55 protein-coding genes (1 of these 55 only partly in view) are annotated in these 57,671 nt (G+C 39.9%); 31 read left to right on the top strand and 24 right to left on the bottom strand.

Annotated elements, in window-relative coordinates:
- Positions 1-159: 159 nt before the first annotated feature.
- From J8L73_RS05245 to rsmD, 3 genes are all read right to left on the bottom strand, one after another.
- Complete coding sequence (locus J8L73_RS05245) at positions 160-606, bottom strand: GatB/YqeY domain-containing protein (protein ID WP_007376027.1); 447 nt, start codon at positions 604-606, stop codon at positions 160-162.
- Positions 607-625: 19 nt separating this feature from the next.
- The gene (gene rpsU / locus J8L73_RS05240) at positions 626-841 is read right to left on the bottom strand and encodes a 30S ribosomal protein S21 (RefSeq protein WP_002957797.1); all 216 of its coding nucleotides are present in this window, start codon (positions 839-841) and stop codon (positions 626-628) included.
- Positions 842-986: 145 nt separating this feature from the next.
- On the bottom strand, positions 987-1,592 hold the full coding sequence (rsmD, locus tag J8L73_RS05235; protein WP_211015236.1) for a 16S rRNA (guanine(966)-N(2))-methyltransferase RsmD: 606 nt from the start codon (positions 1,590-1,592) through the stop codon (positions 987-989).
- Positions 1,593-1,798: 206 nt separating this feature from the next.
- On the opposite strand from rsmD, the gene ftsY reads away from it, so the two are divergent.
- From ftsY to rpoH, 4 genes are all read left to right on the top strand, one after another.
- Complete coding sequence (gene ftsY, locus J8L73_RS05230) at positions 1,799-4,036, top strand: signal recognition particle-docking protein FtsY (RefSeq protein ID WP_211015344.1); 2,238 nt, start codon at positions 1,799-1,801, stop codon at positions 4,034-4,036.
- Positions 4,037-4,123: 87 nt separating this feature from the next.
- Positions 4,124-4,801, top strand: coding sequence for a cell division ATP-binding protein FtsE (gene ftsE, locus J8L73_RS05225; protein ID WP_149593815.1), 678 nt, complete (start codon positions 4,124-4,126; stop codon positions 4,799-4,801).
- Positions 4,798-5,784, top strand: a complete 987-nt coding sequence (gene ftsX / locus J8L73_RS05220; RefSeq protein WP_211015234.1) for a permease-like cell division protein FtsX — start codon at positions 4,798-4,800, stop codon at positions 5,782-5,784. Before ftsE ends, ftsX begins: the two co-directional genes overlap by 4 nt.
- 296 nt (positions 5,785-6,080) lie before the next feature.
- Complete coding sequence (gene rpoH, locus J8L73_RS05215; protein WP_013465954.1) at positions 6,081-6,944, top strand: RNA polymerase sigma factor RpoH; 864 nt, start codon at positions 6,081-6,083, stop codon at positions 6,942-6,944.
- A gap of 232 nt (positions 6,945-7,176) precedes the next feature.
- On the opposite strand, the gene J8L73_RS05210 is transcribed toward rpoH, so the two are convergent.
- Genes J8L73_RS05210 through gpmM form a run of 4 tightly spaced genes read right to left on the bottom strand, consistent with a single transcriptional unit; the run spans position 7,177 to position 11,983 of the window.
- Entirely contained in the window at positions 7,177-7,938 is a 762-nt protein-coding gene (locus J8L73_RS05210; protein WP_211015231.1) for a divergent polysaccharide deacetylase family protein, read from the bottom strand.
- Positions 7,939-7,994: 56 nt separating this feature from the next.
- Complete coding sequence (locus J8L73_RS05205) at positions 7,995-9,260, bottom strand: S41 family peptidase (RefSeq protein ID WP_211015229.1); 1,266 nt, start codon at positions 9,258-9,260, stop codon at positions 7,995-7,997.
- Positions 9,261-9,295: 35 nt separating this feature from the next.
- Positions 9,296-10,435 carry a peptidoglycan DD-metalloendopeptidase family protein gene (locus J8L73_RS05200; protein WP_211015227.1) on the bottom strand — a complete coding sequence of 380 codons (1,140 nt, stop codon included), beginning with the start codon at positions 10,433-10,435 and terminating at the stop codon, positions 9,296-9,298.
- A 3-nt stretch (positions 10,436-10,438) separates the two neighbouring features.
- Positions 10,439-11,983: a 2,3-bisphosphoglycerate-independent phosphoglycerate mutase gene (gene gpmM / locus J8L73_RS05195; RefSeq protein ID WP_211015225.1), complete on the bottom strand. Its 1,545-nt coding sequence runs from the start codon at positions 11,981-11,983 to the stop codon at positions 10,439-10,441.
- A gap of 266 nt (positions 11,984-12,249) precedes the next feature.
- Here gpmM and J8L73_RS05190 point away from each other — a divergent pair, with 266 nt between their 5' ends.
- The 4 genes from J8L73_RS05190 to gpsA are packed head-to-tail and all read left to right on the top strand — an operon-like array spanning position 12,250 to position 14,503.
- A complete protein-coding gene (locus J8L73_RS05190) occupies positions 12,250-12,681 on the top strand; it encodes a rhodanese-like domain-containing protein (protein ID WP_210998796.1) in 432 nt (143 codons plus the stop codon).
- A 31-nt stretch (positions 12,682-12,712) separates the two neighbouring features.
- Entirely contained in the window at positions 12,713-12,970 is a 258-nt protein-coding gene (grxC, locus tag J8L73_RS05185; protein ID WP_058549390.1) for a glutaredoxin 3, read from the top strand.
- 36 nt (positions 12,971-13,006) lie between these two features.
- A complete protein-coding gene (gene secB / locus J8L73_RS05180; protein WP_211015223.1) occupies positions 13,007-13,492 on the top strand; it encodes a protein-export chaperone SecB in 486 nt (161 codons plus the stop codon).
- 3 nt (positions 13,493-13,495) lie between these two features.
- Entirely contained in the window at positions 13,496-14,503 is a 1,008-nt protein-coding gene (gene gpsA / locus J8L73_RS05175; RefSeq protein ID WP_210998798.1) for an NAD(P)H-dependent glycerol-3-phosphate dehydrogenase, read from the top strand.
- A 70-nt stretch (positions 14,504-14,573) separates the two neighbouring features.
- Here the strand turns inward: gpsA and trmL are convergent, their stop codons facing one another.
- The gene (gene trmL / locus J8L73_RS05170) at positions 14,574-15,038 is read right to left on the bottom strand and encodes a tRNA (uridine(34)/cytosine(34)/5-carboxymethylaminomethyluridine(34)-2'-O)-methyltransferase TrmL (protein WP_104643371.1); all 465 of its coding nucleotides are present in this window, start codon (positions 15,036-15,038) and stop codon (positions 14,574-14,576) included.
- Positions 15,039-15,192: 154 nt separating this feature from the next.
- Here trmL and J8L73_RS05165 point away from each other — a divergent pair, with 154 nt between their 5' ends.
- Positions 15,193-16,062, top strand: a complete 870-nt coding sequence (locus tag J8L73_RS05165; protein ID WP_211015342.1) for a cation diffusion facilitator family transporter — start codon at positions 15,193-15,195, stop codon at positions 16,060-16,062.
- On the opposite strand, the gene J8L73_RS05160 is transcribed toward J8L73_RS05165, so the two are convergent.
- From J8L73_RS05160 to J8L73_RS05150, 3 genes are read right to left on the bottom strand one after another with little or no spacing between them, the layout of a single operon-like run.
- Complete coding sequence (locus J8L73_RS05160) at positions 16,035-16,982, bottom strand: alpha/beta fold hydrolase (protein WP_211015221.1); 948 nt, start codon at positions 16,980-16,982, stop codon at positions 16,035-16,037. The genes J8L73_RS05165 and J8L73_RS05160 overlap by 28 nt on opposite strands.
- A 3-nt stretch (positions 16,983-16,985) precedes the next feature.
- On the bottom strand, positions 16,986-18,401 hold the full coding sequence (locus tag J8L73_RS05155) for an ATP-binding protein (RefSeq protein WP_211015219.1): 1,416 nt from the start codon (positions 18,399-18,401) through the stop codon (positions 16,986-16,988).
- Positions 18,379-19,071, bottom strand: coding sequence for a response regulator transcription factor (locus J8L73_RS05150; RefSeq protein ID WP_211015217.1), 693 nt, complete (start codon positions 19,069-19,071; stop codon positions 18,379-18,381). Before J8L73_RS05150 ends, J8L73_RS05155 begins: the two co-directional genes overlap by 23 nt.
- Before the next feature lie 176 nt (positions 19,072-19,247).
- Here J8L73_RS05150 and J8L73_RS05145 point away from each other — a divergent pair, with 176 nt between their 5' ends.
- Positions 19,248-19,742: a Spy/CpxP family protein refolding chaperone gene (locus J8L73_RS05145; protein ID WP_211015215.1), complete on the top strand. Its 495-nt coding sequence runs from the start codon at positions 19,248-19,250 to the stop codon at positions 19,740-19,742.
- A 73-nt stretch (positions 19,743-19,815) separates the two neighbouring features.
- Here the strand turns inward: J8L73_RS05145 and yacG are convergent, their stop codons facing one another.
- The 7 genes from yacG to nadC form a co-directional block, all read right to left on the bottom strand.
- Entirely contained in the window at positions 19,816-20,046 is a 231-nt protein-coding gene (gene yacG / locus J8L73_RS05140) for a DNA gyrase inhibitor YacG (RefSeq protein ID WP_211015213.1), read from the bottom strand.
- Between the two features lie 58 nt (positions 20,047-20,104).
- On the bottom strand, positions 20,105-21,781 hold the full coding sequence (pilB, locus tag J8L73_RS05135; protein ID WP_211015211.1) for a type IV-A pilus assembly ATPase PilB: 1,677 nt from the start codon (positions 21,779-21,781) through the stop codon (positions 20,105-20,107).
- Positions 21,782-21,907: 126 nt separating this feature from the next.
- On the bottom strand, positions 21,908-22,549 hold the full coding sequence (gene coaE / locus J8L73_RS05130) for a dephospho-CoA kinase (protein ID WP_211015209.1): 642 nt from the start codon (positions 22,547-22,549) through the stop codon (positions 21,908-21,910).
- Between the two features lies 1 nt (position 22,550).
- Positions 22,551-23,444, bottom strand: a complete 894-nt coding sequence (locus J8L73_RS05125; protein WP_211015207.1) for an A24 family peptidase — start codon at positions 23,442-23,444, stop codon at positions 22,551-22,553.
- Positions 23,445-23,563: 119 nt separating this feature from the next.
- Positions 23,564-24,790, bottom strand: a complete 1,227-nt coding sequence (locus J8L73_RS05120) for a type II secretion system F family protein (protein WP_211015205.1) — start codon at positions 24,788-24,790, stop codon at positions 23,564-23,566.
- A gap of 78 nt (positions 24,791-24,868) precedes the next feature.
- Positions 24,869-25,321 (bottom strand): pilin, encoded by a 453-nt coding sequence (locus tag J8L73_RS05115; protein ID WP_282098619.1) that lies wholly within the window; start codon positions 25,319-25,321, stop codon positions 24,869-24,871.
- A 497-nt stretch (positions 25,322-25,818) separates the two neighbouring features.
- A complete protein-coding gene (nadC, locus tag J8L73_RS05110) occupies positions 25,819-26,664 on the bottom strand; it encodes a carboxylating nicotinate-nucleotide diphosphorylase (protein ID WP_211015203.1) in 846 nt (281 codons plus the stop codon).
- A 234-nt stretch (positions 26,665-26,898) separates the two neighbouring features.
- On the opposite strand from nadC, the gene ampD reads away from it, so the two are divergent.
- The 11 genes from ampD to J8L73_RS05055 all read left to right on the top strand — a co-directional run bounded on the left by ampD (position 26,899) and on the right by J8L73_RS05055 (position 42,154).
- The gene (gene ampD, locus J8L73_RS05105) at positions 26,899-27,453 is read left to right on the top strand and encodes a 1,6-anhydro-N-acetylmuramyl-L-alanine amidase AmpD (protein ID WP_210998810.1); all 555 of its coding nucleotides are present in this window, start codon (positions 26,899-26,901) and stop codon (positions 27,451-27,453) included.
- Between the two features lie 13 nt (positions 27,454-27,466).
- A complete protein-coding gene (ampE, locus tag J8L73_RS05100) occupies positions 27,467-28,318 on the top strand; it encodes a beta-lactamase regulator AmpE (RefSeq protein WP_211015202.1) in 852 nt (283 codons plus the stop codon).
- A 382-nt stretch (positions 28,319-28,700) separates the two neighbouring features.
- Positions 28,701-29,450, top strand: coding sequence for a pyruvate dehydrogenase complex transcriptional repressor PdhR (gene pdhR / locus J8L73_RS05095; protein WP_089348719.1), 750 nt, complete (start codon positions 28,701-28,703; stop codon positions 29,448-29,450).
- 90 nt (positions 29,451-29,540) lie between these two features.
- Positions 29,541-32,207, top strand: a complete 2,667-nt coding sequence (aceE, locus tag J8L73_RS05090; RefSeq protein ID WP_211015200.1) for a pyruvate dehydrogenase (acetyl-transferring), homodimeric type — start codon at positions 29,541-29,543, stop codon at positions 32,205-32,207.
- Positions 32,208-32,217: 10 nt separating this feature from the next.
- Entirely contained in the window at positions 32,218-34,122 is a 1,905-nt protein-coding gene (aceF, locus tag J8L73_RS05085) for a pyruvate dehydrogenase complex dihydrolipoyllysine-residue acetyltransferase (protein ID WP_211015198.1), read from the top strand.
- A 175-nt stretch (positions 34,123-34,297) separates the two neighbouring features.
- Positions 34,298-35,725, top strand: a complete 1,428-nt coding sequence (gene lpdA / locus J8L73_RS05080; protein WP_104643358.1) for a dihydrolipoyl dehydrogenase — start codon at positions 34,298-34,300, stop codon at positions 35,723-35,725.
- A 125-nt stretch (positions 35,726-35,850) separates the two neighbouring features.
- Positions 35,851-36,540: a tRNA-uridine aminocarboxypropyltransferase gene (locus J8L73_RS05075; RefSeq protein ID WP_211015195.1), complete on the top strand. Its 690-nt coding sequence runs from the start codon at positions 35,851-35,853 to the stop codon at positions 36,538-36,540.
- 986 nt (positions 36,541-37,526) lie between these two features.
- Positions 37,527-38,531: an extracellular solute-binding protein gene (locus J8L73_RS05070; RefSeq protein WP_211015193.1), complete on the top strand. Its 1,005-nt coding sequence runs from the start codon at positions 37,527-37,529 to the stop codon at positions 38,529-38,531.
- Entirely contained in the window at positions 38,531-40,162 is a 1,632-nt protein-coding gene (locus tag J8L73_RS05065; protein WP_211015192.1) for an iron ABC transporter permease, read from the top strand. Before J8L73_RS05070 ends, J8L73_RS05065 begins: the two co-directional genes overlap by 1 nt.
- On the top strand, positions 40,163-41,209 hold the full coding sequence (locus J8L73_RS05060) for an ABC transporter ATP-binding protein (RefSeq protein ID WP_211015190.1): 1,047 nt from the start codon (positions 40,163-40,165) through the stop codon (positions 41,207-41,209).
- 45 nt (positions 41,210-41,254) lie between these two features.
- Entirely contained in the window at positions 41,255-42,154 is a 900-nt protein-coding gene (locus J8L73_RS05055) for a Dyp-type peroxidase (protein WP_211015188.1), read from the top strand.
- On the opposite strand, the gene argR is transcribed toward J8L73_RS05055, so the two are convergent.
- Positions 42,151-42,618: a transcriptional regulator ArgR gene (argR, locus tag J8L73_RS05050; protein WP_211015186.1), complete on the bottom strand. Its 468-nt coding sequence runs from the start codon at positions 42,616-42,618 to the stop codon at positions 42,151-42,153. The genes J8L73_RS05055 and argR overlap by 4 nt on opposite strands.
- Positions 42,619-42,843: 225 nt before the next feature.
- Here argR and mdh point away from each other — a divergent pair, with 225 nt between their 5' ends.
- On the top strand, positions 42,844-43,776 hold the full coding sequence (mdh, locus tag J8L73_RS05045) for a malate dehydrogenase (protein ID WP_058549417.1): 933 nt from the start codon (positions 42,844-42,846) through the stop codon (positions 43,774-43,776).
- 94 nt (positions 43,777-43,870) lie between these two features.
- On the opposite strand, the gene ispB is transcribed toward mdh, so the two are convergent.
- Complete coding sequence (ispB, locus tag J8L73_RS05040; RefSeq protein ID WP_211015184.1) at positions 43,871-44,842, bottom strand: octaprenyl diphosphate synthase; 972 nt, start codon at positions 44,840-44,842, stop codon at positions 43,871-43,873.
- 422 nt (positions 44,843-45,264) lie between these two features.
- Between ispB and rplU the strand changes: the two genes are divergently transcribed.
- The 5 genes from rplU (at position 45,265) to J8L73_RS05015 (ending at position 48,169) form a co-directional block, all read left to right on the top strand.
- Positions 45,265-45,576, top strand: coding sequence for a 50S ribosomal protein L21 (gene rplU, locus J8L73_RS05035; RefSeq protein ID WP_004587921.1), 312 nt, complete (start codon positions 45,265-45,267; stop codon positions 45,574-45,576).
- A 16-nt stretch (positions 45,577-45,592) separates the two neighbouring features.
- Entirely contained in the window at positions 45,593-45,850 is a 258-nt protein-coding gene (gene rpmA / locus J8L73_RS05030; protein WP_008114963.1) for a 50S ribosomal protein L27, read from the top strand.
- A gap of 140 nt (positions 45,851-45,990) precedes the next feature.
- The gene (cgtA, locus tag J8L73_RS05025; RefSeq protein ID WP_210998821.1) at positions 45,991-47,148 is read left to right on the top strand and encodes an Obg family GTPase CgtA; all 1,158 of its coding nucleotides are present in this window, start codon (positions 45,991-45,993) and stop codon (positions 47,146-47,148) included.
- A gap of 73 nt (positions 47,149-47,221) precedes the next feature.
- Complete coding sequence (gene folA, locus J8L73_RS05020; RefSeq protein ID WP_210998822.1) at positions 47,222-47,713, top strand: type 3 dihydrofolate reductase; 492 nt, start codon at positions 47,222-47,224, stop codon at positions 47,711-47,713.
- A gap of 78 nt (positions 47,714-47,791) precedes the next feature.
- Entirely contained in the window at positions 47,792-48,169 is a 378-nt protein-coding gene (locus J8L73_RS05015) for a DUF3718 domain-containing protein (protein ID WP_210998823.1), read from the top strand.
- Between the two features lie 309 nt (positions 48,170-48,478).
- Here the strand turns inward: J8L73_RS05015 and J8L73_RS05010 are convergent, their stop codons facing one another.
- The 3 genes from J8L73_RS05010 to coaBC form a co-directional block, all read right to left on the bottom strand.
- Complete coding sequence (locus J8L73_RS05010) at positions 48,479-51,241, bottom strand: prolyl oligopeptidase family serine peptidase (RefSeq protein ID WP_211015182.1); 2,763 nt, start codon at positions 51,239-51,241, stop codon at positions 48,479-48,481.
- Between the two features lie 131 nt (positions 51,242-51,372).
- Complete coding sequence (gene slmA, locus J8L73_RS05005; protein WP_058549423.1) at positions 51,373-51,960, bottom strand: nucleoid occlusion factor SlmA; 588 nt, start codon at positions 51,958-51,960, stop codon at positions 51,373-51,375.
- 101 nt (positions 51,961-52,061) lie between these two features.
- Positions 52,062-53,255, bottom strand: coding sequence for a bifunctional phosphopantothenoylcysteine decarboxylase/phosphopantothenate--cysteine ligase CoaBC (gene coaBC / locus J8L73_RS05000; protein ID WP_211015180.1), 1,194 nt, complete (start codon positions 53,253-53,255; stop codon positions 52,062-52,064).
- Positions 53,256-53,398: 143 nt separating this feature from the next.
- Here coaBC and radC point away from each other — a divergent pair, with 143 nt between their 5' ends.
- The 3 genes from radC (at position 53,399) to rpmG (ending at position 54,747) form a co-directional block, all read left to right on the top strand.
- Positions 53,399-54,073: a DNA repair protein RadC gene (gene radC / locus J8L73_RS04995; RefSeq protein ID WP_104643349.1), complete on the top strand. Its 675-nt coding sequence runs from the start codon at positions 53,399-53,401 to the stop codon at positions 54,071-54,073.
- 270 nt (positions 54,074-54,343) lie between these two features.
- Positions 54,344-54,580 carry a 50S ribosomal protein L28 gene (gene rpmB / locus J8L73_RS04990; protein WP_006793236.1) on the top strand — a complete coding sequence of 79 codons (237 nt, stop codon included), beginning with the start codon at positions 54,344-54,346 and terminating at the stop codon, positions 54,578-54,580.
- 11 nt (positions 54,581-54,591) lie between these two features.
- The gene (gene rpmG / locus J8L73_RS04985; RefSeq protein ID WP_004587947.1) at positions 54,592-54,747 is read left to right on the top strand and encodes a 50S ribosomal protein L33; all 156 of its coding nucleotides are present in this window, start codon (positions 54,592-54,594) and stop codon (positions 54,745-54,747) included.
- Positions 54,748-54,869: 122 nt separating this feature from the next.
- On the opposite strand, the gene J8L73_RS04980 is transcribed toward rpmG, so the two are convergent.
- Positions 54,870-56,996 (bottom strand): S8 family peptidase, encoded by a 2,127-nt coding sequence (locus J8L73_RS04980; RefSeq protein ID WP_211015178.1) that lies wholly within the window; start codon positions 56,994-56,996, stop codon positions 54,870-54,872.
- Positions 56,997-57,324: 328 nt separating this feature from the next.
- On the opposite strand from J8L73_RS04980, the gene J8L73_RS04975 reads away from it, so the two are divergent.
- A protein-coding gene (locus J8L73_RS04975; protein ID WP_211015176.1) for an NAD(P)/FAD-dependent oxidoreductase crosses the window boundary here: on the top strand, positions 57,325-57,671 show its 5' end (the start). Its footprint extends 838 nt past the window's final position; only the first 347 of its 1,185 coding nucleotides appear in the window; the start codon lies at positions 57,325-57,327; the stop codon falls past the right edge of the window.

The following is a 57,671-nucleotide window of genomic DNA, read 5'->3' as shown; positions in this document are numbered from 1 at the left end:
GTAAATAAATAGGGCAGTACACATAAATTTCAATAGTTAAATTGAAACATGTAAGCGTATCTAATTAGCTTGTTGTTAGGTTAATTAAAGCTAAAAACAAAGAAACCGAGCGCTAGGCTCGGTTTGCTTCAATCATACTTTAATGTATGTGGGCGTATGTTAGGCAGTTAATCGTTGCTTAATTAAACCAGAGATTTTGCCCATATCGGCGCGACCTTCAGCTTTGCTTTTGATTATACCCATTACTTTACCCATGTCTTGCATACCTGCTGCGTTAGTATCAGCAATAGCCGCATCAATGAGAGCAATTATTTCTTCTTCACTCAATTGTTGAGGTAAAAAAGTTTCAAGTGCTACTATTTCATTGGCTTCAATATCAGCTAAATCATCACGCCCAGCATCTTTGTACTGAGTGTAAGAGTCACGACGTTGTTTAACAAGCTTCACTATAACTGAGGTAATACCCGCGTCGTCTAGTGTAATTTGCTCGTCAATTTCACGTTGCTTGATAGCAGCAAGTACCATACGAATAGGGTTAAGACGTTGTTTGTCTTTAGCTCGCATCGCATCTTTTTGCGCATCTTTTAGCGTTATTAAAAGGCTCATTTATACAAGACCTAATATATTAGTATAATTTAACGCGACGTGCGTTATCACGAGAAAGTTTTTTCATGTGACGTTTAACTGCAGCAGCTTTTTTACGCTTACGCTCAGCTGTTGGCTTTTCATAGTGCTCGCGACGACGAACTTCTGAAAGGATACCTGCTTTTTCACATGAACGCTTGAAGCGACGAAGTGCTACGTCAAACGGTTCGTTCTCTCTTACTTTAATTACTGGCATTAAAAATTCACCTACCTAAATTATGAGCGTTGCTCAAGTTGATCAAACATTGATCAAGTGGTTCAAAAATGGTGCGGTATTGTAATCCGAAGCAACACCACATGTAAAGGATAATATTAACAGAAACGCATTATCTAAAACAGTATTAATTTGATTGACGTTGATATAGCCTGCAGAACACTTGCCCCGCCTTTTTTTCTTTTATTAACAGCCAGTTATTGGGTTGTTGAAACGTACTTAACTCGGTTTCTACTTCTACATAAATGAGAGCTTCGCTGCTTAGCCATTGGTTTTTTTCTAATAAATCGCATGTTGTTTGTGCTAAATCTTTGCGAAACGGCGGGTCAACAAATACTAAATTAAATGCCTCATTTGTATTTTTTTGTTCTAAATAACTCAAAGAATTAGTGTGTTTTACCTGTGCATTTTCAAGCTTTAAGGTGCTGATGTTTTGTTCTAATTGTTTAGCCGCAAACTTATCTAGTTCAATGAATATGGTGCTTTTTGCAAAACGTGAGAGCGCTTCAAAACCGAGCCCGCCAGAACCTGCAAAACAATCAAGTACATTAGCGTCGCGGGTATCTTGCATTAACCAGTTAAACACCGTTTCTTTAATTCTATCGGTGGTAGGGCGTAAACCTTCTACATTTTTGACTGGTAATTTACGTCCCCTAAATTGGCCGCTTATAACTCTAATAAAACCATCGCCGGATTTGCTACTAGCTTTATTTTGTGTTGTTTTATTTCTCATTTAGCTCACTAAAAAATGGTATATGGTATCTAGCTCAGATAATATTGCTGCAGATTACGTGTAGCTTCATTTTTCAACCGTATGAAAAGTGTTACTATGGAGCACTTACGTTTTGAATGGTTGTTTTACTAGCATCGATTGCTAGGCATCGCCAAGCTATTTCAAATTTTAGTTTATCAGATTTTTATAAGTGGTTATTAGCAAGTATGGCAAAAAAAAGTAAATTCATGTCGTGGCTCGGTTTTGGCAAGTCAGATAAAAAAGAAGCAGAGCAAAAAGCAGAAGCTGATAAACAACAAGCATTAGCGCAAGAGCAAGCCGAAAAAGCTGAGCAAGAACGTATAGCAGCAGAGCAGGCTGAGGCTGAGCGTTTACAAGCAGAAGCAGAGACTGAGCGTTTAGAGCAGGAGCGTATAGCTAGTGAGCAGGCTGAAGCTGAACGTTTAGCTCAAGAAAAGCTAGCACAAGAGCAAGCCGAAAAAGCTGAGCAAGAACGTATAGCAGCAGAGCAGGTTGAGGCTGAGCGTTTACAAGCAGAAGCAGAGACTGAGCGTTTAGAGCAGGAGCGTATAGCTAGTGAGCAGGCTGAAGCTGAACGTTTAGCTCAAGAAAAGCTAGCACAAGAGCAAGCACAAAAGCTTGAGCAAGAACGCCTATATGAAGCAGAACAAGCCGAAAAACGAGCTATAGAGCAAGCTAATGCCGAATTATTAGCAAAGCAAGATGCTGATGCAGCAGCGCAAAAGCAAGAACAAGCTAAACGGCTAGCTGAGCAAGAAACACAAATGCGCTTAGAGCAGGAGCGCATTGCTGCAGAAAAAGCAGAGTCGGAGCGATTAGAACGAGTTCGTCTCCAAGAGCAAGAAGCTGCAAATGCAGAAAAGCTTGCAATAGATAAAGCAAATGCACAATTGCTTGCAAAAGAGCAGGCTGATGCTGAGATACAACGACAAGAACGAGAGCAGCGCCTAGCTGAGCAAGAAGCTCAAATGCGTTTAGAGCAAGAACGTATAGCCGCTGAAAAAGTTGAGAATGAACGCTTAGAGCAAGAGCGTATTGCGGCTGAAAAAGTTAAGAGTGAACGTTTAGAGAAAGAACGACTTGCCGCTGAAGAAGCCGAGAATGAGCGTTTAGAACAAGAACGACTTGCAGCTGAAAAAGCCGAGAATGAGCGTTTAGAACAAGAACGACTTGCAGCTGAAGAAGCCGAGAATGAGCGTTTAGAGCAAGAACGACTTGTAGCTGAAGAGGCTGAAAATGAGCGTTTAGAGCAAGAGCGCATTGCAGCTGAAAAAGCTGAGAATGAGCGGTTAGAGCAAGAACGACTTGCAGCTGAAGAAGCCGAGAATGAGCGTTTAGAGCAAGAGCGCATTGCTGCTGAAAAAGCTGAGAATGAACGTTTAGAGCAAGAACGACTTGCAGCTGAAGAGGCTGAAAATGAGCGTTTAGAGCAAGAGCGTCTTACTGCTGAGCTTGCAAAAAATGAAGAAAAACAAGCAGAAAAACCAAAAAAAGAAGGGTTTTTCTCTCGTCTTAAAAAAGGCTTATTAAAAACTCGTGTAAATATAGGCTCTGGCTTTGCTTCAATCTTTAGTGGTAAAAAAATTGATGACGAGTTATTTGAAGATCTTGAAACACAGCTACTTACCGCCGATTTAGGTGTTGATACCACCATGAAGTTAATCGATAGTTTAACTGATGCAGCTGATCGAAAGCAGCTTAAAGATGGTGATGCCTTATATGAGCTAATGAAGCAAGAAATGGCAGCGATGCTAAAAACTGCTGAGCAGCCTTTAGTGATCAATAAAGATAAAAAGCCGTTTGTTATTTTAATGGTAGGTGTGAACGGAGTTGGTAAAACAACCACGATTGGTAAGCTAGCTAAGCAATTTCAAAATGAAGGTAAATCGGTCATGCTTGCCGCAGGAGATACGTTTAGGGCCGCAGCTGTAGAACAGTTACAGGTTTGGGGTGAACGTAACAGTATTCCGGTTATTGCACAGCACACAGGTGCAGATAGCGCGTCGGTAGTATTTGATGCATTTCAAGCCGCGAAAGCGCGTAATGTTGATGTATTAATTGCCGATACAGCTGGGCGCTTGCAAAATAAAGATAATTTAATGCAAGAGCTTGAAAAAATAGCCCGTGTAATGAAAAAAATTGACCCAGATGCACCTCACGAAGTAATGCTTACTATTGATGCTGGTACAGGTCAAAACGCTATTAGCCAAGTAAACTTATTTAATCAATGTGTTGGTTTAACTGGTATTACACTTTCAAAACTTGATGGTACTGCAAAAGGCGGTGTTATTTTTGCGGTTGCCGATAAGTTTAATATTCCAATTCGTTACATTGGTGTTGGTGAAGGTATTGATGATTTACGCGCTTTTAAAAGCGATGACTTTATTGATGCATTATTTAGCCAAGATGAGGACGACGTTTAATTTACCAAAAGAGGGAGCTAGCTCCCTTTTTAATTGCGAGGATTACTAACGCTGTTAACAAGCTAATGGCGTTGGCATAATAAAAAGATGATAAATTTTCAGCAAGTAAGTAAAACTTACCCTGGTGGGCACCGTGCACTTGAAAAGGTTAATTTTCACATTAAGCCTGGCGAACTCGCTTTTTTAACGGGCCACAGTGGCGCCGGTAAAAGTACGCTACTTAAGCTAATTAGTTTAATGGAGCGCCCATCTGCGGGTAACGTGTTTATTAATGGGGTTGATTTGAATAAAGTTAACTCGCGTCAAATTCCTTATGCTCGTCGTGATATTGGTATTATTTTTCAAAACCACCGTTTATTAGAGCGCTATACCGTTTTTGATAATGTAGCATTACCTCTAATTATTGAGGGTACACATCATAAGCAAATAGCTAAACGAGTACATGGCGCGCTTGATAAAGTGGGCCTGATAGATAAAATAAAATGTCATCCTTCTATGCTCTCTGGTGGTGAACAGCAGCGAGTAGGTATTGCCAGAGCTATTGTAAACTCCCCGCCAATATTATTAGCTGATGAACCTACTGGTAATCTTGATCCTGAACTTTCAATGGAAATATTAAAGTTGTTCGAAGACTTTAATAAGCACGGTACAACTGTGCTTATTGCTACACATGATCTTGGTTTAGTGTCGCGTATGAAGTATCGAAGCCTAACTTTAAAAGATGGACGTATGCTTGAAGATCCGCTTGCTGAGGGAACATTATGAGTTTACTTTTTAAAGGTCGTCAAAATAGTAACGATAAGCAACAGAAATCGATATTAGCGGGTGGTTATTTTTTCATAATTAATATTTTTCGCCAAGGTGTTCATAGCTTAGGTGAAATGTGGCGTACACCGCTTGCTTCAATGATGACTATTGCTGTACTTGGGCTGAGCCTAACTTTACCTGCTACACTTTATTTAGTTGTTAAAAACGTACAGCAAGTAAGTAGTGGCTTTGAAGAAGCCAGTGAAATCTCTTTGTTTGTAAAAGAGAGTATGAGTGAGCAAGAAACACAAACTTTGGTGAAGCGTTTGGCGTTATACCCAGAGGTTGAAAGTATAGAGTTTATTTCAAAACAACAAGCTCTTACTGAGTTTAAAGATGTTTCTGGCTTTGGGCAGGCTTTAGAATACTTAGACAAGAACCCGTTACCAGATGTAGTACTGGTTACGCCAACAAAACGTAATAGGCAACCAAATGCTGCTAAGGTACTTTTGACAAAGCTTGAGAGTGAACGTGAAGTTGACTTTGGAAAGCTTGATATAGCATGGTTAGAGCGTTTAAATGCACTGCTTGATTTACTCAAAGAAAGTGTAATAACTATCGCACTATTATTACTTACCTCAGTGACTCTCATTATTGGCAACACTATCCGCTTGTCTATTATGGACAAAAAAGAAGAAATTCAAGTAATGAAACTTGTAGGGGCTACCAATACATTTATACATGCCCCATTTTTGTGGACTGGTATATGGTACGGCGTAATAGGCGGTTTATTTGCTTTTATATGTGTTGGATTAATGATGTGGTGGCTTTCGAGTGCTGTGAGTAGCGTTGCAGGCGTATATCAAACAAGCTTTTCACTTATTGGCTTATCGCTTAGCGAGCTTGGCTTTTTAGTATTACTTGCCACTAGCTTAGGCTTTATTGGCTCGTACCTATCTGTAAATCGGTATATTAAAGAAATAGAACCCGACAAAGTATAAATGAACCAATTCAACTTGATACACGTAGAGTATCAAGTTGGATACGCTTTCGGTTTATTAAAACTGTCATATTTATATACTATCCTCCCTTAAAGTAATGAGTTGTAAATAGCGTGTTGCGACGGAGCGAATTGCTTGCAAACCCTTAATTCATCACTTATTCAGTCGCTTGTAGTAGACTAAATACATACCAAAAAACTACTTGATTTATACTTTAAAAAAGTTTTAAATTGGGGTTAGCACTCTTAAGTAAAGAGTGCTAAGATGGTTTCAAATGTTTATCACCGAGGTGAAAAATGAGTAAAGATTTATACGCAATGGCACTTACAGTCGGACAACAAAGCGCAAGCATGGATGGTTACCTTCAAGCGGTAAGCACTATTCCTATGCTTAAAGTGGAGCAAGAGCAAGAGCTTGCTAAAAAGCTTCAGGAAGAAGGCGATCTTAGCGCTGCAAAACAACTCATTATGTCGCACTTACGCTTTGTAGCACATATAGCTAAAAGCTACTCGGGATACGGCTTACCACAAGCTGACCTTATTCAAGAAGGTAATATAGGCCTTATGAAGGCAGTTAAACGATTTGACCCTTCAGTAGGTGTACGTTTAGTGTCGTTTGCTGTGCATTGGATTAAAGCCGAAATCCATGAGTTTGTTCTAAAAAACTGGCGTATAGTTAAAGTTGCTACAACAAAGGCGCAACGCAAATTGTTTTTCAATCTACGTAAAAACAAAAAGCGTTTAGGCTGGTTCAATCAAGCCGAGGTTAGCACTGTTGCTAGTGAGCTAGGTGTGAGCGAAAAAGAAGTACGTGAAATGGAATCGCGCATGAGCGGCCAAGACATGGGCTTTGATTTAACAGGCGATGACAATGATGACGCGCCTACAAGTACTTACTCTCCAGTACAATATTTAACGGATGGTTCTGCTGACTTAGCTGACGATATCGAACAACAGCAGTGGCAAGAACAGTCTCATACTCGTTTATTTAGCGCACTTAAAACGCTGGATGAGCGTTCGCAAGACATTGTAAGTGCTCGTTGGTTGTCTGATGACAAAGCAACATTACAAGAGCTTGCTGAAAAATATAGCGTATCGGCTGAGCGTGTTCGCCAGCTAGAGAAAACAGCAATGAAAAAGCTGCAAAGCGCTATGAGCTAATAGCTCTAAAGAATGAAATTGACAAAGCCCTGCTTGAAAATGCGGGGCTTTTTGCTTTATAGCTATCAATTTTCAATTAGAAGCTGTTTGATGACAAATAACAGCGAATATATATATTTTTAAGTGGGTAAACTTATAGTATATAAAGTCAATACTATTACCAGAGGCGCTAAGTTATTCTATAAATTAGTTCTTTTTGGCTGACATACAGGTGGCTTTTTTAAAGTGCTTATTATCGAGCACTTATTCCTTTGCTCTCAGCTTGCGCTAACTGTATATATTTTTTTTCTACTAATTGCGACACGGGCACAAGTTCAAACCCTTGCTCTGTTAACTGTGGCAACGCCTGGCGTAAAAAATTAATAGTTTCTGGGTAGGGGTGGGCAATTGCAATTGCAAATTTGTGTTTTGTAGCTTTGTGCTTTAATTCATCGAGCCTAAATTGCAATTGCTCGGGCGTTGTTATGTTGTCTAAAAATACGTGACGGCCAATATTCTCTACACCTAAAAAGTTTGCAGCATTTTGTGCTTGGCTTAAATCAGTGGTGCGACTATCTAAAAAGTATAAGTGACGCTTTTTAAGCACTTCCATGGTCCACTTCATGGCTTGGCTTTTTTGTGTAAGTGCTGAACCCATGTGATTATTAACGCCTTTAACTTGTGGCAAGCTGGCTAGTGCAGTTCCTAAAGTTTGTTGTAATTGTTCTTTATTCATATTTAGAGTTAATGCGCCTGGGCCAAGCTCTTTGCCGTTAAGTGCTTGCATAGGAACGTGTAACAGCAGTTCTTTATTTGACTGACTCGCAAGCGTTGCAAAAATTTGAGAATAAGGTGTGTGAGGCAAAATTGAATACGTCAATTGCCCAGGTAAGGAAAGGAATTCTAAGTCCCGTTGATGATAACCTATGTCATCTATCACTATTGCTATTTGCTTGGCGCTGACGCTTGTGCAGGCTAAGCAAATAAACAGTATTAGCCATTTTATTATTTTCACGTTTATGGTTTTTATTATCTTTTTAAATCTCAATAGGTTGCTTTAAATAAAGTAGTTTATTGCATACTGAGTAATTGTTTTGCTTTAACTAATTGTAGATCGGCTAAGTTACCCGTGAGTAATTGCGCATTACTATTAGTTTGCTCATTTTTTATTATAACGGCTTTATTAGTTTGTGAAAGACCTGTTTGATTAATCACCACATCTGGTGTTATTCCTATTCCATCAATAGAATAACCAAGGGGTGTATAGTATTTAGCTGTGGTGAGTTTAAGTGCTGTGTTGCCATTGCCTAAAGGGATTAACGATTGCACAGAACCTTTACCAAATGACTGGCTGCCCACAATAGTAGCTCTTTTGTTGTCTTTAAGTGCAGCCGCGAGTATTTCGGCAGCTGAGGCTGAGTTTTCATTAATAAGTACAACAATAGGGGCGCCTTTTAAAATATCACCTCGTTTAGCGTAAAAGGCTTGGTTAGCATCGTAAAAGCGTCCTTTTGTAGTAACAATAGTTCCACTTTGTAAAAACAGGTCAGATACTGCAACCGCACTTTTTAATGTACCACCAGGGTTATCACGCAAATCAATTACTAAGCCTTTAAGTGGGGAGCCAAAGTGACGTTGTAAAGCCGCAACCTGCAAGGCCACCTCATGTAAAGTATGATTAGAAAAGTTATTAATAGCTAAATAGCCAGTGCCAGAGTTTAAAAGCTCGCTAGTTGCGCTTTCTAGATTTATTTCACGGCGTGTGACATGAAAGGTAATTAACTCTTTTGTGTTATTGCGCTTTATAGTTAGGTCTATATTTGCGAATTCACTTTCGCGTATTAACGTTGCCACTTCGTCGATCGTACGGTTATGTGCTCTGTTATTATTTACGCTTATTACTTTATCGCCCGGTAATACTCCCGCTATTTTGGCTGGCGAGTTATCGACTACGTCAACAATAGTCATTATTTCATTAACACTTTTAACTTCAATACCAATACCGGTGTAGCGGCCATTTGTATTGTCAAATAATGATGTAAGTTCATGCTCATCTAAATATTTAGAGTAGGGGTCGAGTTTTGAATACAAACGTTCAAATTGTTTGTTGTTATAGTTGATATGGTCGCTATTTTGTAGCGCTAAATCATCTACGTAGTAGGCGTGTATATTAAAGAGGATTTCATCTATTTGTTGGCTTTTAAGCTCTTTTATAGAGCTTGCATATAAGCGTGTGTTAAAAGCTAATAAGGTAAGTAATATGATCAAACACAGGCCTTTTAAAAAGCCTGTGTTTCTTTTAATCGCTGTATTTGATGCGTTTTTTTTGGTTGTCATCAGCTGCTCCTAATGCGGTGCAGCGGTTTATTCAATTAAATGCGTCTGCACCATTTTACAGGATTTACTGCGCGTCCTTTGTGGCGTATTTCAAAGTATAGACCAGAACTTGCCTGTCCGCCGCTTTGGCCCACTAATGCTAATGTTTCGCCTTCGCGTACCATATCGCCAACATCGCGTAATAGCGTTTGAGCATGGCCGTATAGACTCATAAATCCTTCGCCATGGTCAACTACAATCACCCAGCCAAAACCTTTTAACCAATCAGCAAATACCACTTGGCCATTTTGAATACTGTTTACGTTTGTGCCTTCTTTAGCGCCAATTAGCACGCCTTTCCAATCAATGCCGCCATGTTTTCGCTGACCAAATGTATGCTCTAGTTTACCCTTACTTGGCCAAGGTAACTTACCTTTACTTTTGTTAAGCCCGATAAGCTCTATTTTTTGATTTTTTTCTTGCTCTAACTCTTCAATCGTAGTGATCAGCGTCTGCTGGTTCTCTTTTAAATAGCTAATTGAGTTTTTTGTACCTGTGAGCTGTGCTTGTAGGTTTTTTAGATTGGTTTGTCGCTCGCTTTGAGCATTTACTAATGCGGTTTGACGTCTTTTTTGTTCTTCATATAAAAGCTCTAATTTTTGTTGTGTTTTAACAAGCTCTTGTTGGTTTTGTGCTATTTGCTGTTGAAGCTGCTTTAGCTCTTCAATTTGTTCAATACGGGCTTTATTCAAATAATTATAATAACTAAGTGTACGCTCAAATTTAGCGGTGTCTTCTTGGTTTAGCAACATTTTAGAGTAGTCATCGCCACCGGCCATATAAGCACTTTTTAATTGTGCGGCTAATACCTTTTGAAATTTTGCATGTTGTTTGTCGAGTTCATCAGCTTTATTTTGTAACTGCTTTTGCTGTGTTTTGGTTTCTGTTACAGATTGTTCAGCCATGTTGAGTGCTTTTGCATTTTTAGCTATATCAAGTTCATGGCTTTTGAGTTTTTTTTGTAATGAGGCTATTTTTTTTCTTTGCGCGTTATAGTCAGCTTGGCTTTGCTGAAGTGCATTTTGTACTTCTGATAAGTCTTTTTTAGTACGCTCTTCATTAGCAACTGCATAAGCAGTTACTAATGAAGTAAGTATTAATCCGCACTGTATTAACCGGTTAATACGTCTATTCATGTGCTATTTCAACATCATAATAGGTGTGCCAGTCATTTCGTCAGGCTGCTCCATGCCCATTAAGTGAAGCATTGTTGGTGCTACATCGCTTAATGCTTTACCTTGCATAGGCTCAGCGTCGCGGCCTACGTAAATAAATGGAACTGGCTCGCTAGTATGAGCTGTATGGGCTTGGCCTGTTTTAAGGTTAGCCATTTGCTCAGCGTTACCATGATCGGCAGTAATTAATGCTTCACCACCAAACTCTTCTAATGCATCAACAACTCGACCGATACAGGTATCTACGGCTTCACAGGCTTTAACAGCAGCTTCAAACACACCAGAGTGACCTACCATGTCGCCATTAGGATAGTTACAAATAATAGCGTCGTATTTTCCACTTTTAATTGCTTCTACTAGCTTATCTGTAAGCATTTCTGAATTCATTTCAGGTTGTAGATCGTAAGTTGCTACCTGTGGTGAAGGAATTAGCTCACGTGTTTCGCCTTTAAATTCATCTTCGCGACCACCACTAAAGAAAAACGTAACGTGCGCGTATTTTTCTGTTTCAGAAATACGTAGCTGCGTTTTGTCATTTTTTTCTAGCCATTCACCAAATACATTTATAAGTGCTGACGAGCCAAAAGCAACAGGTGCATCAATATCGGCTGCGTATTCTGTCATCATTACAAAAGCGCTAAGTTTTGGAGATTTTTTCTTGGCGAAACCGTCAAACTCAGGCTCAACAAATGCACGCGTTATTTCACGGGCTCTGTCGGCTCTAAAGTTAGCAAAAATAACAGTATCGCCATCGTTAATCGCCGCAGGCTTGGTACCTGCTGGAGTAATTGTTGTAGCGGCTACAAACTCATCGTTTTCGTCGCGCTCGTATGCGGCATTAAGTGCATCTACGCCGTTATCAAAATTAAAATCGCCTTGCGCGAGAGTCATTACGTCATATGCTTTTTCTACTCGGTTCCAGCGGTTGTCTCTGTCCATTGCATAATAACGCCCTACAAGTGAGGCTAAGCGGCCGCATTTAAGTTCGCTAAACAATGCTTCAATACGTTCAATTGATGCTTTAGCGCTGCGCGGTGGTGTATCACGACCATCTAAAAAGCCGTGGAAGTAAACTTCTTTCGCGCCGCGTTTTGCTGCAAGTTTAATGCTGGCAACAATATGATCTTCATGGCTATGAACGCCACCTGGGCTCAATAGGCCCATAATATGGACCGCTTTACCAGCGTTTACTGCTTTATCTATGTTTTCAACTAATGCGGGTGTTGAGTCAAACACACCATCGTTAATTGCTTTAGTAATACGAGTGAAGTCTTGATAAACGATTCTTCCTGCGCCTAAATTAACGTGGCCCACTTCTGAATTACCCATTTGCCCGTCAGGAAGACCAACATCTAAACCCGAAGCTGATATTAATGTGTGTGGACGAGTTGCCCATAATTCGTCTAATACCGGTGTGTTTGCTGCAAGAATAGCGTTACTTTGTTCATCTTCGCGGTATCCCCAGCCGTCTAAAATCATTAATACCAGTGGTTTTTTATGCTCTGTCATAATAGCTCCTGAAAATTAGCACCTGTTGATGGGTACTGAGTAGCGAAAGGGTTATCTGGTTAGTTTTAGCATACCGTGTTTTAGCGATAGGATCAGCACTGAAAACAAGATATTAAATTTTTATCTACTATTTAATATGGGGGGCTTTATCGTTTTTTAAACTGTGTCAAACTCGCATTTTAACTTGGTTTGGGTATACTTGCGGGGCTAAAAAGCAAAACACCTAAAAAATTAGGTTTAGAACATAATTTCATAGTGGAAGTAGAATGGATCAATATATTGAATTTATTACAAATCATCCCGTTTTAAGCCTTGCTTGGGTTGGTCTTGTTTTTCTTATTGTAAGCGGTTTGATTAAAAGTAAATTTTCAGCAATCCGTCAAATTAACCCTCAACAGCTTACGCTTTTAATTAATCGTGAAGACGGTAAAGTTGTTGATATTCGCGCTCAAAAAGAGTTTTCGGCAGGTCATATTGCTAATTCTGTGCACTTGAGCCCTGAAAAAGCGAAACAATCTGACTTTTCAAGTCTTGAAAAGTACAAGAGCAAACCCATTATATTGGTATGTACCACAGGTATGACTGCCCAAGGTACTGCAACTGCGATGCATAAAGCTGGTTTTGAAGAGGTTTATGTATTGGCAAGCGGTATGGGTGCGTGGCAATCAGCGAGCCTGCCAACTACAACAGGTCGCTAATCATTTTAGCTAGACCGATAGAGGATTTATTATGAGTAATGTTGTTTTATACACCAAAGCGTATTGTCCATTTTGTCAGCGCGCTCTTTCGCTTTTAAATAGCAAAGGCGTGGAATATACAAATATTGATATTGGTGTACAGCCTGAACTTCGCGATGAAATGATCGCCAAAGCAGGTGGTGCAAGCACAGTACCGCAAATTTTTATTAATGATGAACATATCGGTGGCTGCGACGACATGATGGCAATAGAAGCGCAAGGTAAACTTGACGCTAAGCTAAACGCTTAAACTTAAATTATAATAACGAACAAGTTAGGAAAAACAATGAACGAAGAAACTCAAAACGCAGCAGCTGCAGAAGCCGGCGCACAATTTACTATTCAACGCATTTACACTAAAGATGTATCGTTTGAGACGCCAAACTCACCGGCTATTTTTCAAAAAGAATGGGCGCCTGAGGTTAAGCTAGACTTAGACACTCGCTCTAACAAGTTAGATGAAGGCGTGTTTGAAGTTGTTTTAGCACTAACTGTAACAGCATCTATTGGCGAAGAAACTGCGTTTTTATGTGAAATTCAGCAAGCAGGTATTTTTACTATTGCTGAGGTTGAAGAAGTGCAACTTGCACACATGCTAGGTGCATTTTGTCCTAACGTGTTATTCCCTTATGCTCGTGAAGCGGTATCAAACCTAGTTAACCGTGGTACTTTCCCACAGCTTAATCTTGCGCCAGTTAATTTTGACGCATTGTTTGCACAATACATGCAACAACGTACTGCGCAAACAGACCAGGTTACAGCAGACGCATAACCTATGAGTACAGCAACTACAGCTGTTACTGTATTAGGGGCGGGGTCTTACGGCACCGCCCTTGCTATTTGCTTAGCCCGAAATGGTCATAATGTGACTCTTTGGGGTAGAAATAGCGACGACGTTGCCACGCTTGCAGCTGAGCGGAAAAATCAACGTTACTTACCTGATGCTCCTTTTCCAGACACTCTTTCTCTTGAAGCCGACTTACAACAAGCCGTTGCTAGCAGCAAAATTGTACTTGTTGTGGTTCCAAGCCATGCATTTGGCGATACACTTCAACAAATTAAACCTGCATTACAAGCGGGGACTGAAATTGCATGGGCAACTAAAGGCCTTGAGCCAAATACAGGGCGCTTATTGCAAGAAGTGGCTTTACAAGAATTAGGTGACGAAGTTGCGCTAGCCGTACTTTCAGGCCCTACATTTGCTAAAGAAATGGCAATGGGTTTACCTACCGCTATTTCTGTTTCGTCTACGTCGCCTGAGTTTGCTCAGCAATTAGCTGATTTATTGCATTGTGGTCGCTCATTCCGTGTGTATAACAATGATGACTTCATTGGGATACAGCTAGGTGGTGCGGTTAAAAATGTAATTGCTATTGGTGCCGGTATTTCGGATGGTGTGGGCTTTGGTGCTAATGCGCGAACTGCACTTATTACGCGTGGGCTTGCAGAGTTAACTCGCTTAGGCTGCGCTCTAGGTGCAAAGCCAGAAACCTTTATGGGAATGGCAGGCCTTGGCGATTTAATTTTAACCTGTACAGATAATCAATCACGTAACCGTCGATTTGGTTTAGCACTTGGCAAAGGTGAAAGTGTAGAGGCTGCAATTGAGTCTATTGGCCAAGTAGTCGAAGGCTTTAGAAATACCAAAGAAGTGTATTTATTAGCGCAGCGTGCTGGCGTGGAAATGCCAATCACTGAGCAAATTTATAAAGTACTTTATGAAAATAAAGACATGAAAGAAGCCGCTATGGCTCTTTTAGGGCGAGAGCAGCGTTCTGAATAAATCTATACAAAGTATACTAAAACTAAAAAACCGACGTTATGTCGGTTTTTGGTTGTTTGGTACAAGGTTTTTATTGGGCGTTAGGAAAGCCAAGCTGGCGCCAAGATTCATACACAAATACGGCGACCGCGTTAGATAAGTTCATGCTGCGACTGTTTGGCTGCATAGGAATGCGTACGCGTTGATCGTTTGGCAATGCTTGAATCATTTCATCAGGCAGGCCACGAGTTTCAGGGCCAAATACTAAACAATCTCCCGCTTCGTAACTTGCCTCATGATGAAACTGGCTACCTTTAGTTGTACATGCATACACTTTTTTTGGCTTGCACTTTTCTAGGTAGGCTTCAAATGATGCATGACGTTGTACGTGGCTAAATTCGTGGTAATCAAGGCCCGCACGTTTAACGCGTTTGTCGTCCCACTCAAACCCTAAAGGCTCAATTAAATGCAGTGCATAGCCTGTATTTGCACATAGGCGAATAATATTACCTGTATTAGGTGGTATTTCAGGTTGGTATAAAACAATATCCAGCATAATGAGCCTTTTTAGTAATCGGTAGAGCGCAGCAGTATACACGAAACCTTTTAAAAAAATGATATACTCAGTGCATTGAATACAGTGATTAACGGATATATACGTGCATAACCGCAGCTACGAATTTTGGGTTAAAACTTCAAGCATTGTCACCATGGTTATGGTGAGTTTAATGATTGGTGCAAAAACATGGGCATGGCTTGCGTCAGGCTCTGCTTCAATGCTTGGCTCATTGACTGATTCGTTAATGGATATAACAGCCACAGCCATGAGTTTTTTGGTATTAGGTTATGCACTGCGACCAGCCGATGACGATCACCGTTTTGGGCATGGTAAAGCTGAGGCACTTGCAGGATTAGGGCAGGCAGCATTTATTGCAGGATCAGGTTGTTTACTTGCATTTCATGGTATTGAACGCTTATTTAATCCAATACAGTTAACGCATTCTTTATTGGGCGTATGGGTAAGTATTTTTGCAATTGTGTGTACGCTGGTAATTGTATTTGTACAAAATAAAGTAGTTAAGTACACCGACTCTATTGCTATAAAAGCCGATTCAGTACATTACAAAGGCGATTTAATATTAAATGCTGCCGTGCTATTGGCTATTTTATTAGCTTATTATGGCGTACTTTATGCCGATCCCCTTTTTGCAATTGGGGTGGCGGGCTACTTACTTTATAACAGTTGGGATATAGCGCGTGATAGTGCCGATCATTTAATGGATAAAGAGCTGCCAGATGATGAAAAGCAAAGCATATTCGATATAGCTAAAGACCATGCCGATGTGCATGGTGTACACGGTATTCGAACTCGCCAAGGCGGGAAAATTAAGTTCATCCAAATGCATTTAGAGCTGGATGATAACTTAAGTTTAATACGTGCCCATAATGTGGCTGATGAAGTAGAGGCCATGATAAGTGCTCGTTTTGAATCAGAGGTAGATATACTCATCCACCTCGATCCACTTTCTGTTTTAGTAAATCCTAGCACTGTTCAAGAAGTAACAGACTTACAAAACTGATAAAAGTTAGTTAATAGCGGCTTTCGAATTTCGTCACGCTCAAATAGTAGCTCGTGTTTTGCATCTTCAAAACTCTCAATTGTTGCATGAGCGTGTCTTTTTGCAAAGCTGTACTGCGCTTTGTTGTTAACCACTGTATCGCTAGCCGCACTTGCTATAAACAAAGGGATTGATACGTTTAGATTATCAATAGACTTTAAAAACGCTATCGTAGCTGCGAGCCAGCCAAACGTAACGCCACCTAATTGTATGTTAGGTTCTAATTTATAGGTTTGCCTAAAGTAGGTGTAACGCTCTTCGCTGCTAGTAAGTACGTTTTCAGCAAATGGAATTGGATTATAGTTGCCTTGTCCAAAAGCATAAAAAGAGTGTAGGCCAAGCAAAGTGGCTAACTTAACAATAAATTGCGTTGGTATTTTTGGTACGTCTTTTGTAAAAATATCAAACATAGGCGCAGACAAAAACACGCCTTTATAGCTGTTTTCAAACTTTGCTAAATAATCAATTGCTATCGCACTACCCATTGAATGAGCCAGCATGATTTTTTTACCTTGCCAATGCTTTGAAACTATTTGCTGATCAAAGTTATTAAGATCACTGCTGTAGTTATTATAATGTTTTACAAAGCCTTTATGCTTATTTTTAAGATGCCTGTAAGAGCGCCCTTGACCTTGATGATCCATAATAAACACTGCAAAATTATTACAATACAGCTCCCATATCAGTTCTTTATACTTTTCTAGGCCTTCAACACGGCCCGTACTAATTACTACAGCAGTTGCAGCATTGTCAGGGATTGCGTATGCGTAAAATAGCTTTCCTGCAGGTGTATCTAAGTAGCTTTTAGTTAAATGTGAAGTATAAAAAACATTAATGGCCTCTTGATTACTCTCAAGCTGGGCTTCTGAACTATAAAACATGCTTTACTCTTTGATTAATGGCAAGGTTATATTAGCACACAAGCCACCTTGTTCTTTATTCGATAAGACTAAATTTCCGCCATGCGCGGTAATGGCATTTTTAGCAATAGCAAGCCCTAAGCCAGTCCCCCCACTTACGCGGTCGCGAGCATCTGATTGTCTAAAAAACGGTTCACAAAGCTTACTTAGCTGCTCATTAGGTACACCTGACCCATCGTCACATATTTCTATATAAATGGCATTTGAATGCTTTAGAGTTATGCTAATGGTGTGTTGAGCATATTTAATTGCATTACGAAGTAAGTTTTCAAGCGCGCTGGCTATTAGTGCCTCATCGCAATTAATATTTACAGCCACACTACCCGTAACTTTTAGCTGTTTATTATTTTGTTTAGCTTCAAATTGAGCATCATTAATTACGTGATCGACAATAACTTGTAAAGACTGCTTTTGCAGCGAAAGCGCTTGGCTTTTAGCCTCTAAACGAGAGACCTGTAATACATCGGCTATCATTTTATCAAGTTGGTTTGCTTCTTTTTCTATACGTAATAAATATGATTGGCTAGGTTCGTTAGCTTGCATTTGTGCAAGCCCTGTAGCCATTTTTAGGCGTGTTAGAGGTGAGCGAAGTTCATGCGATATATCCGCAAGTAAACGCTTTTGTGAGCTAATCAGTAGCTCCAACTGATTAGCCATACTGTTAAAATCGCGCCCAAGTATTCCTAGCTCATCGTTTCGACTTGCTGGAATATCGGCTCTGGCTGTTAAGTCGCCAGCAGATAACTTAATAGCTGCTTTTTTGAGGCTGTTAATAGGAGCAATTAAGTTACGGCTAAATACAAAGCTCAACACAAGTGATGCAGCAATTGCGATAAATATTTTTATCCAATTAGGCATTAGTTTAAAACGTAATAATAGCGGCGGTTGATGATTTATATCTATTTCGTATAGATAAAAGCTTCCTTGTGGAATATTTATATTTACTGGCCCAAAAGCTTGGTATTTTTCTGTGAAAATTATTTGCGGAGACATATTTTGAGTAAAGTTTAATAAACTCAGGTCAATATTATCGGGGACTTCTTTGTTGCTATGAGCATCCTCGCCTTGTGCGGCACTTAAATATAAAAGCTTTCGCTTTGTGAGTCTTGGATGCACTAAAACATCGTCTAAACTACGTTTGTGCTTTATTACAGAGCGTTCTATATTTTTGGCCGTGTATATAAGGTTCTTTTTCATCGGGCCAGATAAGGGCTCGTTGGTTACTGCATTAATAGCGGTTATGTTACTTAAAAATACAAGTGCCGCTACCGTGCCAATAATGGTTAGCCAAAACCAAAAAAATATTTTAAAAAATAAGTAATGTTTAGGGTGCTTGAGCCCACTAAAGTACATACTATTATTCGCCTTGAATAAAGACATAGCCCGTACCTCGCATGGTCTTAATTCGCTCGGCTTGTATATGCTCTGCTATTTTTTTACGTATATTACTTACATGCATATCTATAGAGCGATCAAATGAGGCTAAGCGCCTACCTAAAACTTCCTCACTTATTTGCTCTTTACTCACCACTTCGCCCGCATTTTTACATAGCAAAGCTAAAATTTCGTACTCAGTGCCCGTAAGCGTAAGTGTGGAGTTATTAATTGAAGCTTCGCGCGCAGCAAGGTTTACTGTAATCCCATTAACAAGCAGCTTATTATTAGTAGTAGGTGCGCTTAAGCTATTAATGTGCTCTATACGGCGAGTTATTGCTTTAACGCGGGCTAGCAGCTCACGGTGATTAAAAGGTTTAGGTATATAATCGTCGGCGCCAAGCTCTAAGCCAAAAATACGGTCGAAGTCCTCACCTTTAGCGGTAAGCATTATGACCGGTGTGAGTTTTGTTTGTCTAAGTTGTTTAAGTACTTCAAAACCATCAAGCGTAGGTAGCATTACATCTAACAATATAAGTGCGTAGTCGTTTGTTTGCGCTAACTTTAGACCCTGAGCACCGTCGTGTACGCTTTGAATTTCAAAGCCTTGTGCAGTTAAGTACTCACTTAAAAGCTCACAAAGGCCAGTGTCGTCATCAATCATTAATAGTTTCATTTCAAACCCTTAGGCAATTCTCTATATTGTTATTTTACGTCTTAAATTGTGCAAAAGTGAATCTTTACACAACCTTTACACTGCTTTGCGTTACTTTGCGTTGAGTTATGTATAGTTAACTCACTGGCTTAGCAGTCACAACCAAATTAAATCCATCCAATATTAAGGTGATGATTATGACTAAAGTAAATACACTTTCAAAATTAGTACTTATTTGCGGCCTAGCAACAGCCACTCTTGGCGCTGGTAGCGTATTAGCTAAAGGTGATATGCATAAAAAGCAAGGTCACTCTCAAGCTCGTTTTTTACTTTCTGAGCGCGCAGCCGATAAATTGAATTTAACAGATGAGCAGCAAACGAAGCTTAAAACTATTTTTGAAGCGCAAAAAACGCAAATGAAAGCGTTAAAAGGCGATGATAAAGAAGCACGTAAAGCCGAGCGTGAAGCGCATAAAGCAAAAATGGATGCATTACTTTCGGCTGCAACATTTGATGAAAATGCAGCAAAAGAAATATTAAATGAACGTCATGAAAAAGGCGTAGAGTTTGGGTTAATAAAACTTAAAACTCAGCACCAAGTACTGCAAGTACTTAATGCAGAGCAACAAGAGAAGTTCAAAAAAATGCAAAAACGCATGGGCAAAAAAAAGCAGCGTAAGCAAAAAGACTAATCGTTTAATTATAGATTAAATACTAAAAAGCCAGCTTAATGCTGGCTTTTTCTATTAGTATAATCACTTAAGCTTATTTAAAAAATTCGTCTTCATTTTTGGCCATCATGGCTTCAATATCTTCAATCATGTCTTGACTAAATTGCTCAGCCGAAGTGGTTGGTGCAGAAATTCTGTTATTCTCAAACGACCATTCACCTAAATCAATAAGCTGGCAGCGCTTTGAACAAAAAGGGCGGTGTGGGCTTTGCTCAGACCATTCAACTTTGTTTTTACACGTAGGACAGTTAACAATAGTTGGCATACTTTACTCTCTAAATTTTTTGCTTATAGCGCTAAAGGGAATCATTAGAGCTATACACTTACATATTAGTTACGCGATTTATTTCAGCCAGAGACGTTAAACCATCAGCGGCTTTTCGTAAACCCGACAGGCGTAAATTATTAAACCCAGCTTTAAGAGATACCTCTGCTATTTCTAGTGAGTTACCACCACGCATGATAATTTGTGCTATTTCTGGGGTAATTTGCATTACTTCGTAAATACCTACGCGGCCTTTATAACCATCGGTACAACTATCACAACCTTTAGGAGCGTAGAGTGTCATATCTTCAATTTGCTCAGCAGTAAAACCTTGGCGAGACAGCTCTTCGCTAGGTAGTTGCTCTGGCGTTTTACACTTAGGGCATAACCTACGTGCTAATCGCTGGGCTATAATTAAGCTAATAGAGCTTGCTACGTTGTAAGCTGGCACGCCCATATTTAATAAACGAGTAATGGTTTCGGGTGCAGAGTTTGTATGCAATGTAGATAACACTAAGTGACCCGTTTGCGCAGCCTTAATTGATATTTCAGCGGTTTCAAGGTCACGTATTTCACCTACCATTACTACATCTGGATCTTGACGTAAAAATGCACGCAGGGCGTTTGCAAAAGTCATCTCGGCTTTAGGGTTTATTTGTACTTGGTTAACCCCTTCAAGGTTTATTTCTACCGGATCTTCTGCGGTACTAATATTTCGCTCTGGCTGATTTAAAATATTTAAGCCTGTATAAAGTGATACCGTTTTACCAGAGCCGGTAGGGCCGGTAACTAAGATCATGCCTTGTGGCTGAGCGAGGGCATCCATGTAGAGCTTTTTCTGCTCTTCTTCATAGCCGAGTACATCAATGCCTAGCATAGCGCTTGATGAATCTAATATACGCATTACTATTTTTTCACCCCAAAGGGTCGGCATCGTGCTTACACGAAAATCGATACTTTTGCGTTCAGTAATTTTTAATTTAATACGGCCATCTTGCGGTTTACGTTTTTCAGCTATATCGAGCCTCGACATTACTTTAATACGTGCAGAAAGCTTAGTAGAAAGCGTATTCGGTGGGCTGGCTACTTCATGCAAAATTCCGTCTATACGAAAGCGAATGCGGTATTTGTGCTCGTACGGTTCAAAGTGCAAATCCGAGGCGCCTTTTTTAATGGCGTCCATTAAAATTTTATTGATATAAACAATGATTGGGGCATCGTCTTTATCATCATCTTTAGGGGCGGTTTCTTTTGGGCCCTCTGTATCTAAATCGGCAAACTCTTTAAACTCATCATCACTTAAATTTAAGCTACCAGTAGCATCTAATAAGTGCTCTATTTTATTATCGAGTTGAACGTAATCAACCACGACCACTTCACACGATAAACCCGTACTAAATTCAAAGTTTTCAAAAGCGCCATAGTCGGTAGGGTCTGAGGCGGCAATGTAAACTTTTCGACCTTTTTGAACAAGCGGTAAAATATGATGTTTGCGGATGAGCTTTTCTTTTACAAGATCTGCTGGAATAGATGCAGGATCAAAGTCTTTTAAATCAAAATAGGGTACGCGAAACAAATCAATACATTGTTCTGCTAAGTCTAAGCTGTCAATTTTTCCACATTTAGAAATAAGCTCAGCTGTTGAGGCAAATTCGTTTTGTTTTGCTTTAACTGTGTCGGCATCAATACGGCCAAGGGTAATAAATTTTCTCAATAACGGTGAGTTAATATTCATTGCGCACCTGCTTTATTCCTTCAATAGTAAGCAATTTATCAGAAACAAGAAGGGGATTACATTATCTTTCGTTCTTTGCTGCGATTTTACTAACTAAAATGTAAGTTTATATGAGTTATGACACTATTAATGGGATTTAGTTTTACTGTTTAAAGCATAGTGTAGGTAATTTGTATGAAGAACAACAAGTTCTGCATGAACGAGCTTTAAATCGCGGTCATTATTTAGAATGTCATCTGCTTTTTGCTGTTTATCTTCACGAGACATTTGTGCTGCAATAATACTTTTTACTTGCTCAATTGTTGTATTATCGCGTTTTGCCGTACGCTCTATTTGTACAGAGGTCGGTACATCAATAAGTAATGTATGGTTGCAATATCTATCAAGGTTATTTTCAAATAATAAAGGGGCTACTAATACAACATAAGGGCTTGTTGCATTATTTAAATCGGCCAATATTTTTTTACGAATAAGTGGGTGAAGCAGTGCGTTTAGCCATTCTTTATCAGCATTATTTGTAAATATTTTAGTGCGTAGTGCTGCTCTATTTAATGTGCCATTGGGTAGTAAAATATTTTTACCAAAGTGCGCAATAATCGCATTTAGGCCGGTACTATTGGGGGCTACTACTTCACGCGCAATAATATCGGCATCAACAACAGTAATCGCTAATTCTTCAAACATATTGCTAACGGCTGTTTTGCCGCAGCCAATACCGCCGGTTAAGCCTAGCACCCAGTTATTTATTTTAGTTGTTTGCTCACCCATATCAATAGCCAATTAAATTAAAATACATATTTTGAATTTGACTGCCCCACAATAGTGTAATCCAACCAGCTATGGCTAAATAAGGGCCAAATGGAATGGGCGTTGCTTTGTCTTTACCTTGAATACTCAAAAGAGCAATGCCAATAATGGCGCCTACTACGCTTGAAAGCAGTATAATGGTTAAAAGTGATTGCCAACCAAGAAGTGCGCCAAATACGGCTAGTAATTTAAAGTCCCCATAACCCATACCTTCTTTACCGGTTAATAGCTTAAATAACCAAAATACACTCCATAAGCTTAGATAACCAAAAGCGGCACCCATAATTGCATCACTTGGCGTAATTGTAATTCCGGCAACAGCGGCAATAAGTGCCAGCCAAACAAGTGGAAGAGTGAGCTGATCGGGGAGCAGCATGTGGTCAATATCAATAAAAGTTAGCGCGACTAAAATCCAGGTTATAAAAATATATAAAAGGGCTTGCTCTGTAGCACCAAAGCTATAAGCAATAATTAGGCTTAGTATGGCTGTAATTGCCTCAACAGCAGGGTAACGAACAGAAATTGAGTTACTACAGTTCGCACATTTACCTTTTAGCAAAAGCCAACTAATAATGGGTATATTCTGCCAAGGCTTAATAGCCATTTTGCATTTTGGGCAGGTAGAGTTAGGTTTTACTAAGTTAAAAGGCTCGTAGGTTTGGGTTTGCTTAGGTTTATTAGCTGTTAGTTCATCTTCTAAAAGTAGTCTGCACTCGCTTTGCCATTCTCGTTGCATCATAAGTGGTAAGCGATAAATAACCACATTTAAAAAACTGCCTACACATAAACTGATTAAGCCAACGGTGGTTAAGTAAAACCACAATTGGCTTTGCATAACTTCAATAATATTTTGCATTTATTTACCTAAAACTAGAAATTCTTTTTTAATGATGCAGCTAAGAAAACGCGATACAAATAGGTGCTATACAGTTTGCTACTCTAACTGCCTCGCTGCGCTTATTTTACTTGGAGGAATTAAATAACAGAACCAAGTTGAAAAATAGGCAAGTACATCGCCACAATTAAGCCACCAACGAGTACGCCTAGTACAGCCATAATTAGCGGCTCTAATAAACTTGAAAGGCCATCCACTGCATCATCTACTTCTTGTTCATATATCGTTGCTACTTTGGCCAGCATGCCATCTAGTGAACCTGATTCCTCACCAATAGCCACCATTTGAATAACCATATCAGGAAATATTTTAGAGCTGCGCATTGCCCAGTTCATTTGATTACCAGAGCTTACTTCTGCTTTAATATCTAAAATAGCATAACGGTAAACAGCATTACCTGAGGCGCCTGCTGCAGAGTTTAGTGCATCAACAAGTGGTACACCAGCAGCAAAAGTAGTCGACAGTGTGCGGGCATAACGCGCAACAGCGGCTTTGTTTAAAATCATACCAATTACTGGCATTTTTAATATGATTCGGTCGGTCGCATCTCTAAGTTTTAAACTTCTAAGCTTGGCTTCTTTAAATGCATAACCAAATGCAACAATAGCGATTAGTATCATCCACCAATACGCTTGCATAAAGTTAGATATACCAATTACAAATAAGGTAAATGCGGGAAGCTCAGCGCCAAAGCCCGCAAATATATCTTGAAACTGTGGCACTACAAAGATTAAAAGTATTGAGGTAACTATAAGCGCTACAACTAAAACTGCGATAGGGTAAAACATGGCTTTTTTGATTTTAGATTTAAGCGCTTCAGATTTTTCTTTATATAGGGCAACACGGTCAAATATTTTATCAAGTGCCCCTGATTGTTCACCTGACTCGACTAAATCACAATATAAATCATCAAAGTATCGAGGGTATTTTCTTAGTGCTGAGGAAAGAGTCTGCCCTGCTTTTACATCACCACCAATTGCATTCATTAACTTACTGACACTTTTGTTATTTGAGCCACTAGCAATCATTTCAATTGATTGTATTAATGGAACACCTGCTGTGAGCATGGTTGCAATTTGACGAGTGACTAGTGCTATATCTTTAGGGGTTATTTTTTTTGTGTGTACACCAAATAAGGGTTTAGCTTTGCGTTTTACTTTAGAGGGAGTAATGCCTTGCTTTCGAAGTTGAGCCTTAACTAAAGCAATACTAGTACCAGTCATTTCGCCCTCAAGGCGTTTACCTCGGACATTTACACCGATCCACTCAAAGATATCAAGTCCTTTTTTTTCTGGTTGTTTTGCCATAAGCTAATCCTATAAAAGCTTTTGTAATAAAAAAGGCAGCCAAATAGCTACCTTCATTTTATTCTATGTTTGAGAGACTTAATTAGTTAAGTTATGGCATGAACTAGGTACGTACTTATTTTTTGTTGCAGAATCGATCGAACAAGTCCAGTTAATTTCACCTGCTGGAGGTGTTCCTTTAGTTAATGACGATGTACCTGATTTTGGTGTCATCGTTAAAGCAACTGCACCAGCTTTAGTCGTTGAAGTTACTGTAATAACACCAGTGTCAGCTGCAACACCAACAACTCCACAATTTTCGGTTGCTGTATTGGCATTGAAACCCGAATTAAAATCAGCACCTTCGGATGCATTCATTGCTACAGTGGTTTTTGCTGAACTAGCAAGGTTTACACACTCTGAAACTCTAGCTTTAACCGTATAATCTTGATACGCAGGTAGCGCTACTGCCGCAAGAATACCGATAATTGCTACAACAATCATTAGTTCGATTAGGGTGAAACCCTGTTGTTTTTGAGTCATTGTTTTCATGTTTCCTCTCCTAAGGGGTAGGTTTTTGCAAGTTAAATCACGTAAGTGGTCAAAACAACCAAACTTAATTTATCGGATTTACTTTACAGTTTTACTTAAAATAAGTTTTTATTGCACTTTAGCTCTAGGGTATGAAACACAAAAGCTAGGTCCGAATTCACTCTGTTTAGCACTAATAATTTAAACATTACATAAGAGGTGCTAAATACTGCAACAAACAGTATAGACATAAAACAAGCAGTTTTAATGCTTAAGCTTTAATTCTTTTTAAAAGCTTAAGTTAGCTTATGCAACTAGTTATTTATGGTTGTTTTTTAAAATAAAATACTACAACAAAATTAGTGTATCATTTTATTTTGGTAATTAGCACGTTACTTTTTATCAAAAGCTATTTTATTTAACAAAGTGTTACATATTAAGCCTTTTGGATTGCTTAATGTTTTTTTACTTATCTTGTCAATAGATTAGAAATCTTAATTTTTTACATATTCTCGAAATTACTCAAAACGCATTGATAAATCGATTGATTGTAAGTTTTTTGTTAATGCGCCGCTTGATATAAAATCAACTCCCGCTTGCGAGTAAGTTTTGAGTGTTTCTAGGGTCATATTGCCTGAAACTTCTAATTTAGCGCGCTTATTGGTTAAAACAACAGCTTGTTTAATTTGTTCTACGCTAAAGTTGTCGAGCATAATTATATTGGCGCCAGCTTCAATCGCTTGTTTAAGCTCTGGCAGAGACTCTACCTCTACTTCAACTGGTTTATTTGGGTGATTTTGTTTAGCTTGAGCTACTGCTTTATTAATTCCGCCGCATGCTGCTATATGGTTTTCTTTAATTAAAAACGCATCAAACAAGCCTATACGGTGGTTTGCACCGCCGCCGCATTTAACTGCGTATTTTTGAAGTGTTCTTAGGCCGGGTATTGTTTTGCGGGTATCGAGTAATTGTGTAGTTGTACCGCTTAGCTCTTTTACATAATGCGCGGTAGTTGTGGCTGTGCCTGATAAGGTTTGCACAAAGTTAAGCGCGGTACGTTCGGCTGTTAATATTGCACGAGCCGACCCCTTGGCAGTAAATAAAGTACTATTTGCCGATACAAAGTCGCCATCATTCATAAGTACGTTTATCTCAACGCTTGGGTCTACTTGCTTAAAAACTTCAAGGATGATGTCTTTACCACAAAAAACGCAATCTTCACGAGTAATTACTTTGGCATTGGCTTGTTCGTTTTGCGGGATAAGCTGCGCGGTTATATCGCCATCTTGCGCAGTTTGATAATTTAGATCTTCATCTAAAGCGAGAGTGACAAGTTGGGTAATAAGCGTGTGCGAAATAGACATATGAAGGCTCATAAGTGTTAATTAATTAAGCAAATTTTACTATGTTTGTATACCTATGAGAAGTGCTTTAGGGTTTAGACTCTTAAAAGGTGACTCTATTAAGAAGGGCGCTAAGCTTTAACCCAGCATAAACACAGGCAAAGAGTTAAAAACAGTTTTGCATCAGGCTAATGGCTATCATTCTTTTTATAAATCCTTTAGCATCAATAATATGTACATCTTGGTATTTATGTTATGCAAATAGATTTAAATGGGATGATTGAAAATGTGCTACAGCGCCCTTGTTCGCATTTTGATGAACGCCCCGATGAGGCTGACATATCGTTATTAGTGATTCATAATATTTCATTGCCAGCAGGTCAGTTTGGAACGCCTTACGTTGATGCGTTATTTATGGGGGCAGTTGACTGTAAAGCGCACCCAAGTTTTTGTGATTTAGAGGGGCTGCGTGTATCGGCTCACTGCTTTATTAAGCGCACAGGAGAGGTTATTCAATATGTGCCTTTTAATAAGCGGGCTTGGCATGCTGGGCAATCTGAATTTGCTGGGCAAGTTGCATGTAATAATTTTAGTATAGGTATTGAGCTTGAGGGCACCGACACCACACCTTATACTCAAGCTCAATATGCTAGTTTACATAATGTCACCAATGCTATTTTAAAGCGTTACCCTTTAATTAATACGCAGCGTATTGTTGGGCATTGCGATATAGCACCAGGTCGAAAAACAGACCCTGGTGATAGTTTTAATTGGCCTGCTTATATTAGTAGGTTAGAACAAGTTATTTAAGTGAGTCGCTATCATGATTTTGGTTTCTATAATAATTGCACTAATTCTTGAGCGTTTGGGGGCTCGCTCACATTATTGGCAAATAAGCTACTACGCTGATGGTTATTTAAATCGCTCTACTAAATTACTGGCGAATAAAGGCTTATTTAGTAGCGCTATAGGTTTTTTAATCTGGCTTTTTTTACCTGTTATAGCCATTGCAGTCGTTTATACGTTCTCTGATTTTGTACTTTGGCAGCTAGTAGTAAACATTGTTGTGCTTTTAGTTTGTTTTGGGTGTGCTAAGCAGCGGGCTTTATATAAATCGTATTTAAATGCGTTAACGCGTGATGATCAAACTGCGGCCTCTTTATATGCATTACAAATGGGTCAAAAGCATCTAAAGGGTGAAGAAGGCGGCGAAACCTTTGGGCAAACCTTGGCGTGGGTAAACTTTAGATTTTACTGTGCTGTTATTTTTTGGTTTGTTGTGCTTGGCGCACCTGGGGCCGTACTTTATGCAACAGTGCGTACCTTTGCTGACTTAGTAGCAGAAAACCATAAAGTAGCGTTTGCTAAGCGCTTTAAGCTTATTCATCAACTCCTATTTTGGCTAGATTGGTTACCTGCGCGCGTTGCAAGTTTTGGTTATTTAGTAATAGGCAACTTTAATAAGGGAACAAGTTGCTGGATGCATTACGCGCTTGATTTTAAATCATCAAACCGAAAAGTAGTTACATGTACTGCACTTGCCGCCGAGCAAGTGGAAAAACGTTATTACGGCTGCACTTATGAGGCAACCTGTATGATTAAGTTAGTCAAACGCAATGTTTTATTTTATTTAGTATTAATTGCGCTGCTTACTTTATTTGGCGGGCTTTCTTAAGCTTAAACTTTCACTTATTTCTATTTACTCATTAACGCTCTATATATTGTAGGGCGTTTTTTGTGCGTGCAAACTCTTTGGCTATTAATTTTTTCAACTAATTCAACTAGAGCTATTATTCTAAATCACTCTGGTCAGACCATTTGTTTTCATCTTGTTAACGTTTAGGTTAATTTACCTAACTAGCGTATTATTTGAACTTCGTTCAAAATGCGTTACGCTACGCTGATTGCTCAAATAACCAGTAAATTGACAGCTATTTACCTTTTTGATACCGTATTGAAAATTTTTGGTATGACCAATTTACCTTTTGGGCAAGTGGTCAAGCTCTAGGCCTTAAAAATCAGGCTTTTTAGTATTTATACAACGTGGACGTTGATTAATGTCTTTAAAGATTAAAGCAGCAAAATTATCTGATGTTATTTTACAGCAACTCGAGAACATGATTCTTGAAGGCTCTTTAGCGCCAGGTGAAAAACTGCCGCCAGAGCGTGAATTAGCCAAACAGTTTGAGGTTTCTCGTCCTTCATTGCGTGAAGCAATCCAAAAGTTAGAAGCTAAAGGGTTGGTAACACGTAGGCAAGGCGGGGGCACATTTGTAAAAAATCAGCTTGAAGAAGGCCTTACCGATCCGCTATTCGATTTGATCAGTAAGCATCCTGAATCACAATTTGATTTACTTGAATTTCGTCATGCGCTTGAAGGGATCGCGGCTTATTACGCTGCGCTTCGTGGTACTAGTACTGATTTTACCAAAGTTAAACAAAGCTTTGATAAAATTGCTCAAGTGAATAACGATTTACAGCTAAAAGCCAAAGCAATTAATGCATTTCACTTTAGTGTTGCCGAAGCCTCACATAACGTGGTTTTACTTCACTTAGTGCGAGGCATGCAAGCGCTTCTTGAGCAAAATGTATTGCAAAATTTAACGGTTTTATTAAAAAAACCAGATATAAGCAATCAGTTAGCACAGCACAGGCGTTTATTAATGGATGCCGTAATTGATGGCAACCCAGAACAAGCCCGTTTAGCAAGTAATGCCCATTTAGCATTTATTGAAGAAGCATTACTTGAAGCGGGTAAAGAACATTCGCGAATTGAACGTAGTTTAAGACGCACAAAACAAAATTAAGCTAATACGCTGTACTTAGAACACACAAAATTAAGTATACGTGGTATTAAATTAACAACATTCGTATTTTAAACATAAGGAAACCTCCATATGTCTGAAGTCAATAAAATTGACGTAGACGCGCTAGAAACACAAGAGTGGTTACAAGCTCTTGAATCAGTTGTGCGCGAAGAAGGTGTTGAACGAGCTCAGTTTTTACTTGAGCAAGTGTTAGAGCAAGCCCGTTTAGACGGCGTTGATATGCCAACTGGCACAACAACTAACTACGTTAATACTATTCCAGTAGATCAAGAACCGGCTTACCCAGGGGATGTAAACCTTGAGCGTCGAATTCGTTCGATTATTCGTTGGAATGCAATCATGATTGTATTGCGTGCATCGAAAAAAGATCTCGACTTAGGCGGCCATATGGCGTCTTACCAATCATCAGCTGCTTTTTACGAAGTGTGTTTTAACCACTTTTTTAAAGCGCCAAATGACGTAGACGGCGGTGACTTAGTTTACTACCAAGGTCATATTTCTCCGGGTATTTATGCGCGTGCATTTGTTGAAGGGCGCTTAAGTGCAGACCAGCTTGATAACTTCCGCCAAGAAGTCGATGGCAAAGGTTTACCATCATACCCTCATCCTAAATTAATGCCTGAATTTTGGCAGTTCCCAACGGTATCTATGGGCTTAGGTCCAATTGCATCTATTTACCAAGCACGCTTTTTAAAATACTTAGATGGCCGTGGCTTAAAAGACACTAAAAACCAACGTGTATATGCGTTCTTAGGTGATGGTGAAATGGATGAGCCAGAATCACGTGGCGCAATCTCATTTGCTGCACGTGAAAAACTAGACAACCTTTGTTACCTAATTAACTGTAACTTACAGCGTTTAGATGGCCCAGTTATGGGTAACGGTAAAATTATTCAAGAACTAGAAGGCTTATTTAAAGGCGCTGGTTGGAACGTCATTAAAGTTGTATGGGGCAGTGGTTGGGATATCCTGCTTGCTAAAGATACAACAGGTAAATTACTACAATTGATGAACGAAACAATTGATGGTGATTACCAAACATATAAAGCAAAAGATGGCGCGTACGTACGTGAGCACTTCTTTGGTCGTTACCCAGAAACAGCTGCACTTGTTGCAGATATGACGGATGACGAAATTTTTGCGCTTAAGCGTGGTGGTCATGAGCCATCTAAACTTTATGCTGCATTTAAAAAGGCTGAGCAAACAAACGACCGTCCTACTGTAATTCTTGCTAAAACTGTAAAAGGTTACGGCATGGGTGAAGCAGCTGAAGGTAAAAACATCGCGCACCAAGTGAAGAAAATGGACATGAGCCATGTTGAACACTTACGTGATCGTTTAGGCCTACAAGATTTAGTATCTGAAGAGCAAATTAAAGATCTTCCATACTTAACACTTGAAGAAGGCTCTGAAGAATACAAGTACTTACACGCGCGCCGTGATGCACTTAAAGGTTACACACCTACTCGTATTCCTAAATTTACTGAAGAGCTTAAGCTACCAGAAGTAGACGCATTCAAACCGCTACTTGAAGAACAAAAACGTGATATTTCTACCACTATGGGCTTTGTACGTGCACTTAATGTGTTACTAAAAGACAAAGGCATTGGTAAAAACATTGTGCCAATTATTGCCGATGAAGCACGTACATTTGGTATGGAAGGTTTATTCCGTCAAATCGGTATTTACAATCCACATGGCCAAAACTACACCCCTCAAGATCGTGATATTGTTTCTTACTACAAAGAAGCAACATCAGGCCAAGTACTTCAAGAAGGTATTAACGAGCTAGGTGCAATGTCGTCATGGGTAGCTGCTGCAACATCTTACAGCACAAACGATTTACCTATGATCCCATTCTACATTTACTACTCTATGTTTGGTTTCCAACGTGTTGGCGACATGGCATGGATGGCAGGGGATCAACAAGCACGTGGTTTCTTATTAGGTGCAACGGCAGGTCGTACTACGCTAAATGGTGAAGGTTTACAGCACGAAGATGGTCACAGCCACATTCTTGCAAATACGGTTCCTAACTGTATTTCTTACGACCCAACGTACGCATTTGAAGTAGCGGTAATTATTCAAGATGGTATTCGTCGTATGTACGGTGAAAACCAAGAAAATATTTACTACTACCTAACGCTTATGAACGAAAACTACCATCAGCCAGCTATGCCAGAAGGCGCTGAAGAAGGTATTCGTAAAGGTATTTACAAGCTTGAAAGTTACGAAGGTAAAAAAGCCAACGTACAGCTATTAAGCTCAGGTACTATCATGACTGAAGTACGTAAAGCGGCAGCCATTTTAAGTGAAGATTACGGCATTGCCTCAGATGTTTACTCAGTAACCTCATTCAATGAGCTTACACGTGATGGCCAAGACGTTGAGCGTTTTAACATGCTTAATCCTGAAAGCGATCAAAAAACACCGTACATTACGAGCGTATTAAACGATTCAGTAACTGTTGCCGCTACCGACTACATGAAAAACTACGCAGAGCAAGCGCGTTCATTTATTCCAAGCAGCAACTATAAAGTGCTTGGTACAGATGGTTACGGACGTTCTGATAGCCGTGAAAACTTACGTCGTCACTTTGAAGTTAATGCAAGCTACGTGGTTGTTGCTACGTTATCTGAACTTGCTAAACGCGGTGATGTTGAAAAGTCAGTGGTTGTTGAAGCAATTAAAAAGTTCGACATTGACACAAACAAACTAAATCCACTGTACGCATAAGAGGTTTGCAATGAGTATTGAAATTAAAGTACCAGATATCGGTGGCGATGACGTAGAAGTAACCGAGATCCTAGTAAGCGTTGGCGACAAAGTAGATGTTGACCAATCGCTACTAACCGTTGAAGGCGACAAAGCATCAATGGAAGTACCTGCTGCGCAAGCAGGTACAGTCAAAGAAATTAAAGTAAATGAAGGCGACACGGTTACTACCGGTTCGTTAATCATGATTTTTGAAGGCGAAGAGTCAGGTTCACAAAGTGAGCCAGAAGCGCCAGCTAAAACTGAAGCATCTGCACCAGCAGAAGCTTCAGGTTCTTCAACTAAAGAAGTAACCGTACCAGATATTGGTGACGACGAAGTTGAAGTAACAGAAATCATGGTTGCCGTTGGTGACAGCGTAGATGAAGAGCAGTCAATTTTAAGTGTTGAAGGCGATAAAGCATCTATGGAAGTACCAGCACCTTTTGCCGGTACTGTAAAAGAAATTAAAGTAACCGAAGGCGACAAAGTAAAAACAGGCTCTTTAGTGTTTGTTTTTGAAGTTGCCGGTTCAAGTGCTCCTGCATCAGATGCACCTAAGCAAGAATCTGCACCAGCAGAAGCTGCTCAAAGCACACAGCCAAGCACAAAAGAAGTAAACGTGCCTGATATTGGCGATGATGAAGTTGAAGTAACTGAAATTATGGTTGCTGTTGGCGATACAGTTGAAGAAGAGCAATCTATCTTAAACGTTGAAGGCGACAAAGCGGCAATGGAAGTACCAGCGCCGTTTGCAGGCACTGTTAAAGAGATTAAAGTAACCACTGGCGACAAAGTTAAAACTGGCTCACTTGTGTTTGTATTTGAAGTGGCGGGTAGTGCTCCTGTACAGGCTTCAGCACCTGCTGAGCAAAAGCCAGCTGCCGCACCTGCAAAAGCAGAGTCTGCGCCAGCTCCTAAAGCTGAGAAAGCAAGCAATGAAAGCTTTGAAAATAACAGCGCGTATGCACATGCATCACCTGTTGTTCGCCGTTTAGCGCGTGAGTTTGGTATTAACTTAGCAAACGTTAAAGGCTCGGGTCGTAAAAACCGCGTAGTTAAAGAAGACGTGCAAAACTACGTTAAAAACTTAGTTAAGCAAGTTGAGTCAGGCCAATTACCAGCTGGTAAAGGTAATGCGGGCGGTGGTGAACTTGGTTTAATTCCTTGGCCAAAAGTAGATTTTGCTAAATTTGGCGAAATTGAAGAGAAAAAACTATCACGCATTCAAAAGCTATCAGGTAAAAACTTACACCGTAACTGGGTACAAATCCCACATGTTACACAGTTTGACGAAGCTGATATCACAAGCCTTGAAGTATTCCGTAAAGAGCAAAATGTACTTAGCGAGAAGAAAAAGCTGGGTGTTAAAATCACACCACTTGTGTTTGTGATGAAAGCAGCGGCAAAAGTACTTGCTGAATTCCCAACATTTAACTCGTCACTGTCTGAGGATGGCGAAAGCTTGATTCTTAAGAAATACATTAACATTGGTGTTGCGGTAGATACACCTAATGGCTTAGTTGTTCCTGTATTTAAAGATGTGGACAAAAAAGGCATTATGGAACTATCTCGCGAGCTAATGGATATTTCTAAAAAGGCGCGTGAAGGTAAATTAACGTCGTCTGATATGCAAGGTGGCTGTTTTACTATTTCAAGCTTAGGCGGTATTGGCGGTACGGCATTTACGCCGATTGTTAATGCACCAGAGGTTGCTATTTTAGGTGTATCTAAATCTGAAATGAAACCTAAATGGAATGGTAAAGACTTTGAACCAAAACTAATGGTTCCGCTGTCTATGTCGTACGATCACCGTGTGATTGACGGTGCCCTAGCAGCACGCTTTACAGCAACGCTTGCTAGCTACATGAGTGATATTCGTCAATTAGTGATGTAATCGCTACAATATGAACAAAATCAAATCCCAGCCAGTTGTTTTTAGCTGGGATTTTTACTATATGCAATGATACAATCTTTGCACTATTTGTGAATTGCTCTGATTTTCTGCCCATGCAGAAACATGGCAGTTAAATTTTAGGGCAGTGTCCCGTTCAAACAATTAAGGTAATAGCATGAGCAACGAATTAAAAACTCAAGTTGTTGTACTAGGCGGTGGTCCTGGTGGTTACTCTGCGGCTTTCCGTGCTGCTGACTTGGGCTTAGAAGTTACATTGGTAGAATCGCGTGAAACATTAGGCGGCGTATGTCTTAATGTTGGTTGTATTCCTTCAAAAGCACTTTTACACGTGGCTAAAGTGATTGATGACGCTGCAGAAATGTCATCTCACGGTGTTACTTTTGGCGCTCCGCAAATTGATTTAGACAAAATTCGCTCTTGGAAAGAGTCGGTTGTTGGCCAGCTTACTGGTGGCTTAGACGGCATGGCTAAGATGCGTAAAGTTAAAGTTGTACCAGGTTACGGCAAGTTTACTGGCAGCAACACTTTAGACGTTGAAGGTGCTGACGGCACAACAACTATTACATTTGATAACGCGATTATTGCTGCGGGTTCTAAACCTGTAAGCTTACCGTTCATCCCAGAAGATGAGCGTGTAATTGATTCAACGGGTGCATTAGAGCTTAAAGACATTCCAGAGAAACTACTTGTTTTAGGTGGTGGTATCATCGGTCTTGAAATGGGTACTGTATACCGCGCATTGGGTTCTGACATTGATGTTGTTGAGTTTGCAGATCAGTTAGTTCCGGCTGCTGATAAAGATATCATCAAGATTTACCAAAAATACGTAAGCAAAAAATTCAATGTTATGCTTTCAACTAAAGTTGTTGGCGTTGAAGCGAAAGATGATGGCTTATACGTTACTTTTGAAGGCAAAAACGCACCAGCTGAACCAGTACGTTACGACAAAGTACTTGTTGCAGTAGGCCGTACGCCTAACGGTAACTTGCTTGATGCTGACAAAGCAGGTGTTAATGTTGATGAACGTGGCTTTATTAATGTTGATAAGCAACTTAAAACAAACGTAGACCATATTTTTGCAATTGGTGACTTAGTTGGCCAACCTATGCTTGCGCATAAAGCGGTTCATGAAGGTCATGTTGCTGCTGAAGTTATTTCTGGTCAGAAGCATTTCTTCGATCCTAAATGTATTCCTTCAATTGCTTACACTGACCCAGAAATCGCGTGGGTAGGTGTTACTGAGAAAGAAGCAAAAGAGCAAGGCTTAAGCATTGAAACTGCGGTATTCCCGTGGGCAGCATCAGGTCGCGCAATTGCATCTGCTCGTACTGAAGGTTCTACTAAGCTTATCTTTGATAAAGACAGTGGCCGTGTAATCGGTGGTGCTATGGTGGGTATTAACGCAGGCGAAATGCTTGGCGAAATCGGCTTAGCAGTTGAAATGGGCGCAGACGGTGAAGATTTAGCACTTACTATTCATGCTCACCCAACATTGAACGAGTCTATTGGCCTTGCAGCTGAAATTTTTGAAGGTTCGATCACTGATTTACCAAACAAAAAAGCAGTTAAAAAGAAAAAGTAATTTAACTTTTTAATTTAGTTTTATAAAAACCCAGCCTTAGCTGGGTTTTTTATTTTGCGGACGTGGGTTTACACTTTGCAATGCGCTACAATACGCGCCGATCAAGTTTAAGGTAATTAATCACTGTGGCCAACTCTTTTAAAAACTCCGTACTGGCATTGCGTGCTCAGCAAATTAGCGAATCACGTCGTGAGTTTAATGCCCGCGGCGGTAAAATGAACCGTTGTGAGCAATGTTTAATAGCCAAGCATTACTGTATTTGTAATGATGCAGAGCAAGCAGAGTGCGACGCTGCTGTGTGTTTATTGATGTATCATAATGAAAGCTTTAAGCCTTCAAATACTGGGCGTTTAATTGCTGAGATAATACCAGATAACCACGCATTTAGATGGGATAGAACAGATCCCGCTCCTGCGCTTTTAGCTTTAATTAATGATCCGCAATATCAACCTATGGTTGTTTTTCCTGCTGAAGATGTTGAGCAGGGCAGAGCGGTTACAGAGGTTAATACTGTGCAAGGCAAAAAGCCGCTATTTATTTTTTTAGATGGTACATGGCGTGAAGCTAAAAAAATGATCCGCAAAAGTCCTTATCTAGATAACTTGCCTGTATTGTCTGTTACTGCTGATAAACTATCTGATTATCGCTTACGTGTAGCGCCTCATGCGCATCAACTTGGTACTGCTGAGGTTGGCATTATGGTGCTTGCTCTTGCGGGAGAGACTGAAGCCTCTAACAAATTAGAAAATCACTTTATTAAGTTTCGTGATGCATATTTATTAGGCAAGCGTAACAAAGGTAGGCCAGTAGTATAATACCAATGTGCAATAATACTTAATCAATTTGCGAGGCTAAACGTGTCGCTACCTGCATTAAAAAATTCTCATTTACGGCTGCATGGATGCAGAAGGTAAAGCAATGCAGGAGCAATTGCCGAGAACAACTAAATAGCGAATTTTTTGCTTCGCTATCAACACGTTTTTCCAGCCTCAAAATAGCTCACTTAATTAAGCGAATTGGTACAATTACTGAATTTTGGGCAAAGAAAAGCGCGCTCTATCTCTAGGCGCGCTTGCGGAATCTTCTAATTTTCTGCATCCTGCAATTGAACTTAATCAACTCCAATATTCACTAATCCATGTTTATTACTATATTACTTTCTAGTTCTATGTAATTTAGGCTATCCGGGCCTATTTCCTTAAAATCCTTAAACATCCTGTATGGTAAAAACTATTACCAGTCCTTATCTGCACATACTTGTGCTTCCATATGTTAATCAATCCGTTGTGTTACCTAAAAAGGCCTGTCCATTTATTCCTACATCCTGTTAAACAACTTAATCCTCAGTTGCTTCCTTTTCGTACCATCCTGATACTATCCTTTGTGCAACAATCCATTGCGATACTCATCCTGAGCCTGTCCTAATTTCCGTGTTGTCCGTATTAACCTAATCATTGGTTGTTCGAGTAAGTAGTCCATTTCCTTTTACTCGATAAGCATCACTGCTTGGTTGATGTAGTAATTATAATGGCTAACTCTAAGTAAAGTAGGATATAAACTACATTAAACTCCCTTTCACATAATCGTAAAGTTTGAAAATTCCATTTAAAACATAATGTTAATCTTGAGTTTCTGTTTTTTTATGACGTTTTTTACTCATTAGCTGCCATATCCGTGAGATATGTCTTACGCGCAATTTCCTTTTTGGGCGTTATTTAAATATTTACATTTATTTAAAGTGTGCACTTTTTAGCTGGTCGCGGTAGAATTCTTTGATAATAATTGCTATTTAGGTGAAGTAATGAAGAAAGCTTTAGCACTGTGTTTGGGGTTAATTACGTCTATGCCAGCCTTGGCAAGCGATGTGGTTAATATTTACTCTTTTCGTCAGCCATTTTTAATCCAGCCAATTTTAAACGATTTTACAAAACAAACAGGTATTAAAACCAACGTTGTTTTTGCTAAAAAAGGGCTAATTGAGCGTGTGAAGCGCGAAGGAAAGCACAGTAAAGCCGATTTAGTATTAACATCTAATTTTAGTGCGCTTATACAACTCGAAGACCTAAAGTTAACGCAAACCATTAAAAGCGATCGTATCGATACTAATGTCCCAGCTGCATTTCGCGATGGCGACGGCCAGTGGGTTGCCCTTACTAAGCGCGTGCGTAATGTATATTCATCTAAAGAGCGACTTGGGGCATTACCTGAGCTGAGCTATGAAGATTTAGCAGATCCTAAATACCAAGGACAAATTTGTACACGCTCTGGTAAGCATCCGTATAATTTGGGTTTAGTGGCTTCGATGATTGCACACCATGGGGAAGCAAATACAAAAACTTGGTTAGAAGCTGTTAAGGCTAACTTAGCGCGTAAACCACAAGGTAACGATCGCGCGCAAGTAAAAGCGGTTAAAGAAGGCCTGTGTAATTTAGCGCTGGGTAACAGCTACTACTTGGGTAAAATGTTAGAAGATGATGCACAAAAAGTATGGGCTGAGTCTGTTAATATTAATTTCCCAAATCAAACCAATCGCGGTTCGCATATAAATGTGTCGGGCGCGGTTATTACTAAGTATGCTAAAAATCCGGATAATGCTCTAAAACTTATAGAATATATGACCGACACTAAAGCACAAAATATGTATGCCTCGGTTAATATGGAGTACCCAGTTAAACTAGGTGTTGAATTATCAAGCTTGGTTGCCTCTTGGGGAAGCTTCAAAGAAGATAGTTTACCTCTTGATGAAATTAGTAAATATCGCCCGTTAGCACTTAAGCTAATTGATGAGGTGAAATTCGACCTTTAATGAATGCTAAATTTAAGCTGTCGAAATGGCAGCTATTTGCGTGGGCAACAGGCTTAATGCTGTCTGCCCCATTGTTTTTCCTATTATTTGAATCCTTACAAGGCGACTCTGAGGTATTTTCCCACCTTTGGGATACAGTGCTGTGGGATTATATTTTAAATACGGTACTACTTGTTTTTGGTGTGTGTGTACTTAGCTGCGCTATTGCTCTGCCGCTTGGTTGGCTCACTGCGTATTGTCACTTTCCTGGTAAAAAGCAATTTGAATGGGCACTTATGCTGCCTCTTGCCATGCCAACCTACATAATTGCTTATGTTTATACCGACTTACTTGATTACGCAGGCCCCGTTCAAATAGCCCTTAGAGAGTGGTTTAGCTGGCAATCTCCTAACGATTATTGGTTTTTTGATATACGTACTTTGCCTGGGGCAATAGTTATGATTGCTTTAGTGCTTTATCCATACTTGTTTTTAATCTTTAAAACGGCTCTTCGTGAACAGTCATTTAAGTTAGTGCAAGCGAGTCAATTAATGGGATTATCTTCTTGGCAAAGCTTTTTTAGGGTGAGTTTAGTGCTTTCGCGCGGGGCTATAGTCGCGGCGCTTGCACTAATTAGTATGGAAACTATGGCTGACTTTGCAACCGTTAGCTATTTTGCCGTAAGTACATTAACGACTGCCGTTTACGATACGTGGTTTGGTTATTACTCATTAACAGCAGCTGCGAAAATATCGGGTGTCATGCTGCTACTTCTATTTTTAGCATTAATGGCCGAGCGCTTTAGTCGCCGCAAACAAGCTGTGTTTGAGCGCCAATCAAGTGTTAATAGTGAGTCGTTATATATTTTAAAAGGTAAGTCAGCATGGTTAGCTACATTATTTTGTAGTGCTATTTTAATCCTTGCGTTTATTATTCCTATTGCTGTGCTTTTAAGTTATGCAATTACATACTTTGATAAGGCATGGAATGCCGAATTTTTTAGCTACGCGTGGCAAAGCTTAAAAGTGGCTGCAATAGTGAGTGTTGCAACTATTATATTGAGTATCTTTGTGGTGTTTTATCAACGCGTAGCAAAACAAACATATCCTTTAATACCAGGTCGGTTAGCAAGCACAGGTTATGCGCTACCCGGTACTGTGCTTGCAATTGCGGTGTTACTGCCGCTTACTTTACTAGAAAACGCTATTAATACAGCGCTAGAGCCCTATAACTTAGATATAGGGCTATTACTTACAGGCAGTATTATAACCATCATACTCGCTTATGTTGTGCGTTTTTATGCCATTGCTCATGGTGCAATAGAGTCAAGCTTTGTACGGATCAGCCCCTCGCTTGATATGGCCAGCCAATCTATGGGTAAAAGCTTAGGGCAAACACTGCGTTTAGTGCATTTACCTTTGCTACGAAGAGGGTTACTGACCGCTGCGTTATTAGTGTTTATTGAATGCATGAAAGAACTGCCAGCAGCTTTATTATTGCGACCTTTTAACTTTGAAAGTTTAGCGACACATGTTTTTCAGTACGTGAGTGATGAGCAATTAGAACTTGCGTCTATATCTGCATTATTTATTGTTATTGTTGGGTTTATACCTTTGTATTTTATTAACCGTTCTATGGAGCAGCGCAGTTAAATGAGTAGTTTAATTTTACAAGGCGTGAGCTATCACTACAGTGCTACGCAAGTGCTGCATAATTTAGATCTAACGGTGGGTAAGGACGAAATAGTATGCTTACTTGGCGCCAGTGGTTGTGGCAAAACAACAACATTAAAAGCAATTGCAGGGTTAATTGAGACTAATCAAGGTAGTATATTTATAGATGGTAAGCTTGTAAGCGACGAGAAGTCGTTTGTCTCACCAGAGCATCGTAATATAGGAATGATGTTTCAAGATTATGCGTTGTTTCCGCACCTTACAGTGGCCGATAATATTGCGTTTGGGCTAAACAAAACAAATAAAGAGCAAAAGCACGCGCGTGTTGAAGAAATGCTTAAGTTGGTGCACTTAACCGGTTGTGCAAAACGTTTTCCACATCAGCTCTCTGGTGGGCAGCAGCAACGTGTAGCTATAGCGCGGGCACTGGCTTATAAACCGAGTTTATTATTGCTCGATGAGCCTTTTTCTAATATTGATACACAAGTGCGTTTTGAGCTAATTGCTGATATCCGTCGCATTATTAAAACGCAGCAAGTGTCAGCTGTATTCGTTACGCACTCAAAGGAAGAGGCCTTTGCTTTTTCAGACACGCTTGCCATTATGCATCGAGGTAAAATTGCTCAACAGGGCTCACCAGAAGCGCTTTTTGCTATGCCAAAGTCGAAGGAGGTTGCAGAGTTTCTGGGTCAGGGCATATACTTAGACGCACAAGCATTAACAGCAACTGAATATAATACGGCGTTTGGTGTCGTTAAATCGCAAGTTGCGCATACGCATAAAGCTAAAAATGGGCAATTGTATATTCGCCCTCATCAAATAGAGTTAGTGTGTAAAAATTGCGATGAAAACAGCCAAACTATTATTATTTTAAGTCGTCGATTTATTGGCTCTGCTTATGTTTATAGTGTTGTAATTGCAGAACAAGAGATTGAAGTTGCTGCACAATATGGCCAGTCATTTGAGAAAAATGAACAGGTTATTATAAAAATAAAACCCCACACGGTGAATTTTTTCGAATCATAATCAATGTGTTATTCGCTGTGTTATATAAAAAGCTAAGGAATAACAATGGCGCAAGCGCAGTCTGGGATTTGTGCTGAAGCAAACTTACATGGTTTGCACCTATTTTTTAATGTATTTGACGCTCAGGACGAATCGTTGCGTGCAAAGCTCAAACGAGTTAGCGCTATTGAGGAGGAGTTTAGCGATCAGTTTTCGGAGTCTATGCTTTCGTGCATGGTGGCTATTGGCGCCCAGTATTGGCCGCATATTTTGCCTGAATATATCCCTAGCGAACTACAAAGTTTTCCTAATATAAACCATAGCGATTTTGTTATGAGTGCCCAGCCATGTGACTTATTTATTCAAATACGCTCAGACCGAGAAGACGTTAACCATTTATTTGCACTACAAATTTTAAAACTATTTGCCCCTGATGTTGAGTTAGTGGAGCAAATTCGCAACTTTCGCTTTTTAGATGGCCGTGACTTTAACGGTTTTATTTATGGAGGCGATACACCACATGGTAGGCAAAAGCGTGCAACGGCGCTGGTTAACAAACCTAATAGCTTTGAAGATCAGGGCAGCTATATTCATGTGCAGCGTTTTAAGCACGATTTAACTGTGTGGCAGCATTTATCGCTGAGCGAGCAAGAGCAAATTATGGGGCGTACACGTTTAGATAATACACTCATTGAGCCCGCTATTAGCACTAGCCATGCAACGCGAAGTGAATTAAAAGATGAAAATGGTCATGCACTATTACTTAACCAAAGTATGCCGTATGGCGACGTATATGAGCAAGGAATGCTAAGTATCACTTGCTCTGCATCGGGTAGTGCGTTTGAAAAGGTACTTATGAGTCGTTTAGGGAAAGGAGAGTGCTATGACCATTGGCTCGATTTTACTCAAGCCGATATGGGCTCTGCATTTTTTGCACCCTCAATTGGGTTTTTAAAGCAGCTTTAAACCGTATCAAATAAAATACGGACGCGCTCGAGCGTAATGTCTATTTCTGATATTTTTGCTGGCGCAATAAATATGGTGTCATCACCTGCAATTGTGCCTAAAACACCATCTGCTTTACCTAATGAGTCCAGCAAACGTGCAATTAATTGTGCAGCCCCAGGACTCGTGGTGATGATAATCATCATTTCATTATGCATAATATCAATTACTAGCTGACGCAGCGGGCTTTTAGCTGTTGGTACACCCATTTCGGCCGGTAAGCAGTAAACCATTTCTTGCTTTGCGTTACGTGTGCGTACAGCGCCAAACTTGCCTAACATACGCGACACTTTACTTTGGCTTATGTTGTCAAAGCCTTGTTCTTTTAGAGCATCGACTATTTCGCCTTGAGAGCCAAAATTTTCTTCTTTTAAAAGGGATTTAAACGCTTTAACCAACGCTTCTTGTTTATCTTGTGGTTGCATAGTCTTTATTCATTTTTGTTATTTATAATGCAAATTCTACACAAAAATGAATAATTATGCAGCAGTTGTTTAGTTAACTTGCCAGTTTGATGCGATAAACGAGCAATGTTTACAACTATGGTCGAAAATATACCTGAAATAAGCAGGATAAATTTGTTTTTAGTCGCTAATTTCATTATCTTAAGAGCCACAAATATTTCCTACCTCAAATTACGGAGAATTCCAATGAAAGTTGCTGTATTAGGTGCTGCAGGCGGTATCGGTCAAGCGTTGTCTTTATTATTAAAAACAGGCTTACCAGCTGGTTCTGAATTATCACTTTACGATGTTGCACCAGTAGTACCAGGTGTTGCTGTTGATCTTTCTCACATCCCAACAGATGTAAAAGTTGCAGGCTTTGGCGCAGACGATTTAAATAAAGCGCTTGAAGGTTCTGATATCGTACTTATCCCAGCGGGTATGCCACGTAAACCAGGTATGGATCGTGCGGATTTATTCAACGTAAATGCCGGCATCATCAAAACATTAGCTGAAGGCATTGTTGCAAGCTGTCCTAAAGCGTTTGTAGGTATTATTACAAACCCAGTAAACGGCACTGTGCCAATTGTTGCTGAAGTATTTAAAAAAGCAGGTACTTACGACGCTAAACGTGTATTTGGTATTACTACACTTGACGTGATTCGTTCAGAAGCATTTGTTGCTGAACTTAAAGGCGTAGACGTAGCAACTGTTAAAGTACCAGTAATTGGCGGTCACTCAGGCACAACTATTCTTCCTCTACTTTCTCAAGTTGAAGGCGTAAGCTTTACAGATGAAGAAGTTGCTGCACTTACTCCACGTATCCAAAACGCAGGTACTGAGGTTGTAAATGCTAAAGCGGGTGGTGGTTCTGCTACATTATCTATGGGTGCTGCTGCTGCACGTTTTTGTATGTCTTTAGTTAAAGGCCTACAAGGTGAAGACGTTGTAGATTACGCATATGTTGCTGTTGAAAATGGCGATGCAGAGTACTTTGCTCACCCAGTACGTTTAGGTAAAAACGGCGTAGAAGAAATTCTTTCTTACGGCGAGCTAAGCGCATTTGAAGAAAAAGCTAAAAACGATATGCTTGAAACACTGAAAAAAGACATCAAAGAAGGTGTTGATTTCATGGCGTAATAGCAAATTGAGTATTAAAAAAGCCTGCATTTGCAGGCTTTTTTGTAGCTCGAGGTTTATTTACTCTTAATCTATATTAAGAGGTTAGCTAAGATTAATGATCGCGGTCAACGGCAATGCGGGCTAAGCTAACTAATGCTTGTTTATATTCAGATTCAGGTAAAAAGTCCAAACAAGCAATCGCTTTATCGGCTTCAAGCTCTGCTTTTTGCATTGTAAACTCAAGCGCATTAGTTTGTTTGAGCGTAGATAAAATTTCCTCTAAATGCTCCATACCATTACTGTGTTCAATAGCATCACGAATTAACTGTGTTTGATGTGCATTGCCATGCTGCATTGCATATATAAGTGGCAAAGTTGGCTTACCTTCGGCTAAATCATCACCTATATTTTTACCTAATTGATCAGCATCTGCATTGTAATCAAGTACGTCATCAACAAGCTGAAAAGCGGTACCTAAATGCATACCGTATAAATTAAGTGCTTCAAGTGTTGATTTATCCTGCTCGGTAATAATTGCAGCTAGGCCTGTAGCCGCTTCAAATAACTTAGCTGTTTTAGAATAAATAACCTGCATGTAGCTAGCTTCAGTGGTGTCGGGGTCGTTGCAGTTCATTAATTGCAGTACTTCGCCCTCAGCAATAATGTTAGTTGCATCCGCGAGGACTTGCATAACTTGCATTTTACCAAGCCCAACCATTAGCTGAAAAGAGCGAGTGTAAATAAAGTCACCCACAAGTACGCTGGCAGCATTGCCAAATTCAGCGTTTGCTGTAGGTGTGCCACGGCGTAAGTTAGACTCATCTACAACGTCATCGTGTAACAGCGTTGCGGTATGAATAAACTCAACAATTGTTGCAAGCGTAATATGATCTTTGCCCTGATAGCCTAACGCTCTGGCAGCTAATATAGCCAGCATCGGACGCACGCGCTTACCGCCGCTGTTTACAATGTATAAACCAAGTTGGTTAACTAACGCCACATCTGAGCGCATTTGCGCATGTATAAGTTGATTGACGTCATTCATATCGCTTTCGATTAACGCCTGGATAGCTTTTATATCCATTGATCTCCGAGCCAATTTTTATGTGTGAACGGCGCAGATTGTACAACAAAAAACGCACTAGCTCGATATTTTGTGACGATTGATTGAAAAAACACTATTAAAGTACTTAATTAAGACTGAATTAGCGAAGATAACTGTTTAATTGATAACCAGGTCGCAGTATCAGTTACGACTAGTTATTGTACTGTTGGCGGGTTGTTTGCCTACTAAAAATAATTTTAAACAAGGGCTAAAAAGCGCTTGGCAAAAGGCCTAATTAATATAAAATGGGGGAAATATTGAATTGCTCTCAATGCAGCTACTTTTTATTCATTTTAATTACAAAATAGGCTTGCTAGTTATTTCGCGTTAGCGTAAACTTCGCGCCCTATCGAAGAATATTTTAGTTGCGTCGATTTGAGGGCGCACAGACGGAGTTAATTATGTACGCGGTTTTCCAAAGTGGTGGTAAACAGCATCGTGTGACTGAAGGTCAAACGATTCGTCTTGAAAAATTAGACGTTGAAACTGGTGCGGCAGTAGAATTTGATTCAGTACTTTTAGTTGCTGATGGTGAGAAAATCGAGATCGGTGTACCGTTCGTAAACGGTGGTAAAGTAACAGCTGAGGTTGTTTCACATGGTCGCGGTGAGAAGATTAAGGTTGTTAAATTTAGACGCCGTAAGCATTCTCGTAAGCAAATGGGCCATCGTCAATGGTTCACTGAAGTTAAAATCACTGGCATTAGCGCTTAATTAGAGGTACTTAGAAATGGCACATAAAAAAGCAGCTGGTAGTACTCGTAACGGTCGCGATTCAGAAAGCAAACGCCTAGGTGTTAAGCGTTTTGGTGGCGAATCAGTTCTAGCGGGTAGCATCATTGTTCGTCAACGTGGAACTCGTTTCCACCCTGGCGCAAACGTAGGTATCGGTAAAGACCACACTATCTTCGCAAAAGCAGATGGTAAAGTTCAATTTGAACAAAAAGGTCCTTTAAACCGTAAATACGTAACTATCGTAGCTGAGTAATCAGTAAGGTAGTTAAAAACCCCGCCTTTGCGGGGTTTTTTGTTTTGTAGTCCAGTCAAATATATACCCAAGCCTGCATTTGCGTTGGCTTGGGTATATAATAGAGTTATTAAACAAGCCAATCCCTAAAGTGAGTAATCATGAAGTTTGTAGATGAAGTAGAAATCCGTGCAGAAGCTGGAGACGGTGGCAGCGGCATTGTGTCTTTCCGTCGTGAAAAATATGTACCCGATGGTGGACCTGATGGTGGTGACGGTGGAGACGGTGGTAGTGTTTATCTACAAGCTGATGAAAACTTGAATACCCTAATTGATTATCAGTTTGAACGCTTTCACAGAGCTGAACGTGGTACTAACGGTCGAAGCCGCAACTGTACAGGTAAAAAAGCCGATGATTTATTTGTTATGGTACCTGTTGGTACACGTATCATGGATGTTGATACACAAGAGGGGCTAGGTGATTTAACTCAACATGGTCAAAGAATTTTGGTTGCAAAAGGTGGTTTCCACGGCTTGGGGAATGCACGTTTTAAATCAAGTACTAACCGAGCACCTCGTCAAAAAACATTAGGTACACCGGGTGAAGTACGTAACTTAAAATTAGAGTTACTACTATTAGCTGATGTAGGCTTACTTGGCTTGCCAAATGCGGGTAAATCTACGTTTATTCGTAGTGTATCGGCAGCGCGCCCTAAAGTAGCTGATTATCCATTTACGACGCTTATTCCTAATTTAGGTGTTGTGCGCCCAGAAGCAAATAAATCATTTGTTATAGCTGATATACCTGGGTTAATTGAGGGGGCATCTGATGGTGCTGGCTTAGGGATTCGTTTCTTAAAGCATTTAGAGCGTTGTCGTGTGTTATTGCATATTATTGATGTAATGCCGGTAGATGGTTCTAACCCTGTAGATAATGCATTTGCCATTATTAACGAATTGCACCAATACAGCCCTAAACTTGCTGAGAAGCCGCGCTGGTTAGTATTTAATAAGATTGACTTGCTACCAGAAGACGAAGCAAAAGCGTTGTGTACAGCTATTGCAGAAGAGCTAGGTGAAACTGAAAATATTTATAATATTTCAGCAATTAATAAGCTACATACTCAACCATTAATTCACGACATCATGACGCTTCTAGATAGTATGCCTAAAGAGAAATTTGTACAGGTTGAAGATGAAGAAGTTGAATTTAAGTGGGATACCTATCATGAAAAAGCCACCAAAGGTAAAGGCGACGATGATGATTGGGATGACTGGGATGAGGATGATTACGACGTAGAAGTTGTCTACGAGCGTTAATAAAACTGAATTTACTAAAAAGGAGCTTATGCTCCTTTTTCTTTGTTTAAGAATAAAGTACTAGGTATTTAATATGATAATTTCTATGATCGCTGCAATGGCAAACAATCGTGTAATTGGCCTCGACAATAAAATGCCATGGCATTTGCCAGCGGATTTACAGCATTTTAAAAAAGTGACAACAGGTAAACCTGTGATCATGGGGCGCAAAACATTTGAGTCAATTGGGCGTCCTTTACCAGGTCGTCGTAATATTATTATTACCCGTAATAATGACTACAGTGCACCAGATATTGAAACAGTAACTACGCCAGAGGCTGCATTGAACCTAGTTAGTGACGTTGAAGAAGTAATGATTATTGGCGGCGGAAATATTTATCAGCAGTTTTTAGAAAAAGCTGAACGCTTGTATTTAACCTTTATAGACTTAGATGTAAAAGGGGATACTCAGTTTCCTGATTATAATAAAGTGGCTAACTGGAATGTTGAAGAAGAGATTCAAAACCTTCCAGATGAGAAGAATAAATCTAGTTATAAATTCGTAACTTTATACAAAAAACGTTAACATTATTGCGTAAATTTTAGTGTGTTGGTACAATATTAAACAGTCTATATAAGAAAAAAGTACCATAAAGGGTTTGTCATGTTTAAATTACCAAAGCTAGCTGTTCTTACTGCTGTTGTAGCTGTAAGTTCGTTTTCGTATACAGCACCAGTAAAGGCTGAAGATCAATTAGCGGTATCTATTTGTGAGTACATTGCTGCTGATGATAAGAACCGATTACGCAGTAAGCTTAAAAGCTCTCGCGTAAAAATCCGTAATATTTATGATGCAATACAGTGTAATGGTAATAACTTACTTCGCCATGCAGTAGCTAGTAATGCAGTTCATGCCGGCGAATATATAGTTAAAAACCTATCTAAGAGCTCGCTTTCTGATGGTGCTGATATTTCGTGGGCTGAAGGCAATCATGCTGGTTCACCTCTTATTGCTGTAATTAAAGACCGCGCAGGACTTTAATAAACTATTTTAAAAGCCGCGTTTAGTACGCGGTTTTTTATTGCCAAAATATTAAAAGCCGATATTGCTCATGCAATATCGGCTTTTTAGTGTGTTTTTTACCAATCAACTTAATTAAGTGATCTATTTTAGGTAAGAAAATCGTGTCGGTAACAAGGCAAAAATTTCGTTATTTAGTTGTTCTCGGCAATTGCTCCTGCATTGCTCTACCTTCTGCATCCATGCAGTCGTAAATGAGAAATTTTTAACGTAGTTAGCGATAGATTAAATCTCTCAAATTGATTAAGTCTTATTGCAGATTGCTATTATTTACTCTTCAATGAATGGTTCGCCTTCTTTCATCCACTTTGCAGCTGGTTTGCCTTTTAAGTAATGATCAAAGTACTGCATCATACGTATTGAAAAATCGACCTGATTAGGAAGTTTTTTCAGGTGATGTGGTTCGCCTTCGTATTGTAAAAAGGTAGCGTCTTTACCTGCTCTTCTTAGTGCTAAGTAGTACTGTACGCCTTCGTGCCACGGCACTGCATCGTCTTTATCGCCAAACATAATTAAAATAGGGGTATTTACTTTATCAGCAAAAAATACTGGTGAGTTTTCTATGTATAGCTCGGGTGCTTCAAATAAGTTTTTACCTATACGGCTTTGCCCTGTTTCATATTGAAATTGACGAGCAAGGCCCGACTTTAAACGTATGCCACTGTAAGCACTGGTCATATTTGATACTGGCGCACCGGATACAACCGCTTTAAACATATCTGTTTGAGTGATCATAAATGCACTTTGATAACCCGCCCACGAATGCCCTTGCAGGCCTATTTTGTCTGGATCGGCAATGCCTAGGTCTATTAATTTTTGGGTGGCGTTAATCATGGTCTGCGTTGACGATTTACCCGGGTGGCCTATTTCAAAGCGAATATCAGGTAAAAATACAGCGTAACCGTTTGAGGTAAACATAGGGAAGTTTGGACGATGGTTTAGCTCCATTTTAGGAAAATCATACATGCGCTGGCTCATATAGCGGTAAAAGTACACAACAACCGGTACTTTATCACCTTTTTTATAGCCTGCAGGTTTGATTAATACCCCTTGTAAGTCTTCGCCATCAAAGCCTTTATAGCTTATTAGCTCTGGCTTTTCGCCCCATGCAAAATCAGCTGTTTGTGGGTTTAAGTTAGTCACCTTTTTAGGCGCTGAAAAGCTAAAATCAGTTTGGTAGTAATCAGGGTATTGGCGGTAGCTTTGCTCAGTAAATAGATATTTATCAGCATGTTTTGCTTTTTTTACAATATCAAAGCGCTTTTGGCCATTAAGAACGTTGGTAATTGTATTTGAGCTTAAATTGAGTTTAGCAACTTCACTTTGCTTTGTTTGTAAATTGATAGCGGATACGAGTAATGTATCGTTTTGTTCAAAGCCGACTTGGTTTTTATCAAGTTTAATAACTCGGTATTGAGTATTACTTTGCTTGCCATTGGTTAAACGCTCAGCCTGTTGAGTGTTTACATCAAATGCCCAAATATCATATTTGCTATAGGCGAGCACTTTACTGCTGTCGTTCATCCAACCGGCAAAACCATACCCAGGTTGTGTAGAAGGGTAGTCGTGTTTATCGTCAGCAAAAGTTGCCTGAATGGCTTTGGTAAGCGCGGTTACTTTATTATTTTTTAAATCTTTTAGCTGTATTTGGCTATCACTAAAGTAAGCTGCAAATTCACCGCTAGGTGCAAGGCTTGGCCTAAAAGGAGAGTTACTAATAATTGGTGTTTGTTTACCTGTACTTATATTTACAGCAAAGTAATCAGCAAAGAAGCCTCCGTACATTATTTTTTCTAAGTAAGGAATATTAGATGAGCCCAGTAGCGATTCACTTCGCTCAGAATTAAGTGCAAGCTCTGGCATTGTTTCGTTACTAAGCTGCACAACTTTTTGCGAGTTAACATGATATACCGCACTGTAATGGCGGTTTTTATTAACTGCATTCCACTGTTGCTCTTCGCGTGGCTTTATTTGTGCATCGTTGTTATGCCAAACATTCAGCCCTTTATGCTCACGAATTGTGGCAAAGTCGTAAAGTGAGGCTTCATCTGTGTATTCTTTATCTTTTACTTTAACTGCAAGCTTAGGGTGGTTTTCAAAATATAAGCGTTCGCCGTTTTCTGACCACACTAGCGATGCCGTTTTACCAATAACCCACTCTTTATTTGGTGAATCTATTGTTGATAGCTGCTCATTTTTATATAGCTGCAAGCTATAAGTTCGACGGCGAGTATCATCATTTACATAATTGCCCAATGTAAATGCAGCAATATTTTTTGTAGGGTGCCACGCTATGGTATTAGCAATAACACCGGGCTCATCAATTAGTGCGCTAATAGTAAAGTTATTTAACTCAACAAGTGCAACTTGGTTATCATTACCGTCGCTGTAGCTTTGGCTAACGAGTAGTTGATTACCCATAGAGTTAATGGCGTAGCTAAATACGTTATCTATAGTGTGGCTGCGTTTATCGGCCAAATTAACAATAACGAGCGGATAGGTCTTATCTTTTTTATCAGGCGTTATAGCACTTTTATCTTTATCTTCATTATCGCTTTGCTCTACCTTTGGCTCATCGTCTTTTTTATTTAGCCGATAGGCAAGCCAAGTGCCGTCATCAGATAATTTATAATCTTTTACATCATTAAAACTTTGCTGCTCAGCTGTTTGAGTATTAACGAGTATTAAGTTATTTTTTAGCGTTTCTTTTTTCTTTGTGGTTTCTTTTTCAAGGAGTGTAGGTATTTGAGTAAAGGCTACCCAATTTGCGGTCTTGTTGATGTAGGGCTTTGTGCCGCGTTCTACTTGTGCAATAAGTTTATTATTTTGAAGTGAATAAACTTCGCCGGTAGCATTACCTCTATATGGCGTTGCACTAAAAGTAAGTATACGGCCATCGTCAGATAGCTGCGTGTTTTTAGCCGATTTAAAATCAAATACATCTTTAAATTGCAGTGACTCTTTTGCGTAAATACCAGTGCTGGCTAAGCTAGCAACAAGTGCTGAACTTAGTAAAGTGAGCTTTTTTTTCATTATAGGTTCTCGTATTGTGACATTATTTCATTGTAACGAGTTTGGCTCACAATTCGAGCGGATCAGATAAATGGCAGCTCCATACGACAAAACGACCCGTAGGTCGTTTTTTTGTGTTTAATTTAGTAAAACTAAAGCCAGATTTTTTGTAATTCGGGCCATTGTTTTTCAAATTGTACACTTGGCTTTGCTTTAAAGTCGCTTCGTACAAATTGATTCATTTTGCCCTCAACGTACGCAAGCAAAAAGTTAGCAAGTGTTAGCTCATCGCTTTGAAAGGTTTTGCCTTCGCGCAGTTTTCGCTCGCGTAGTACTTGTTTAAACTGAGTTTCTAGTTTTTCAAACAAACCTTGTACACGTTCACGCAGGCGCTCTTGTTCCCCTTGTAATGCATCGCCGGTTAATATGCGAGTAATGCCCGGATTTTTTTCAGCAAAAGTGAGGAGTAATAATAAAATATTGTAAATACGTGTCTGGCTTTCTTTTTCGTTTTCTAAAATAAGGTTAATGCGCGACAAAAGTGTGTCTTCAATAAACTCAATTAGGCCTTCAAACATACGTGCTTTACTAGGGAAGTGTCGGTAAAGCGCTGCTTCAGAAACGCCTACTTCAGCAGCGAGCTTTGCTGTGGTAATTCGTTGTCCTGGGCTGGTTTCTAACATTTGTGCGAGTGCTTGCAGTATCTGCTCTTTGCGATTACTTCTTTTTGTCGCAGGCATGAACCTTCCTTTTTTATTAGTTATTCTTAGCTGGGGCCAGTCATTTTTTGTTCAAATGAGTCGCTTATGTTAATGTTTTATTCAGTTTGTTTCCAGCATTTTTATAGATGTTTAGCGAGCTGTTCGATCACTTGATGTGCGATTTGCGTTTTACTCGTTGCTGGTAATTCTACGCTTTCATTGTGCCAGTATAATGTTAAAGCATTATGATCAGAGTTAAATCCCAAGCCACTTTTTGATACGTCATTCGCGCAAATCATATCTAAGTTTTTATTTTTAAGTTTACCCTTTGCGTAGCTCTCTACATTTTGAGTTTCGGCTGCAAAGCCTACAGTGTAAGGGCGGCCTTGCTCTAAGCTTGCAACTGCAGCAATAACATCGGGGTTTTTAATAAGTGTAAGGGTGAGCTCATCGCCCTGTTTTTTCATTTTTTGAGTAGCGACATTCGCTGCTCTGTAATCAGCTACGGCGGCGCAGCCAATAAAAGCATCAGAATGTACGGCATAGGTTAATGACTCATTTAAAAGTTGCTCAGCACTTTCTATGTTTATTAAATTAGCGCCGGTAGGGGCTTTAATAGTTACCGGGCCTGAAATTAAATTAACCTTAGCACCAAGCTCTAATGCGGCTTGTGCAAGAGCGTAGCCCATTTTTCCTGAACTGTGGTTTGATATAAAACGCACTGGATCAAGAGGCTCTCTTGTTGGGCCTGCAGTAATTGTTATTGTTTTACCTGCGAGTATTTGTGGCTGTTCTTTAGCTGTACAAAGTGCAACTAATTCGTGAGGCTCTAGCATGCGCCCTGCGCCTACATCGCCACATGCTTGTTCACCTTTACCTGGCCCCCAAATAAGCACGTTACGGGCTTTTAAGGTGGCTAAATTTGCTTGTGTAGCTGGGTGTGCGTACATTTGTTGGTTCATTGCAGGTGCGACGGCTACTTTTGCAGGGGTGGCAAGTAGTAGTGTGGTGAGTAAGTCATCTGCAATACCAGCCGCCATTTTAGCAATAATGTTGCTTGTCGCAGGTGCGACCAAAATAAGGTCTGCCCACTTTGCAAATTCAATATGCCCCATTGCAGCCTCTGCTGATGGGTCAAGTAATGAATCAGACACGATTTCGCCACTTACTGCTTGCATGGTCAGTGGCGTTATAAAATGTTTAGCTGATTCGCTCATGACTACTTTTACTTCACAACCTGCGTCTTTTAAGCGCCTAACGAGCTCTGCACATTTGTAAGCTGCAATACCACCGCTAATGCCAAGTACAATTTTTTTGTTTGTTAAGTTAATCATGGTTGTTCATCAGTCTTATTTAATGTTGTGGCTAAAATAACAAATCTTGACCCGTACAGCTAAGTTTTTAATTTGAAATAATCGAGCTAATTTTAAAATTTGCATTACAGTTAAAAGACACTTTGGCTCCTCAAGGATGAATAATGCAATTAACATCGCTACCAAATTCACTGCGCCCACGCGAAAAACTTATTGCAAAAGGAGCTAAAGCGCTAAGTGATGCCGAGTTACTGGCTATCTTTTTACGCACAGGGTTACCAGGAATGAATGTAATTGAGTTGGCTCAACACCTGCTTAATGAAAATCAGACGTTACATAATTTATTTAATGCCAGCCAAGAGGAGTTTTGTGCTCAAAAAGGTCTTGGTACTGCTAAATATGTACAATTACAAGCGGTGCTTGAACTAAGTCAACGTTATATGCAGGAGCGCTGTCAGCGAGGTGCTGTATTTAATTCTCCAGACTCAGTATACGACTACCTCACAATTCAAATGCGCGGTTTGCAGCAGGAAGTTTTTATGGTGCTATATCTCGATAGTCAAAATAGGCTACTCAAAGATGAGGTGCTTTTTTATGGAACAATTAATTCGGCCAGTGTTTACCCAAGAGAAGTCGTTAAAGCGGCACTTAAAAATAATGCAGCCGCAGTTATTTTTGCCCATAATCACCCAAGTGGAATTGCAGAGCCAAGCCAAGCTGACAAACTTATTACGAATAAATTGCAACAAGCACTGCAATTGGTCGACATAAGTGTGCTTGATCACATCATTGTTGGCGGTGAAACCTGTGTTTCGTTTGCGCAAAGAGGTCTTATTTAATGTTGCTTGATGAAGAAGTGTGTTAAAAATGAGCGGTTTGGGGGGTTTTAGCAAAATAGTTTAATTTAAATGCAGTTTTTACTTTCCCTAAGGGCATTCGATCTTTATAATTAGCCGCTATCAAATTTACATATGAGCTGGTTGGATAGATCAGTATTTGATCTTTGCCTGTAAAAGCTGTATAAAGAGCGCCCTTCGATTTATCTAGGGCACAAATACATGGCCTTAGGTTAAATTAAGCTCGAGCGAAGTTATTGGAGATATATAGACATGTCTAAAGTATGTCAAGTTACAGGTAAGCGTCCAGCGGTTGGTAATCACCGTTCACACGCGAGAAACGCGACTAGACGTCGTTTCCTACCTAACCTACAAACACACCGTTTTTGGGTTGAAAGTGAAAAACGTTTTGTAACATTACGCACTACTACTAAAGGTATGCGTATTATCGATAAAAAAGGCATCGACGCGGTTCTTACAGAAATCCGTGCTCGCGGCGAAAAAGTTTAAGGTATTGAATTATGCGCGATAAAATCCGTTTAGTTTCAACTGCTGGTACTGGTTTCTTCTACACTACCGACAAAAACAAGCGTAACATGCCTGAAAAAATGGAAATCAAAAAGTTCGATCCTAAGGCTCGTAAACATGTGATTTTCAAAGAAGCTAAAATCAAGTAATTTTAGTTTTCTTTCAGAATGTAAAAACCCAGCTTATGCTGGGTTTTTTGTTTCTATAATTTGAGCACAAACAAAAAGGCCGAGCTAGTTAGCTCGGCCTTTTCTCCCAAGGAAAGGGAATACTATGGTTGATATTGTCCGCTAAGCGTCAAGCCAGAGAAGGTGCTGTAAGCTTTAACACTTAAATGCCAAGTACCCGCTTGTGGATTGCTAAACGTACATGTTTCAGCATTTCCATTTTTATACGGACGGCAATCGTAGCTAGAGTCTGTAGGCTGGCTGCCGTATTTAACAAATAAATCGGCATCACCGCTTCCGCCAGAAGTTGTTACAGTAAACGTACTCATACCTGCTGGTACATCTAACGTGTAATGTTTCCAGTTACCAGCAGTCGCACTAACGTCGCTTATTGTACCGCCACCAGCTTCAGGCGAGCTTGAACCGCCACCAGTAGAACCACCCGTAATATTACCGACTAAACTTACGCCTGAGTATGCCGAGTAGCCACGAAGCATCACATGGTATGTACCTGCTGCAGGGCTATCGATTGAACACTCTTCGCTATTACCGCCTTCATATGGACGACAATCATAACTAGTAGTGGTTGGCTGACTACCAGCACGTACATATAAATCAGCATCGCCTGTGCCACCATTCATAGTGAACGTGACGTTAGTTGCGCCACTTGGAACGGTCATTGTGTAAAATGTTTCTGAGCTTGCTGAGCCACTCAAGCCTGTCTTAGCCTCACCGCTAACAAGTTCATTATCGCCGCCAGTAGGAGGAGTCGTATCGCCACTTGCTGCAGCAACTGCTGCTGCGGCATCAACAATGCCCGTACCACAACTAGTACATGTTGCTGAGAATGAGCGAGTAGTTGATTTTAAAATATTTTCTATTTCATCAGGGGTGGCACTTGGCTTGGCCTGTTTTATGAGTGCAGCTACACCGGCAACATGAGGGGCTGCCATTGATGTGCCCTGAGAGAAAGCATAGCTATCGCTTGACGGTGTAGAAGAGCCTGAGTTGTAAGTCGATAGAACACCTTCAGAGTCGTTTGCAAAGTTTTGCGCGCCACCTGGTGCGGCAACATCAATATTACTACCGTAGTTTGAGTAGTATGCACGTCCGCCGTTACGACCAACCGATGCCACGTTTACTACACCGCTACAGTTGCCAGGATTGTAGTTTGCTGAATTATCGTTATCATTACCTGCAGCAATAACGACCACAGTACCATTACTACGTGCTGTATTAATCGCATTTTGAGTAGTAGAACTACATGAGCCGCTACCACCTAAGCTCATGTTGATTACATCAGCTGGGTTTGAGTTTGCCGGAACACCAGAGACACTTCCACCCGATGCCCAAATAATACCATCAGCAATATCTGATGTTAAACCACCACACTTACCAAGCACACGTACCGGGACTACTTTGGCATCGTAAGCAACACCGGCTACACCTTCGCCATTGTTAGTAACAGCAGCAACGGTACCTGCAACGTGAGTTCCATGCCAGCTAGAGCCTTGCGCTGCGTTATTGCCACATTCGTTTGCCGCAACTGCATCACCAGGATCGCGCGCATCACTATCACGACCGCCGCCATCATTTGCTACCGACAGGTTAGAGATCATATCGTAACCAGGTAAAATGTTAGCGTTTAAGTCTGCATGCGGTCGGTAGCCAGTATCAAGTACTGCAACTACTACGCCAGCTCCTGTTGCTGTATCCCAAGCCGTCGGTAAATTTAAACCACCTGCTTGCTCGTAGTAGTGCCATTGGTCGCCATAGCGAGGGTCGTTAGGAGTTGCAAACGGCTTTAACATTTGATCCACTTCAATGTATTCAACATTGCCAGAAGCCACCATTTCTTGCATAAACTCTTGTGCTTCTTCAGCGCTTAGTTTTTTATCTGCACGCATAACGTGATGGTTGTTAAGTGCCATAGCACGAATATACTCTGCTTTTACTTTCCCTTTTTTAGATGCGAAAGTTTTTACAAAGCTTTGCGCACGTTTTTTCATATTAGAAGGGCTTGCATTTGCACTAGAAATACTCGCCATCTCGTTATTATTGTCTTTGTATTTAATAATGAACTGAGTTTCAAGACCAGCTTGGGTCTGTAGTTTTGCTGATGTTTCTGCCATTGAGGTTGAGACAGGTTGAGCCATGCTTGAGGTAGCAGCAAACAGCGTACTTACCGTAAGTGCAATAGCACATTTTTTAAAGTTATTACTTGTTGTCATAATTATCCCTAGTTGTTATTAGTAAATTCGTAATCAATGATTGCGAAACAGAAACAAAGGTAAATGATCTGTTAACCTATTTAAAATACTAATTACTTATGTACCTATTTCATTTGGTTATAACTTAGGTTATTCGCGCTTTTTCCGTCTGATAGTATTTGTGATTAAATAACAAAATACGCATTTAGTATTGATTTTTCGCCGTTTTATTGAAAAGGCATAATTAACTATGATTACATTTGTTGCTATATTTCCAATAATAAATTCTATTCAAGGTGTTTAACGAAACTTTGCTATAATCGAACAAATTTTTTAGCAGGGCAAAGTAATGAATCAAGTAGATGTAATTGTAATAGGCGCTGGGGCTGCAGGGTTAATGTGTGCTGCGCAAGCAGGCTACCGGGGCCGAAGCGTTACAGTACTTGATATGGGGAAAAAGCCAGGTCGTAAAATTTTAATAAGTGGTGGGGGGCGTTGTAATTTTACTAACGAAAATGCCAGCCCAGAGAACTACTTATGCGGCAATTCTCATTTTGTTAAATCGTGCTTAAGCCGCTACACACAACATGATTTTATTGAGCTGGTGGACCGTCATGGCTTAGCTTATCACCACAAAACCTTAGGCCAGCTTTTTTGCGATAACAGCGCGCAGGATATTGTCGATATACTATTAAC

It is taken from the genome of Pseudoalteromonas sp. MMG006 (assembly GCF_018101025.1).
GTDB lineage: Bacteria > Pseudomonadota > Gammaproteobacteria > Enterobacterales > Alteromonadaceae > Pseudoalteromonas.
This window is presented reverse-complemented; position numbering and strand designations above follow the sequence as displayed.

Bases quoted from the DNA above. Each gene is read 5' to 3' on its own strand.
- J8L73_RS05245 (WP_007376027.1), bottom strand. From the start codon at position 606: ATGAGCCTTTTAATAACGCTAAAAGATGCGCAAAAAGATGCGATGCGA.
- rpsU (WP_002957797.1), bottom strand. From the start codon at position 841: ATGCCAGTAATTAAAGTAAGAGAGAACGAACCGTTTGACGTAGCACTT.
- rsmD (WP_211015236.1), bottom strand. From the start codon at position 1,592: ATGAGAAATAAAACAACACAAAATAAAGCTAGTAGCAAATCCGGCGAT.
- ftsY (WP_211015344.1), top strand. From the start codon at position 1,799: ATGGCAAAAAAAAGTAAATTCATGTCGTGGCTCGGTTTTGGCAAGTCA.
- ftsE (WP_149593815.1), top strand. From the start codon at position 4,124: ATGATAAATTTTCAGCAAGTAAGTAAAACTTACCCTGGTGGGCACCGT.
- ftsX (WP_211015234.1), top strand. From the start codon at position 4,798: ATGAGTTTACTTTTTAAAGGTCGTCAAAATAGTAACGATAAGCAACAG.
- rpoH (WP_013465954.1), top strand. From the start codon at position 6,081: ATGAGTAAAGATTTATACGCAATGGCACTTACAGTCGGACAACAAAGC.
- J8L73_RS05205 (WP_211015229.1), bottom strand. From the start codon at position 9,260: ATGACAACCAAAAAAAACGCATCAAATACAGCGATTAAAAGAAACACA.
- J8L73_RS05200 (WP_211015227.1), bottom strand. From the start codon at position 10,435: ATGAATAGACGTATTAACCGGTTAATACAGTGCGGATTAATACTTACT.
- gpmM (WP_211015225.1), bottom strand. From the start codon at position 11,983: ATGACAGAGCATAAAAAACCACTGGTATTAATGATTTTAGACGGCTGG.
- J8L73_RS05190 (WP_210998796.1), top strand. From the start codon at position 12,250: ATGGATCAATATATTGAATTTATTACAAATCATCCCGTTTTAAGCCTT.
- grxC (WP_058549390.1), top strand. From the start codon at position 12,713: ATGAGTAATGTTGTTTTATACACCAAAGCGTATTGTCCATTTTGTCAG.
- secB (WP_211015223.1), top strand. From the start codon at position 13,007: ATGAACGAAGAAACTCAAAACGCAGCAGCTGCAGAAGCCGGCGCACAA.
- gpsA (WP_210998798.1), top strand. From the start codon at position 13,496: ATGAGTACAGCAACTACAGCTGTTACTGTATTAGGGGCGGGGTCTTAC.
- trmL (WP_104643371.1), bottom strand. From the start codon at position 15,038: ATGCTGGATATTGTTTTATACCAACCTGAAATACCACCTAATACAGGT.
- J8L73_RS05165 (WP_211015342.1), top strand. From the start codon at position 15,193: ATGGTTATGGTGAGTTTAATGATTGGTGCAAAAACATGGGCATGGCTT.
- J8L73_RS05160 (WP_211015221.1), bottom strand. From the start codon at position 16,982: ATGTTTTATAGTTCAGAAGCCCAGCTTGAGAGTAATCAAGAGGCCATT.
- J8L73_RS05155 (WP_211015219.1), bottom strand. From the start codon at position 18,401: ATGTCTTTATTCAAGGCGAATAATAGTATGTACTTTAGTGGGCTCAAG.
- J8L73_RS05150 (WP_211015217.1), bottom strand. From the start codon at position 19,071: ATGAAACTATTAATGATTGATGACGACACTGGCCTTTGTGAGCTTTTA.
- J8L73_RS05145 (WP_211015215.1), top strand. From the start codon at position 19,248: ATGACTAAAGTAAATACACTTTCAAAATTAGTACTTATTTGCGGCCTA.
- yacG (WP_211015213.1), bottom strand. From the start codon at position 20,046: ATGCCAACTATTGTTAACTGTCCTACGTGTAAAAACAAAGTTGAATGG.
- pilB (WP_211015211.1), bottom strand. From the start codon at position 21,781: ATGAATATTAACTCACCGTTATTGAGAAAATTTATTACCCTTGGCCGT.
- coaE (WP_211015209.1), bottom strand. From the start codon at position 22,549: ATGGGTGAGCAAACAACTAAAATAAATAACTGGGTGCTAGGCTTAACC.
- J8L73_RS05125 (WP_211015207.1), bottom strand. From the start codon at position 23,444: ATGCAAAATATTATTGAAGTTATGCAAAGCCAATTGTGGTTTTACTTA.
- J8L73_RS05120 (WP_211015205.1), bottom strand. From the start codon at position 24,790: ATGGCAAAACAACCAGAAAAAAAAGGACTTGATATCTTTGAGTGGATC.
- J8L73_RS05115 (WP_282098619.1), bottom strand. From the start codon at position 25,321: ATGAAAACAATGACTCAAAAACAACAGGGTTTCACCCTAATCGAACTA.
- nadC (WP_211015203.1), bottom strand. From the start codon at position 26,664: ATGTCTATTTCGCACACGCTTATTACCCAACTTGTCACTCTCGCTTTA.
- ampD (WP_210998810.1), top strand. From the start codon at position 26,899: ATGCAAATAGATTTAAATGGGATGATTGAAAATGTGCTACAGCGCCCT.
- ampE (WP_211015202.1), top strand. From the start codon at position 27,467: ATGATTTTGGTTTCTATAATAATTGCACTAATTCTTGAGCGTTTGGGG.
- pdhR (WP_089348719.1), top strand. From the start codon at position 28,701: ATGTCTTTAAAGATTAAAGCAGCAAAATTATCTGATGTTATTTTACAG.
- aceE (WP_211015200.1), top strand. From the start codon at position 29,541: ATGTCTGAAGTCAATAAAATTGACGTAGACGCGCTAGAAACACAAGAG.
- aceF (WP_211015198.1), top strand. From the start codon at position 32,218: ATGAGTATTGAAATTAAAGTACCAGATATCGGTGGCGATGACGTAGAA.
- lpdA (WP_104643358.1), top strand. From the start codon at position 34,298: ATGAGCAACGAATTAAAAACTCAAGTTGTTGTACTAGGCGGTGGTCCT.
- J8L73_RS05070 (WP_211015193.1), top strand. From the start codon at position 37,527: ATGAAGAAAGCTTTAGCACTGTGTTTGGGGTTAATTACGTCTATGCCA.
- J8L73_RS05065 (WP_211015192.1), top strand. From the start codon at position 38,531: ATGAATGCTAAATTTAAGCTGTCGAAATGGCAGCTATTTGCGTGGGCA.
- J8L73_RS05060 (WP_211015190.1), top strand. From the start codon at position 40,163: ATGAGTAGTTTAATTTTACAAGGCGTGAGCTATCACTACAGTGCTACG.
- J8L73_RS05055 (WP_211015188.1), top strand. From the start codon at position 41,255: ATGGCGCAAGCGCAGTCTGGGATTTGTGCTGAAGCAAACTTACATGGT.
- argR (WP_211015186.1), bottom strand. From the start codon at position 42,618: ATGCAACCACAAGATAAACAAGAAGCGTTGGTTAAAGCGTTTAAATCC.
- mdh (WP_058549417.1), top strand. From the start codon at position 42,844: ATGAAAGTTGCTGTATTAGGTGCTGCAGGCGGTATCGGTCAAGCGTTG.
- ispB (WP_211015184.1), bottom strand. From the start codon at position 44,842: ATGGATATAAAAGCTATCCAGGCGTTAATCGAAAGCGATATGAATGAC.
- rplU (WP_004587921.1), top strand. From the start codon at position 45,265: ATGTACGCGGTTTTCCAAAGTGGTGGTAAACAGCATCGTGTGACTGAA.
- rpmA (WP_008114963.1), top strand. From the start codon at position 45,593: ATGGCACATAAAAAAGCAGCTGGTAGTACTCGTAACGGTCGCGATTCA.
- cgtA (WP_210998821.1), top strand. From the start codon at position 45,991: ATGAAGTTTGTAGATGAAGTAGAAATCCGTGCAGAAGCTGGAGACGGT.
- folA (WP_210998822.1), top strand. From the start codon at position 47,222: ATGATAATTTCTATGATCGCTGCAATGGCAAACAATCGTGTAATTGGC.
- J8L73_RS05015 (WP_210998823.1), top strand. From the start codon at position 47,792: ATGTTTAAATTACCAAAGCTAGCTGTTCTTACTGCTGTTGTAGCTGTA.
- J8L73_RS05010 (WP_211015182.1), bottom strand. From the start codon at position 51,241: ATGAAAAAAAAGCTCACTTTACTAAGTTCAGCACTTGTTGCTAGCTTA.
- slmA (WP_058549423.1), bottom strand. From the start codon at position 51,960: ATGCCTGCGACAAAAAGAAGTAATCGCAAAGAGCAGATACTGCAAGCA.
- coaBC (WP_211015180.1), bottom strand. From the start codon at position 53,255: ATGATTAACTTAACAAACAAAAAAATTGTACTTGGCATTAGCGGTGGT.
- radC (WP_104643349.1), top strand. From the start codon at position 53,399: ATGCAATTAACATCGCTACCAAATTCACTGCGCCCACGCGAAAAACTT.
- rpmB (WP_006793236.1), top strand. From the start codon at position 54,344: ATGTCTAAAGTATGTCAAGTTACAGGTAAGCGTCCAGCGGTTGGTAAT.
- rpmG (WP_004587947.1), top strand. From the start codon at position 54,592: ATGCGCGATAAAATCCGTTTAGTTTCAACTGCTGGTACTGGTTTCTTC.
- J8L73_RS04980 (WP_211015178.1), bottom strand. From the start codon at position 56,996: ATGACAACAAGTAATAACTTTAAAAAATGTGCTATTGCACTTACGGTA.